Source organism: Allobosea sp. NPDC055353 (genome assembly GCF_053644975.1).
This window is the reverse complement of sequence record NZ_JBSHMC010000001.1, coordinates 474,018-528,856: the sequence shown is the minus strand read 5'-3', so window position 1 is coordinate 528,856 and position 54,839 is coordinate 474,018. Positions and strand designations below refer to the sequence as shown.

Sequence of the window (54,839 nt, the reverse complement as noted above, 5' to 3'; positions counted from 1 at the left end):
CGGTGGGCTGGCGCAGGCCTATCTGATCGGCGCTGATTTCGTCGCCGGCGAGCCCTCCGCCCTCGTTCTCGGCGACAACCTGTTCTATGGCCATTCCCTGCCCGCGATGATGGCGCGAGCGAAAGCGCGCGAGCGAGGCGCCACCGTCTTCGCCTATCATGTCCGCGATCCCGAGCGTTACGGCGTCGTCGCCTTCGACGGTGCCGGCAAGGCGGTTTCCATCGAGGAGAAGCCTGAGGTCCCCAAATCGAGCTGGGCCGTCACCGGCCTTTACTTCTACGATGCCGAGGTCGTCGAGATCGCGCGCGCGCTGAAGCCCTCGGCCCGCGGCGAGCTCGAAATCACCGACGTCAACCGGATCTATCTGGAGCGCGGCCAGCTCTCGGTGGAATCGATGGGCCGCGGCTTCGCCTGGCTCGATACCGGCACGCCCGACAGCCTGCTGGAAGCCGGCGAGTTCGTCCGGACCCTCGAAAGCCGGCAGGGCCTGCGCATCGCCTGCCCGGAGGAGATCGCGGCACGGCAGGGCTGGATCTCGACGGCGCAGCTGACGCGGCTCGGCGAGAAGCTCGCCAAGGGCGATTACGGCCAGTACCTCATGCGGATGGCCCGGGACATCGCCGGCTGAAGCCTGTTCCGATCGGACCGAAGCGTCATTGCGAGGAGCGTAAGCGACGAAGCAATCCAGGGGGTCCGGGTGAGAGAGTTCGAACCCAGTCTCCCCTGGATTGCTTCGCTCCGCTCGCAATGACGGCTCGGGCAGACCAACGCTCCCGGCTTTTGGGGATACCCGCCCTGCTCCGTTATCGCTTGACAGCAAGGCCCGCCGCTCGTCATCTGCTCCCGTTCCCAGGGGGGCCTCGCTAGGAGGCTGAGATTCCGCCGGCTGGGCTTTCGAGCCCAAGCAACGCGGTGACCCTCCGAACCTGATCCGGATCATACCGGCGTAGGGATGCGGGACATGCGGCCAGTACGGCCCTGATTCCAGCTTGCGCTCGTGATCCTCCAGCGATCGACGCCCCGGCTTGGCCGTGCGCGTCCGGACGGAGTGGGCCTCAAGTGACGCAAGCCGAGATCATCGCGGCGCTATCGGCGTTCATCGCGCTTCCCGACGCGTCGGAAGCCGAATTCGAGGCGATGGCGCTCAAGGTCTTCGCCTATCAGTTCCGCAATAACGAGCCTTACAAGCGCTCCTGCCTGCAGCGTGGCCGCACGCCGCTCTCGGTCCGGCGCTGGCGCGACATCCCGGCGGTGCCGATCACCGCCTTCAAGGACCTGACGCTGAGCTGCAGCCCGCCGGAGCAAGCCGAACGCGTCTTCATGACGAGCGGAACCACGCAAGGCACCCGCGGGCGCAGCTATCATCCGACGCTCGACGTCTGGAAGCGCTCGATGCTGGTGAATTTCCGCGAGCGCTTCATGCAGGGCCGCGAGCGCATCCGCATGGGCATCCTCTTCCCGGACGAGGCGGAGCTGCCCAATTCCTCGCTCGCCACCTATCTCTCGCTCGCCAAGCGCGAATGCGGCACGGCGGGTTCCGAGACCTTCATCAATGCGGCTGGGCTCGATCTCGACGGCCTTCTGTCGACGCTGGAGTCGGCCGAGAAGAGCGACGAGCCCTACGCCCTGCTCGGCGCGAGCTATTCCTTCGTCCCCGTGCTGGATGCGCTCGCCGCGAGCGGCCGGCGCTTCGCCTTGCCGGAAGGCAGCCGCATCCTCGATACCGGTGGCTTCAAAGGCCAGTCGCGCGAGCTGGCTCCTGACGAATTCTATGACGGACTCGCTAGCGCCTTCGGCGTGCCACGCGCGTTCTGCGTCAACATGTACGGGATGACCGAGCTGAGCTCGCAGCTCTACGACGACGGCAACGCCGTCTGCCCTTCCGTGAAATCCGGGCCGCACTGGATCCGCAGCCGCGTCGTCGATCCGCTGACCGGGGCGGATTTGCCGGAAGGCCAACGCGGCGTGATCGTCCATCACGACCTCGCCCACTTCAACTGCGTCGCGGCGATTCTGACCGAGGATGCCGGCGAGATCGTGCCGGGCGGTTTCAAGCTGCTCGGCCGGGTCGATGGCGAGGCCTCGAAGGGCTGCTCGGTCGCGGTCGCCGAATTCCTCGCGGCAGCACGAGGCTGAATGCGGTGATCGAGCATGCGGGCCATCTGCCGGGCCTGAACCGCGAGGCGCTGCGCTGGCGCGAGGTCAGCCATAGCGCCTGGGGCGAGAGCGCCACCATCGCGCTGCCGGAACTCGACGAGGCGCAAGCTGCGGCGCTCTGCGCGCATGTGCGTGACAACGCCCGCGCCCGGCTGAAGCGGATGGAGACCGCGCGCATCGTCACGGCGATCGATGCCGCCATCGCGCGCCTGCTCGACCGCCAGCACCCGCTGCGACAAAAGGCCGAGCACCTGCTGCCGATCGTCACCGGCTATGACCGCGAGACCGTCCGCCTCGGCCTCACCGGCTATCTCAAGACCTTCCGCAAGCCGCAGCTCCTGCGCTTCCTGGCCGAGGATTTCGCCAATCCCGGCCTGCTCGACGGTTTCCAGCCGACACCCAAGGGCGGCTATCTGCGTGCCCACGGCCCGGATCTGCTGCTGCATGTCTGGGCGGGCAATGTCCCGGCGCTGTCGCTGTGGAGCCTGATCTGCGGATTGCTAGTCAAGGCGGGCAGCATCGGCAAGCTCGCCTCGGCCGAGCCATTGACAGCCGGCTGGTTCGCCAGCCTCCTCGCCGAGATCGACCCCGAGATCGGCGAATGCCTCGCCATCGTCTGGTGGAAGGGCGGCGAAGCGGCGGCCGAGCCGGTCTTCATGCGCGAGGCCGACACCGTCATGGCTTATGGCGGCAACGAGACACTCACCGCGCTGCGCGCCAAGCTGCCGATCAGGACGCGCTTCCTGCCGCATGGCCACAAGATCGGCTTCGGCGTGATCGCGCGCGAGGCGCTCGACAGCCGCAAGGCCCCTGCCCTGGCCCGGCTCGCCGCCCATGATGTCATCCGTTACGAACAGCAGGGCTGCTACTCCCCGCAGATGCTCTTCGTCGAACGCGGCGGAAAGGTCAGCCCTGCAGAGTTCTCCCGCTACGTCGCGCAGGAACTCGCCGCCCTCGCCTCGCGCCATCCGCGCCGCGTGCTTTCGCAAGGCGAGGCCTCCTCGATCGCATCATGGCGCGGCGCGCAGGAAACCCGTGCGATGGAGGGAGCGGCGGAACTTCTCGGTGAGCCTGCCGATCCCTGGAGCGTCGTCCATGTCGAGGCGCCGGAAGCCCTGAGCCCGACCGGGCTGAACCGCACGCTCAAACTGGTCGCGATCGACAGCCTCGACGAGGTCCCCGCCCTCGTCGCGCCCTATCGCAGCTTCCTCCAGACGGCGGGCGTTGCCGCATCTCCCGAGCGGCTGTTCCGACTTTCCGAGCAGCTTGGCGCAATCGGCGTCAGCCGCATCGCTCCGCTCGGCCGGATGACCGCGCCGGAGGCCGGCTGGCATCATGACGGACGCTTCAGTCTGCTCGACCTCGTCACCTTTACCGAGATCGAACAATCAGCCGAAGCCGCGGCAGAAGGGTTTGCGCCCTATGTCGACTGAGCAGCCCAAGCCCGGTTTCGTCACGATCGAGCGGGCGAGCTACCGCTACGATGCAACCGGCCCGGCCGTCGTCGACGCGGTCGACTGGTCGATCCCGCGCGGCGAAATCCATTGCCTGCTAGGCCGCAGCGGCTGCGGCAAGACCACCCTCCTCAAACTCGCCGCCGGCCTGCTGATGCCGAGCGAGGGCGCGATCCGCATCGCCGGCGAGGCGCTGGCCGGCCCGAGTCCGCGCGCCGGCTTCGTCTTCCAGGCGCCGACCCTGCTCGATTGGCTGAGCGCGCTCGACAACGTCCTGCTGCCGGTCTCGCTGAAGCGCCGCCCGACCATCGCCGACAAGGACGCGGCGCTCGACCTGCTGGAGCGTGTCGGCCTCGCGGATTTCGCCAGGCGCCGCCCGGCCGAGCTTTCCGGGGGGCAGCAGAGCCGCGTCGCGGTCGCCCGCGCTCTGGTCGGCAATCCCGACCTGCTGCTGCTCGACGAACCCTTCGCCGCGCTCGACGCCCTGACGCGTGAGGAATTGCAGGACGACCTGCTGCGGCTCTGCGCGCTCAACGGCACAACCGCGCTCTTCGTCACGCATGATATCGGTGAGGCCGTCTATCTCGCCGACAAGGTCGCTGTGATGGAAGCCGGCCGGGTTGCGCATGTGCGCCGGATCGAGCTGGCCCGCCCGCGCCACCGCGACATGCGCTATGCGCCCGGCTTCATCGCCGCCTGCCGCGAATTACGCGATGCCATGGACGGAGCAGCCGCCGTCATTCGGAGGCCGGCGGCATGATCGCGCGCCTGCCCTCGCTGCTGCTGCTTGTCATCCTGCTCGCCGGCTGGGAAGCCTGGTGCCGGCTCGGCGGCCTGTCGCCGCTCGTGCTGCCTGCGCCTTCCAGCGTGCTCGCAACGCTGTGGAGCGAGATCGCGACCGGCAGGCTCTGGCCGCATCTGGCGATGACCGCCGCCGAGATGGCGCTGGGCCTCGGCATCGGCGCCATCGTCGGGCTGGGTGTCGGCATCCTGCTCGCGGAATTCCCGGCGCTCAGCCGCCTGCTGCGGCCCTATGTGCTGGCGAGCCAGCTCGTGCCGAAGCTCGCGCTCGGGCCCCTCTTCATCATCTGGTTCGGCTTCGGCATGACGCCGACCGTCGTCATCACCGCGCTGATCTGCTTCTTCCCGCTGATGGAGAACACGCTGACCGGGATCAGCGAGGTCGATGCCCCCCGGCGCGAGCTCTTCCGCATGCTCGGCGCCGGCCGGCTCCAGATCCTGCTGCGCCTCAAGCTGCCGGCGGCGCTTCCCGTCATCATGGCTGGCTTGCGCGTCGCCGTCGTGCTGGCGCTGGTCGGCGCCGTGGTCGGCGAGTTCATCGGCGGGCGGATCGGGCTCGGCGCCTCGATCATCGCCGCGCAGAGCGTGATGGATTCGAGCCTGATCTTCGCGCTCTTCATCGTCATCACCGCCCTTGGAATGCTGCTCTACGAGGCCGTGCGCCTGATCGAGCGCCGCGTCCTGCACCGTTTCTCGAAAGGCTAGATCCCCATGTCCGCGCTGCGCGCCTTCTTCCTGCTCGCCCTCTCCTGCTTGGCTGCGGCGCCAGCAGCAGCTCAGCCGCTCGACAAGGTCACCGTCGCCGGCTGGAGCCAGCCGATCAGCGAGATCACCAATCTGCTGGCCGAGCCGGACAAGGGCTTCTTCAAGGCCAAGGGCATCGCGCTCGACTACGTGCCCGGCAATGGCGGCGGCGCGGCGCTGCAGACCCTGATCGCTGGGCAAGCACATGTCGCCTTCACCGATCCGGCCGCGCTCTATCTCGCGCTCGACAAGGGCGAGAAACTCGTTGCGATCTACAACATCTATCCCCAGAACGTCTTCAACGTCGTCGCGCTGAAGAGCAGCGGCATCCGCACGGCCGCCGATCTCAAGGGCAAGCGCATCGGCGTCTACAGCCTCGCCAGCGGCACCTACCAGAATCTGCTCGTGCTGCTGCATCAGGTGGGGTTGAGCGAGAAGGACGTCACGATCCAGCCGACCGGGCTGCTCAATTTCGCGCCGCTGATGCAAGGCGCCGTCGATGCCACCGCTGCCACTGATACCGGCCTGCTCGTCGCCCGCGCCAAGGGACTGGGCGAGGCCAACGTCATCGAGGTCCGCGACCAGCTCAACCTGCCGAGCGACATCTTCGTCGTGAAGGAGAGCTATTACGAGCAGAACAAGCCGCTGCTGAAGCGCTTCCTCGCCGCCTATCGCGACTCCGCCGCCTGGATGATCGCCAAGCCCGAAGAGGCCGCGCGCATCGCCGTCACCCGCGCCATCAACGGCCGCGACGAGGCTGTGAACCTCGAGATCATCAAGCTGCGCAATGCGTCGAGCGTCTCGGCGACCACCGAGCGCGAGGGCCTCGGCCGCTTCGATCTCGAAGCCCTGCAGAAGGGCGCCGACACGTTCCGAAGCCTCGGCTTGATCCGCAGCCAGATCGACATGAAGGCGGTCGTGAAGAGCGACCTGATCCCGGCGAAGGATGGCGCGCCGTGAAATTCCGCGACCGGGCCATCCTCATCACCGGCGCGAGCCGCGGCATCGGGGCCGCGATCGCGAAAGCCTTCGCGGCCGAGGGCGGGATCGTCATCGTCAACTACCGGACGAACGAGGCGGCCGCCGAGGCCGTCGCCGCGGAATGCCGAAAGCTCGGTGGCGAAGCGCTCGCCATCGCAGCCGATGTCACCTCGCCCGAGGCTGTTGCCGCCATGGCGACGCGCATCGCGGAGGAGGTCGGCCGGCTCGACGTCGTCGTCAACAACGCCTTCGCGCCCTATCGCTTCGATCCGGACAACCGCGCCCGTTTCTGGGAGACGCCCTGGGCGGCCTACGAGCAGCAGTTCGAGGGCGCAGTGAAGGCGGCCTATACGGTGAGCCGCGCGATGCTGCCGCTGCTCCAGCGCCGCAGCGCCGGGGCCATCGTCAATCTCGCCAGCGATCTGGTGACGCGGCCGAGCATTCCCTATCACGACTACACCACCGCCAAGGCGGCGCTTGTCGGCTTCAGCCGCAATCTCGCGGCCGAGCTCGGCCCGCTCGGCATCCGCGTCAACTGCGTCGCGCCGGGGCTGGTCTATCCGACGCAGGCGAGCGCGGCGACGCCGGAAGAGGTGCGCGAGATGCTGATCGCGCAGACGCCCCTGCGCCGTATCGCGACGCCGGAGGATGTGGCGGGGCCAGTCCTGTTCCTCGCCAGCGAGTGGAGCCGCTTCGTCACGGGCCAGGTGCTCCATGTCGATGGCGGGCTGGTCATGGCCTGAGCAGATGGCGAGGAGCCGGTCTCCTCTCCGCTCGAAACCTGTGGCATGCCTGAAGGCTCAGCTCCGTGAGGAAGCCATGAACCGGCTCGACTTCATCTTCATGCTGACGCGCCATGACCGGACGGTGCCGGAGGCCATCGACCATGTCGCGACCGCATTGGCGGCCGGCATCCGCCATATCGGCTTCAAGGATATCGGCCTGCCCTTCGCCGAACTCCGGACCGTCCACCGGCTGATCAAGGCCGGCGGCGCAACGAGCTATCTCGAAGTCGTCTCGCTCGATCGCGTCAGCGAAATCGCCTCGGTGAGAGCGGCGATCGATCTCGGCGTCGACAACCTGCTCGGTGGGACCCATGCCGAGGACGTGCTGCCGCTGCTGCGCGGCACCGGCATCCGCTACTACCCCTTTGCCGGGCGCGTTTCAGGGCACCCGAGCATTCTGGAAGGCTCCGTCGCCGAGATCGCCGGCAGCGCCCGTGCCATCGCCGCTCGGGACGGCGTCGATGGGCTCGATCTGCTGGCCTATCGCTCGCATACGGATGTGGAAGCGCTCATCGCGGCGGTCTGCACTGCGACGGACAAGCCCGTCCTTGTCGCCGGTTCGATTGAGCGCCCCGAGCAGATCGAAGCGATCCGCCGCAGTGGCGCAGCAGGCTTCACCATCGGAACGGCAGCGCTGGAAGGCCGTTTCCCCGCCTCCGGCCCGGCCTTGCGGGCACAGCTCGACGCCATCGCCGCCTGCCTCTGAGCAGGCCGCAGCCGGACCATCTCACGAGGTCCGGCACCGGAACGTCGTCACTCAGCCTTCTTGCCGGCGTCGTCGAACTGCTTGAGATAGGCCATGAGGTCGGCGATGCGCTTCTCGTCCTTGAGCCCGGCATAGATCATCTTGGTGCCCGGCACCTTGGCGCGCGGGTTCTGGATGTATTCGGCGAAGGTCGCCTCGTTCCAGGTGAGGCCGGAATCCTTCATCGCCGCGCTGTAGCTGTAGCCTTCGCGTGCTCCGGCCTTATGGCCGATGACGCCGTTGAGGGCGGGGCCGACCATGTTCCTGGCGGTTTCACCGACCTGATGGCAGGCGCGACACTGGGCATAGACCTTCTCGCCGGCAGCGGCGTCCTGGGCGCGAGCGGGCTGGACGGCGGCCACGAGCAGGGCGGCGCCGGCGAGGACTGCGAACTTCATTTCGAGAGGATCCTATTGCTTGGGAGCGAAAGGGTTGACCCAGCCGCCGCCCTGGGCCGGCGCCTTCGGCGGGAAGGCCTGGGCGAGATAATCGAGCAGGGTCTTGCGCATCTCCGGATCAGGCTCCGGCATGCCATGCTTCTCGGTCATCCAGTTGAGCGTCTCGTCCCAGCGGGTGCGATCCATGCCCTGCCGGCCGACGACCGTCATCGAATGGCAGCCGATGCAATAGCCGAAGGTCTCTTCGCGGCCGGGGAAATCGGGCAGCGTTTCAGGCGTCTCCTCCTGGGCGAAACCGGCGGAGGGGGCGAGGAGGATGGCCGCGAGAGCGGCCATCCGAAGCGATTGCGCGAGCACCATCGTCAGCCCACCAGGACCGCGATGCGATGCAGCGGGTTGGAGCCGTAGCCCTGCGGGTTCCAGTTCGTCGCGACATGCGGCTGAGCGACGCCACGGGAATCGGTCGCGCGGGCCCAGAGCTCGAAATAGCCGTCGCTCGGCAGCTTGACCTTGCCGGTCCAGCGCACCCAGTCATAGCGGTTCTTCGGCTTGGCCAGCTTCATGGCATGCCAGCGCTGGCCGGCATCGAAGGAGACCTCGACCTTCGCGACCTCGTGGTCGCCGGCCCAGGCGGCACCGCGCAGGGCAACCTCGCGCGTCGCCGCCGGCAGGCGGGCCCCGTTGGCGGGCGCGCTGATGATCGAGCGCACCGGCATCGAGGTCAGGTCGGCGAAGTTGGTCTTGCCGTCGGCATTCGAACCCGGAACGATCGGGACGGTGGGCACGCGATAGGAGGTGCCGCCCATGCCCTGCCCGTCATGAGGCGTCGCCCGCACCAGGATGCGGTTCAGCCATTTCGATGAGAGCGAGGCCGGCCAGCCGGGTACCACGAGGCGCAGCGGGCCGCCATGGATATGCGGCAGCGGCTCGCCATTCATCGCCCAGACGATCAGGCAATGCGGCTCCAGCGCCTTCTCGATCGGCATGCCGCGCGAGACCGCATCCTTGGTGGTGTCGCCGGAGAGATGCGGATCGGCGCCGTAATGGCCGGTGAACTTGGCGGAGGTCTTCAGACCCGCCGCCTTCAGCACGTCGGCGAGGCGCACGCCGGTCCATTCGGCGCAGCCAGCGCCGCCGTTCGTCCACTGGTTGCCGCGCGCCGCCGGCGAATAGAAGGAGCGGCCATTGCCGCCGCATTCCAGCACCATGCGGAAGGTGTGCGGCTTGAAGCGGGATTTCAGCTCCTTGACCGTCAGGGTCAGCGGCTTGTCGACCTCACCCTCGATCTTGAGCTGCCAGCCGTCGACATCCTTGATCGGCTCCGGGATCTGGCCGTTATTGCGGACGAAGAATTTAGCGATCGGCGTGGTGTCGTCGTCGAGCAGGTTCGCGGGCGTCTCGGCGACGAGGGGGCGGTCGCCGAGCAGGGTCAGGCCCTTGTCCTTGCCGGGATAGTCGAAGGGCTGCGGTCCCTTGGGCGGCGCGGCGGCCGGCGCTGCGCCCTGTGCGGCAGCAGGCGAGACCATGGACAGGCGCGGCAGGCCGCCGGCAGCTAAGCCCAGCGCAGCGAGGCTGCCGCCGAGCAGAAGACGTCGCGATGTACGGGGGGTATCAAGGGCGCCGGCAGCAGGCACGGCATCGGTAGCGGCTGCGCCATCGCGCAGGTCTGCTTCGTTGAGCATGGCGTTTCTCCCGAGGACATATTCCTCACTGGAGACGACGCATCAGCTCTTCGATTTATTCCAAGCCGAGAGAATCTTTTTTCAGCCGAGGCAGGCCGGCCCCACACTGCGGGCCTCGGCCAGCGCCGCGACCTGCTCGCGCGGGACGCCGGGCTCGTCGCGCGTGATCCTTGCGACCAGCGCGGCGATGCCGTCGAGGCGGGCCGGATCGATGCCGCGCCCGAGCAAGGCATAGCTCGCGCGCTCCCCCCGCCATGCACGAACCAGGAGGCCATCGCGATCCTGCACGGCCGGCTGCTGTGGCAGCGCCGCCTCGACCGGCGCGATCCAGAGGCCGACGCGGCAGCCATTCGGTCCGACATAGCCAGCGAGCATACCGCCGCCACGGCGCCCCGCCGGGTCGAGCGAGAGATGCACAAGGCGAAGCGAGGCAAGCGACAGATCGGGCAAGGCGCCAGCTTCGGCACCGGCGAGCTCGACGCCAAGGCGGGGCGTCGTGTCGGGCGGGCTCTGGGCGAGCCAGAGCTGATGTGCGGCGATCGCAGCGGAGAGCGATGAATCACTCGCTGTCCGCAGGCCGATACCGAGCGAGGCCGCGCCGACGAGCAGAGCGAGACAGGCAGCCGCGGCCCAGGGTGCCCAGCGCGACATGCGCGGGCGGGCTCGCGGCAGAGCCAAGGGCGGTGGCGCCGGCATGGGCGATGCGGCTTTCACCGCCGCCCGCAGCCGCGTCAGCGTCGCGACCTGCGCGGCAGCCGCGCGATCGTCCGCGAGGGCTGCCGCAACCTTCGCGGCTTGATCGGGCTCCAGCTCGCCATCGACATAGGCGTTGAGCATGGTCCAAGAGAGGCGTTCGGGTTCGGTCACTTAATTGCCAGCATGTTTGCGCTGCCGCGCGGCGAAGGGGCGGACGGTCCCGCCCTCGATCGCATTCAGAAGCAAAAGCCGCGCCCGGCTGAGGCGGCTCATCACGGTTCCCGCGGGCACGCCCAGGATATCCGCCGCCTCGCCATAGCGGAAGCCGGCGAGATCGACCAGTTCGATCACCTCGCGATAGGGCTGTTCGAGACGCTCCAGCGCCTGCCGGACGGTGATGACCGCGATCATCCGGTCGTCATGCCGCCATTGCTCGTCTTCGAGCGCCTCCTCGGCAGCGCCGGCACTGACTGCCCCGCGGCGATGCTCGTCAATCCAGATATTGCGCAGAATCGCGAAGAGCCAGGCCCGGACGCGCTCGCCTTCTTCAGGCGGTGAAGCGGCAAGCGCCTTGGTCGCGCAGGACTGCAGGAGATCGGCCGCGCCGTCGCGATTGCCGCTCAGGCGCAGCGCATAGGAGAACAGGCGCTCCCAGTTCTGGCGCAGCGCACGCTCGACGATGATACGCAAGGACGACGCCCTCCGCAGCGGGTTCGCCTCTCTAGCGCAACTCCCGACCCAACTGAACCGTCATTGCGAGAAGCGAAGCGACGAAGCAATCCAGGGAGACTGGGTGAGGCCATCCAGCCAAGTCCCCCTGGATTGCTTCGCTGCGCTCGCAATGACGGCGCTGGCGGCTCACAGCTGCTTCAGCCCGTCCGCCATGGCACTCCCAACAGAAAGCCCCGCCGGCTGGGCCGGCGGGGCTGATGTCCGTGCAGTGCTCGCGCCGATCCGGCTCAGGCCAGATCGGCGCGGTCGGCGTTCATCACCTTGGCCCAGGCCGCGACGAAGTCGTCGACGAATTTCCGGGCATTGTCGTCCTGGGCATAGACCTCGGCATAGGCACGCAGCACCGAGTTCGAGCCGAAGACGAGGTCGACGCGGCTCGCCGTCCACTTCACCGCGCCGGTCTTGCGGTCGCGGATCTCGTAGAGGCCGTTCGCCGTCGGAACCCAAGCGTAGGCCATGTCGGTGAGGTTGACGAAGAAGTCGCTGGTCAGCGCACCGACGCGGTCGGTGAACACGCCATGCTTCGTGCCGCCATGGTTGGTGCCGAGCACGCGCATGCCGCCGAGCAGAACCGTCATCTCAGCCGCCGTCAGGCCGAGCAGCTGGGCGCGGTCGAGCAGCATCTCCTCGCCGGTGACGACATAGGATTCCTTCTGCCAGTTGCGGAAGCCGTCTGCGAGGGGCTCCAGCGGGGCGAAGGAAGCCGCATCGGTCTGCGCGTCAGTCGCGTCGCCACGGCCCGGCGCGAAGGGCACGGTCACGTCGAAGCCGGCAGCCTTCGCCGCCTTCTCGACCCCGACATTGCCGGCGAGCACGATGACGTCGGCAACGCTCGCGCCGGTCGCGGCTGCGATCGGCTCCAGCACCGCGAGAACCTTCGCCAGGCGCGTCGGCTCGTTGCCGGCCCAGTCCCTCTGGGGCGCCAGGCGGATGCGGGCGCCATTACTGCCGCCGCGCTTGTCGGAGCCGCGGAAGGTGCGGGCGCTGTCCCAGGCGGTCGAGACCAGATCGGCCGTCGAGAGGCCGCTGGCCGCGATCTTCGCCTTGACCGCTGCAACATCGTAGCCGACGCGACCGGCCGGGACCGGGTCCTGCCAGATCAGCTCCTCGGACGGAACGTCCGGGCCGAAATAGCGCGAGGCCGGGCCGAGGTCGCGATGGGTCAGCTTGAACCAGGCGCGGGCGAAGGCATCCGAGAACGCATCGAAATCGTTGAGGAAGCGCTCCGAGATCGCGCGGTAGGCGGGATCGACCTTCAGGGCCATGTCGGCATCGGTCATCATCGGGTTGTGCCGGATCGAGGCGTCCTCGACGTCGACCGGCTTGTCCGCGTCGGCGATCGAGACCGGCTCGTACTGCCAGGCGCCGGCCGGCGACTTGCGCAGCTCCCAGTCATGGCCGAGCAGCATCTCGAAGAAGCCGTTGTCCCAGCGCGTCGGATGGGTTGTCCAGGCGCCCTCGATACCGCTGACGACCTGGTCGCGGCCGATGCCACGGCCCTTGCGGTTCATCCAACCAAGGCCCTGGTCCTCGAGCGAGCCGCTTTCCGGCGCCGGGCTGAGATTGGCCGCATCGCCATTGCCATGGCTCTTGCCGATGGTGTGGCCACCGGCGGTCAGCGCCACCGTCTCCTCGTCATTCATCGCCATGCGCGCGAAGGTCTCGCGCATCATCGCGGCGGTCCTGAGCGGGTCCGGCTTGCCGTTCACGCCTTCCGGATTGACGTAGATCAGGCCCATCTGAACCGCCGCCAGGGGGTTCGCCAGCGTCTTGGCATTGGCGACGTCGCCATAGCGGTTGTCGCTCGGCGCCAGCCACTCCTTCTCCTCGCCCCAGTAGATGTCCTTCTCAGGGTGCCAGATGTCTTCGCGGCCGAAGGCGAAGCCGAAGGTCTTCAGGCCGGCGACCTCATAGGCGATCGTGCCGGCGAGCGCGATCAGATCGGCCCAGCTGACGCGGTTGCCGTATTTCTTCTTGATCGGCCAGAGCAGGCGGCGCGGCTTGTCGGTATTGGCGTTGTCCGGCCAGGAGTTCAGCGGGGCGAAGCGCTGGTTGCCGGTGCCGGCTCCGCCGCGGCCGTCGGAGATGCGATAGGTGCCGGCGGCATGCCAGGTCATGCGCGCCATGGTGCCGACATAGCTGCCCCAGTCGGCCGGCCACCAATCCTGGCTGTCGGTCATCAGCGCGCGGAGATCGTTCTTCAGCGCCGCGACATCGAGCTTCTTCAGCTCATCGCGGTAGTTGAAACCCTTGCCGAGCGGGTTGGTCTTGCTGTCCTGCTGGTGGAGGATGTCGAGGTTCAGCGCGTTCGGCCACCAGCTGGTGACGGAGCCGCCGGTCTGGGTCATCCCGCCATGCATGACCGGGCACTTGCCGGCCGTCTTCACGTCACCACCGTCCATGATGTCCCCCTTCGGAGCTTGCTGAATTGGGTCGTTTCCGGAAGGCGACCGCCGCCTCGTGCCGGACGACAGCGCGTCCCGCATCTGCTCGCGCAAACGCCGCGCCGTTCCATTCGAATGGTTCTAGGGAAAAGCTATTATAATGAGAACTTGAATTTTCAAATCACTACGATAATTTTTCCAAATGATATCGATCAAGCATCTGCGCTATTTCGCGGCCCTGGCGCAGCACCGCCATTTCGGCCGGGCTGCGGATGCCTGCGCCATCAGCCAGCCGGCCCTGTCGCTGCAAATCAAGGATCTGGAGGACCTGCTCGGCGCGCAATTGGTCGAGCGCGACCGCCGGCAGATCCGGTTGACCAGCCTTGGCGAGGCCTTCGCCGCAAGGGCGCAGCAGATCCTGCGCTCGGTCGACGAACTGGCCGATCTGGCGCGGGCTTCGAGCCCCTCGCTCGGCGGCCGGCTGCGCATCGGCATGATCCCGACGGTCGCGCCCTATCTGCTGCCTGCGGTGATCCGGCGTCTGGCGGAGCGCTTTCCGGCCGTCGATCTGCGCCCGCGCGAAGCGGTGACCGGCAAGCTGACGGAGGACCTCATCACCGGAGGCCTCGATATCGCCGTGATGGCGCTGCCCGTCTCCGAGCCTTCCTTGCGGGATCATCCGCTGTTCGACGAGGAATTCGTCCTCGTCCGGCCTCTGGCCGACCGGCGCAAGCCGCCGCCCGGCATCGAGAGCCTGCGCGCGATGCGTCTGCTGCTGCTGGAGGAAGGCCACTGCTTCCGCGATCAGGCGCTCGCCTTCTGCAACATGGCGCCCGGCCTGTCGCAGGACCCGATGGAAGGCAGTTCGCTCGCGACGCTGGTGCGCATGGTCGGGGCCGGAATGGGCGTGACGCTGATCCCGGAAATGGCGGTGGCCGCCGAAACCTCCGCCGTCGAGGTGAGTATCGCCCGGCTGGCGGAGCCGCGGCCGAAGCGCAGCATCGGCCTGGTCTGGCGCAAGACGAATCCGTTGGCAGCGCATTTCATGCAGATCGGCGAGATCGTCCGCCAGGAACACGACATCCTGCGGCGGCAGGACAGTGACGAGAAGTCCGCTTTCGCGTCGCAAGCAACCTGACGGGCAACAAAAAAGCGGCCCGTTTCCGGGCCGCTGATCATCGGGAATTTGGTCGGCGAGAGCCGCTTACCAGCCAGGATGACGGCGATAATGGCCCGGGCGCGGCCCGTAGCCCGGGCGCGGACCATAGCCATAGCCCCGGCCATAGCCATGACGGGGGCCATAGCCGTAGCCGCCGCGACCATAGCGCTGCTGCCGCTGGGTTTCGCGCATGATCATGTGCCGCCGCTCGGCAGCAGCCGACCATGTGTATTCTGCGTCCTGCTTATCCAGTCGCTGCGCCGTCGACGCCGGCAGTTCTTGCGAAGCCATCGCCGGGGCGGCCAGCGAGACGCCGAGGCCCAGGGCAGCAAGTACGAGGAATTTGCGCATATGTTTTCTCCTTGATCCGCCCACATTAAACGCGCCAACGCCTCAACGGTTCATGAACCGCGTTGTTGGCTTACGTTCATCACGATTCGATTGTCGCCCGATGAGCGAACTTCGATTCTCGGCAATGCCGTTTGAAGGCCGACTTTGGCGAGGGCGCGGCACGTTTCAATGCCTGAGAACGGGCAGAGCGACAAATGCACTCAGTCAGGCCCCGGGGCATGGCCTGCCTGCGATTAGGTCCAGCAAGCGACCGAGACCCGCATATCAGCGCCCGAAAGTCCTGCCGATCGCCGGTGATCCAGATTGCATGCGCCACTTCCGTGAGGTCGCTCCCGCGCTCGGAGCAGGGCCAAAGCGCTTGCGTCCGTCATTTCGGCCATTCTAGGATCGACGCATTGGGATTGCAGCGACGCGGCCTTAAGCGTCCTTTCCATCTCCTCGGCAGAGGGTTCACGGCATGAAGCGTCGGACATTCCTGGGTGTCGCTGCGGGTGCTGCAGTTTCCGCGATAGCAAAGCCGGCTCTCGCGCAGCCGACGAAACTGCTGAAATTCATTCCGGAATCGGACGTCGCGATCGTCGACCCGGTCTGGACGACGGCGACCGTGACGCGCAATCACGGCTACCTCGTCTTCGATACGCTTTACGGCCAGAACGCCGCCTACGGTTTCGAGCCGCAGATGGTGGCCGGCCATACGGTCGAAGACGATGGCAAGCTCTGGCGGCTGACGCTGCGCGAGGGCCTGCGCTTCCATGATGGCGAACCGGTCCGCGCGCAGGACGTCGTGCCGAGCATTCGCCGTTTCTCGGCACGCGACGCCTTCGGCCGCGCCCTGATGGATGCGACCGACGAGCTCTCGGCCGAATCCGACCGTGTCGTGAAGTTCCGGCTCAAGCGGCCTTTCCCGCTGCTGCCGGCGGCGCTCGGCAAGACGGGTACCTCGATGCCTTGCATCATGCCCGAGCGCTTTGCCGTCACCGACCCCAACAAGCAGGTCACCGAGATGATCGGCAGCGGACCGTTCCGCTTCAGGGCCGATGAGCGCGTCCCGGGTGCGCTGACCGTCTATGAGCGGTTTTCCGATTATGTTCCACGCGCCGATGGCTCCGCCACCTTCACCGCGGGCCCGAAGCACGCGCATTTCGAGCGGATCGAATGGCATATCATCCCCGATCCGCAAACGGCCGCGAATGCGCTCAGCAACGGCGAGATCGACTGGTGGCAGAACCCGACGCCCGATCTTCAGGGTGCGCTGAAAGGCAAATCGGGCCTCAAGCTGGAGGGGCTTGACCCGGCCGGCGGCATCGGCTGCCTGCGCTTCAACGCGCTGCATCCGCCCTTCGACAATCCGGCGATCCGGCGGGCGCTGCTCGGTGCCATCGACCAGAGCGAGTGCATGACGGCGGTTGCCGGGGACGAGCGCTCGCTCTGGAAGGATCATGTCGGCGTCTTCAGCCCGGATACGCCGATGGCGACGACGGCCGGGACCGAGGTGCTGGTCGGCAAGCGCGATTTCGCCGCCGTCAAACGCGCCCTGGCAGAGGCCGGCTACAAGGGCGAGCGCGTCGTGCTGCTCGATCCGACCGACTACCCCTCGACCCATGCGCTCGCGGCCGTGGCGGCCGATGCCCTGCAGAAATCCGGCATGAATGTCGAGCTGGTCTCGACCGACTGGGGCACGGTCGTCCAGCGCCGCGCCAGCCGGCAGCCGGTCGACAAAGGTGGCTGGAGCATCTTCCTCACCTACCTGAACGGCACCAATAATTTCGATCCCGCCAGCCAGCTCGGCATCCGCGGCAATGGCGACAAGGCCTGGTTCGGCTGGCCTACATCGCCGCGCCTCGAAGAGCTCAGACTCGACTGGTTCGCCGCCAAGGATGCCGCGGCCCAGAAGGCGATCTGTGCCGAGATCCAGAAGCAGTTCTTCATCGACGTGCCCTATATCCCGCTCGGCGCCTATTATGAAAAGACGGCCTATCGCGGGATCACCGGCATGCGTATCGGTTTCGCCCAATTCTACGACGTCAGGCCGCTGTGACACATTCCAAGCTTCGGATCGCCGTTCTCCAGTTCGCTCATGAGACGGTGACGTTCCTTCCAAACGACACGACGCGGGAGGATTTCATCTATCCGGGATCTCCGGCCTCCGGCGAAGACCTGCTCGCCACCGATCCCAAGGGCTATATGGGTGGCTTCGTGCAGGTCATCAGCGAGTTCGAGAATGTCGAGCTGATCGGCATCACCTCGCCGCTCTGGCCGCGGACCGGAACGGGCTCGGGCTGGGTGACCGAGGATGCCTACGAGCATTTCATGGGCATCATGATCGCGGAGCTGAAGGCGCAGCCGCAATTCGACGGCGTCTATCTCGCGCTCCATGGTGCGCTCGCCGTGCGCGGGGTGCCGAAGCCGGAGGCCGATATCGCCCGTCGCGTCCGCGAGGTGGTGGGAGACAAGGCCTTCATCACCGCGACCTTCGACCCGCACGGCAACGAGGACGAGGACTTCCTGGCGCAGGCCGACATGGCGTTCTGCGTGAAATACTTCCCGCATTACGACATGCATCTGCAGGGCGAGCGCGCGGCGCGCATGCTGGTCCGGGCGATCCGCGGCAGCTTCAAGCCGGTGCATCGCACCCTGCGCATCCCGATCATCGCGCCGACAGTGGTGATGTGGACCGGTGCCTCGCCCTGGTCCGACCTCATCCAGCGCGCGCTGATCTGGGAGGCGCGCGAGCCCGATGTCTTCGTCAACGTGTTCTTCGGCTTTCCCTGGTCCGACGTCCCCGATGCCGGGATGTCGCTGCAGGTGCTGACCAATGGCGACCCCCACCTTGCCGAGCGCATCCTGCGCGACATGGCGGAATGGATCTGGCGCCGGCGCCAGGCGCTGCTGGATACCGTCAAGATCCACACGACGAAGGAAGCCGTCGCGCTGGCACGCACAGCGGTGACGGACGGCAAGGCGCCTGTCGTGCTCGCCGATTACAGCGACCGCTCGGGCTACGCCACCTGGCTTCTCCAGGAGATCGTGGCGCAAAAGCTCGAGCGTACCCTGGTCGCCACGATCGCCTCACCCGAGGCGGTTCGCTCCGTGATCGCGTCCGGCGCGAAGCCGGGCGACGCCTTCGATGCGGAGATCGGCGGCCTCTTCGACGAATCGGCCGGTGCGCCCGTCCGCATCTCCGGCACGCTGCGATCCGTGGGGCCGGCAACGACTGCGCGCGGCCATGGCAAGGACTGGATCTGCGTCGAATTCGGCAAGGGCAATGTGCTGGTGCTCAGCCCCTATCTCGTCCAGATCATCGAGCCTGCGGAACTCTGGCAGCTCGGGCTCGAAGCCCGGGATTTCGATGTGATCGCGATCAAATCGCGCGTGCATTTCCGCCGGGGCTTCGACGATAGCGGCTTTGCGCCGACGATCCTCCTGGTCGAGCCGCCCGAACCCTTCATGGGCACGGTGCATCTCGACGCACTCGCCTACGAAAATCTCACGCTGGCGGACTACTATCCCTATGGCAGCCCGCGCTTTGCAGCGGGAGGCTGACGCGCAGGCTGGCGCGGGAGGATACGCCCTCGCGTTACCGCGCTTTCCGGCGCGTGGCCTCCTGCCGCTGACTACATTTTCTTCCCGTCCCGGCCGAACTGCTTCAGGAACGCGGTCAGGTCCACGACCTCCTTCTCGTTCTTGATGCCGGCGAAAACCATCTTCGTGCCGGGAATCTTCGCCCTGGGGTCCTTGATGTATGCGGCAAAGGTCGCCTCGTCCCAGGTGATGTTGGCGCCCTTGTTGGCAGCGGAGTAGCTGTAGCCCTCGACCGCGCCGGTATGACGCCCGAACAGTCCGTTCAACTCCGGTCCGACGCCGTTCTTCGCGGTCTCGCCGACCTGGTGGCAGGCCCTGCACTTATTGAAGGAGCGTTCGCCAGCCGCCGCGTCCTGCGCGTTGGCGGACTGCGAAAAGGACAGGGCGATCAGAAGGGCGGCGGGAACCAGCAGTCTCATGCGAAATCCTCTGAAGTAGCTGCGAGAAGGAGCGAAAGGGGCGGTCACGAGAACATGTCGGCCGTGATCGCGGCGTACCAGCCGAGGTTCTCGGCCTGGTTCTGCCGGCGCAGATCGACGGTTTCGCCATTCTGCGAGACGAAGGTTTCGATCGCCGCGATGCGGCCGTCGCGCGGCTCGTAGCGGCCGCCCACCTTGATCGCATCGTCGGTCTCGATCAGCGACCAGCAGGTGTTGAGATAGCGCGGCGGGAAGCTGCGTGCTCCCGTCAGCTCCGCCCGGATCACCATCGCCGCGACCTTGGCCTGGCTGTTGGCGGCGAAGGCCGATTTCGGCATGTCGCCGGCGATGCAGGCGTCTCCGAGGACATGGATATTCGCGTCAGTGGTCGACTTCATCGTCGCCGGATCGATGGCGCAGTAGCCGCCCTCGGGCGCGAGCCCGGCGCTGCGGGCGATCTCGCCGGCCATCTGTGCCGGCACGACATTGACGAAGGCGCAGTCGCGATAGGTCTCGAAGCCGGTGACCACGGTGTTGGTGGCGGGATCCACCGACTTGACGCCGTCATGCACCTTGGGCCCGAGCCATTCGATCATGGTGCCGAAATATTTCTCCCAACCCTCCTGGAAGACGCCCTGCTTGGAGAAGCTCTCCTTGGGGTCGAGGATCACGATCCGGGCATCGCCCCGTCCGGTGCTCTTCAGCACATGGGCGAACATCGAGGCGCGCTCGTAGGGACCCGGCGGGCAGCGATAGGGGTTGGGCGGCGCGATCATCACGATGGTCCCGCCATTGGGCACGGCATCGAGCTTCTGCTTGATGAGCTGCGTCTGCGGGCCGGGCTTCCAGCCATGCGGCATGGTCTCCTCGGCCGCCTTCGACCAGCCGGGCACGGAATCGTATTTGAGGTCGATGCCGGGCGAGACGACGAGGCGGTCGTAAGGCAGGCGCTGCCCCTCCGCGAGGACGACCTCGCGCTTGTCCCGGTCGATCCGCATGGCGCGGGCCCGCGCGAGCGCGATACCGTAACGACCCGTCAGCGCATCGTAGCGATGCGTGATCTCGTCATAGGATTTGAAGCCGCCGAGATAGAGATTGGAGTGGAAGCAGGTGTGATAGACCTCGTTCTCTTCCACCAGCGTCACCGCCAATGCGCCGTTCGAATCCCTGGCGAGATAGCGCGCCGCCGTGGCGCCGCCGGCACCGCCACCGATCACCACGACGCGCGGCTTCGCCTGGCCGAGCACGGCCGGCGCCGCCAGCGTCGCCGCAGCGGCCAGTCCCGAGCGCAGAACCGTTCGCCGATCGAGCCTCATGGCAGCCTCAGCCGATCTTCAGATAGGCGAAGCCCTTCGCCTGCAGCGCGGCGACCGCGGCGACGCCGGAAGGCACGAAGCTGGCGAAGGGGACATCCCGCGCCTTCGCCTTGTCGATCCGGTTGCGCTGGAAGGTGATCTCGCAGAGATGGACCTTGAGGCCGTTCTTCGCGAGCGCCTCGACCCGCTCGAACGAGTTCAGCGCGGCGCCGTCGCCGGCCCAGTTCGTCCCCTCGAGATCCTTCAGGAAGAACTTCACGCCCGCGCCATGCGCGACGATGGCGAGCTGCAGCGCGAAGGGATCGGCACCATAAGCCGAATAATGGTTCGCGATATTGGTCAGCATCTGGTCGAACCGGGCCGCATCGCCGAAATCGCAATGGTAGACGCAGGCGACATCGGCTTCCTTCTTGATGTCCGCGAGGCTGAGCTCCTTCGGGGCAGCCGCAGCGGACGTGGCCGCGACCGCGAGGCCGGAAGCGGCGGCCGCGAGCAGGCTGCGGCGCGACGATATCAACACGTTGTCAGTCATCGTTTCCTCCCTGTTGGCCGCCGCATATCGACGGTCAGGGGGCTTTCAGCCCCTCGTAATAGGCGGCCAGGGCCGCGATATCCTCTTCCGAAAGCTGCCTGGCGACATTGCGCATCGCGGCATTGTCGCGCTCGCCGCGCCGATACGCCATCATCAGCGCGGTGAGCTGGTCGGCGGGCATGCCAGCAAGCGCCGGGATGGCGCCGGCCTTCGGCGCGCTGCCCACATGGCATGCCGCGCATTCGGCCGCGAGATATTCCCCGAGCGCCCGGTCGGCCGCCGCATGGGCCGGAGTTGCGGCGAGCCCCGCCGCCACGGCCGCGAAGCTCATCCAACCCGATCCGGCTTGCGGCCCCGCCATCAATCCACCTTCGGCGCCGTCTTGGAGTCCGGCGTCACGTCGAGCACCGTGGCGCGGCCGGTGATCTTCACCTCGCTCTTGCAGTCCTTCATGCAGGGCTGCTTGCCCCAGAACGACTTCTCGGTCGTCTCGCGGTCGTCGTCGTAGAAGGCCGCTGCGTTGGGCAGCTTGACCGAGGTGAAATTCTTGTCCGAAAGCTCGAAATCCTCGTCCTTCACGATGTCGTTGAGATAGAGGAGATAGGCCGTCAGGGCATAGACCTCGTCCGGCTGCAGCGACTGCGCGTTGCCGTAGGGCATGGCGCGGTGGATATAGTCGAAGACGGTGGAGAGGTCCGGCCAGAACGAGCCGATCGTCTTCTCCGGCCGATCGTCCTTCAGCGAGCCCTGCCCGCCCGCCAGGACCGGCCAGCGCCCATTGCCCTGCCCGAACTCGCCATGACAGGCCGCACATTGCGCCTGGAAGAGCTCATCGCCCTGCCGCACCGTGCCCTTGCCGGGAGGCAGGCCCTGCCCGTCCGGACGCACACCGATGGACCAAGCCTTGAGCTCCGCAGGCAGCGCCTCGCGCCCGAGTCCGAGCTTCGGGGCCGGAGCCGCGGGGGCGGCATGAGGAGGCTTCGCCGGCCCGTGGTTCTTCTGCGCCGGCTGCGCCAGGAGCGGCCCGACGAGGGCGACGGCAAGCCCGGCGGCGCCGGCGAGCAGCGCGATCCTAGGAGATTTCGACATTCTCGGTCTCCCCGTTCGGCTTCACATGCCAGGTCTGGATGCCGTTGTTGTGATAGATCGAATTGGCGCCGCGGATCTTGCGCAGCTCCTCCTTGGTCGGCTGGACATAGCCGGTGGAGTCCATCGCCCGCGACTGCACCAGCAATTCCCCGCCGTTCCAGTCGAAATCGACGTAGAAGCGGGTCAGGGACTTGTCGAGCACCGGCCCGTCGATCCGCGCGCTCTGCCAGTTCCTGCCGCCGTCGAGCGTCACGTCGACACGCTTGATCGTGCCGCGACCGGACCAGGCGAGGCCGGAGAGCACATTGCGGCCCTTCTGTTTCAAGGGCGCCTGCGGCGACGGGTTGGTGACGACCGACTTGGCATCCATGAAGAAGGTGAAGCGGCGCGAGCGCCCGTCGGCCAGGAGGTCGGTATATTTCGAGGTCTCCTCGCGCGCCATCCAGGGCATGTCGCCGACCTCGATGCGGCGCAGCCACTTGACCCAGAGATTGCCCTCCCAGCCCGGGATGACCGCGCGCAGCGGATAACCCTGCTCCGGCCGCAGCGCCTCGCCGTTCATGGCGAAGGCGATCAGCACGTCGTCGAGCGCCTTCTCCAGCGGCAGCGAGCGGTTCATGCCGGAGGAATCGGCGCCCTCCAGCATCAGCCATTTCGCCTTCGGCTTCAGGCCGGCCTCGGCCAGGATCGTGCGCAGCGGCACACCGGTATACATGACGTTATGGACCATGCCGTGCGTGAACTGGCAGCCATTGAGCTGCGAGCCGCGCCATTCCATGCCCGAATTCGCCGCGCATTCCAGGAAGTAGATGCGGTTCTCGCGCGGCATCCGCTTGATGTCGTCCATGGTGAAGACGAGCGGCTTCTCGACGAGGCCGTGGATCATCAGGCGGTGATTGGCCGGGTCGATATCGGCGATTCCGCCATGGTGGCGCTCGAAGCACAGGCCCGACGGCGTGATGATCCCGTCGAGATCGTGCAGCGGCGTGAAGTTCACCGAGGATTCCGGCGAGGCCGTCAGCCACGGCACGTCGCGCCGGATCACGTTCTTCTCGTAGCGCGAGGGCACGCCATAGGGATGCTTGTCGACCCCTTCGCCGAGATAGCGATTCCAGTCCTGGACGTCGGTGATCAGGGGATCGGGCTTGCCTGCCTCGGCGCGGGCGGAACCGGCCGTGACGAGGCCGGCGCCGGCCAGGGCCGCGCCTCCCAGGAAGCGGCGCCGGCTCGGGGCCGGATCGTCTCGATGCGAGGTCATCGTCTCATGTCCTCCGATTGCGGGGGGCGGTGCGGCACGGCGGCGATCAGGCGCCGCTGACCTTCACCGCGGTGTTGGGCTTCAGGGAAATGGTCTTGGCCTTGGCGACGTGATCGCGCACGACATCCCAGATCGGCGGGCCTTGCGTGCCTTCGTTGACGCTGGCCCAGCCTGACACGACATAGCGCTTGCCGGCCTCGATCGGCTGCCCCGTCTTCAGATGGGTGAGTTCCGAGATGCGGCTGCCCATCGACTGGGCGATGTCGATCGCGTAGCCCATGCCGCCGACGCGGACCATGTCGCCGCCGCCCTGGAAATACGGATCGGGGTGGAAGATGTTGTCGGCGACGTCCTCCAGCACGTCCTTGAGCTGCTGGCCCGTCATCTCCATCCGGTAGCAGTTCGGATAGGTGATAGCGGTGGCGTTGGTGATCGCCTCCCAGGTGATGGGCTCGCCCGGCAGGAGCGTGCCGCCCCAGCGGAAGCCGGGCGACAGCGTGATCTCGGCATCGCGCTGTTCCATCATCGCGGCGCAGATCAGGTCGTCGAAGGTGCCGTTGAAATTGCCGCGCCGATAGAGCAGCGAATCCGTGCGGCCGATCTCGCGGGCGAGATCCGCGGCGTAGGGTTCACGCGCCTTCCGGATCAGCGCCGCCATCTCGGCATCGGGCGCGATCGCATCAGCGAAGACCGGCATCAGCTTGAAGCGGATATCGGAAACCTTGCCGTCCTTGACCGCGATATCGAGCCGCGAGAGGAACTTGCCATGCGAGCCGGTGGCGACGAGGGCCGTATCTCCGACGCGGACCAGTCCCGGCATCGCATCATGGGTGTGGGCAGTCAGGATGATGTCGATGCCCTTCACCCGCGAGGCGAGCTTGCGGTCGACATCGAAGCCGTCATGCGAGAGCAGCACCACCACGCCCGCACCCTCGGCGCGCGCCTCCTCGACCTGCTTCTGCAGCTCCTCCTCGCGGATGCCGAACTCCCAGTCCGGAAACATCCAGCGCGGATTGGCGACCGCGGTGCGCGGCAGGGCCTGGCCGATGACGGCGACCTTGACGCCGCCCTTCTCGAAGACCTTGCGCGGCGGAAAGACCGGCTCGTTCCATTCCTTGTCACGAATGTTCTGCGCGAGGAAGGCGAAGGGGGCAGCCTCGACGATCTCCTTGACGCGGTCCGCGCCGAGCGTGAACTCCCAATGCGAAGTCATCGCATCGACCTTCAGCGCGGACATGGCGTCGACCATGTCCTGGCCCTTGGTCTTGAGCGCGCTCCAGCTGCCCTGCCAGGTGTCGCCGCCATCGAGCAGCAGCACCTTGTCGTCGCCGCGCTCAGTGCGGATCGCCTTCACCAGCGTGGCGACCCGGTCGAGACCGCCCATCCTGCCGTAATTGCGCGCGAGCTGGACGAAATCGTCGGAGGTCAGCGCGAAGGCGTCGGGCGAGCCGGCCGCCACCTTGAAATACTCGCGGAAGGCCGCGTCGGTCAGGTGCGGCGGCAGGCCCTTGACCTCGCCGACGCCGAGATTGACCGAAGGCTCGCGGAAATGCAGCGGCATGAGCTGCGCGTGGATATCGGCGAGATAGAGGATCGTGACCGTGCCGAGCGGGTCGAAGCGCAGGATATCGGCCTGCGAGAGCTTCTGCTGGGCAGCGGCGCGCCCGAGCGGCCCCAGCCCGGCGGATACGGTCAATGCCCCGGCGACGGCGGTCGCCTGCAGGAATTCGCGTCTCGAGATCATGACTCATCCTTCGGGCCCGCGCATGCCGCGCCCCGGGAAGTGATCGGATTATCAGGTAGTGGCCCGGCGCCGCGCCCTCGCGCGCGCCGGGCGGAAGGCAGGCGTCAGCCCACCGTCAGCTTGCTCTTGGCCGTGTATTCCGAGCCGTCATCATCCTTCCAGGCGAAGGTGAACTCGCCGGACTCCGCCGCCTTGAAGAAGAAGGACTGGTAGGGGTTCGCCGAGATCGCCGGGTTCCAGTCGGCAGCGAAGACGGGCTTGCCGTTGAAGCTCGCCGAGAACCTGTTGATGATCCTGCGCGGGATGGTCTCGCCCTTGGCGTCCTTGCGCTGGCCGGATTCCATCTCGTGCGAGATCAGGGTCTTGATCTCGATCATCTCGCCGGCGGCGGCTTTCGCGGGAACGCGCACCCGGGGCGTGGGCTTCGTGGTCATGGGTTTCCTCGCCTTCTTGGTTTTCTGATCAAGGTGGAGGGCGGCGAATCAGCCGCCGCAGCCGCCGATCGTGACCTTGACGTTGGCCTTGGCCGAATAGAGATCGCCGTTCGACATCTCGGCGATGCAGATCACGTCCTGCGTCTGCGCGAGGCGCATGCGGGTCGCGGCCGAAGCCTTTCCGCAGGCCGGCGTGAACTGGTAGCTGACGACGCCCGGCTGTGGATTGCCGTCGGCGAAGACATGCACCGCCTTGACGTAGTCGGCTTCCGTCATCGGGCTCTCGATCTCGACATTGACCGGCACGACAAGGCCGTTCTCGGCGATCTCGGGCACGTCGAGCTTGATCTTGCCCTGGGCCATCTTCCTGTCGCCGAAGAGCTTCTTGATCTCGGCCGTGACGGCCTTCTCGTCGGCGAAGGCAAGGCGCGGCGCGATCACCCCGGCGGCGAAAGCCAGGGCCGCAGCCCGCACGGCATCACGGCGCGACAGCCCTGAAAGGCCCTTGTTCATGCGTGTTCCTCCCTGGAACTGGTCGATTTTTAAAGCTTGACGAAGCGGCCGATCGCCGCACATCATTTGCACGTATCGTTATATTGTTTTTTTTGAATGTAAAGTCTGGAACGGCTTTGCACCAAGCCGCAGCATAAGCGGCCGACGAGGAAACGAAAGGGCTGAGGGATGAGGATTCCGCTGATGGCGGTGGCCGTGATGACGGCCATCTTGGGCTTCGCAGGAGCTCGCTTGGCTGCGCAATCGCCACAGGACGACACCGAGAAGGAGCTTGAGCGCTACCGGCAGATGCTCTCGGACCCGTTCTCGAACCCGGCATTCCTGGCCGTCGATCGCGGCGAGGCGCTGTGGAGCGAGGCGCGCGGCACGAAGAACGTCTCGCTCGAAGGCTGCGACCTCGGCGAAGGGGCAGGCAAGCTCGAAGGCGCCTATGCCAGGCTGCCGCGCCATTTCGCGGACGCCGACCGGGTGATGGACACCGAGCAGCGCCTGCTCTGGTGCATGGAGAAGCTCCAGGGCCTCGACACCAAGGACGTGATCGCCCGCCGTTTCTCGGCTCCCGGCCGCACCTCCGACATGGAGGACCTCGTCGCGTTCATTGCCAACAAATCGACCGGGATGAAGATCCAGCCGCAGCTCTCGCATCCCAAGGAGAAGGAGGCTGCAGCCGTCGGCGAAGCGCTGTTCTACACCCGCGGCGGCGTCAATGACTTTTCCTGCGCCAGCTGCCATGCGCAGCAAGGCAAGCGTATCCGCCTGACGAATCTTCCGGACTTCTCCGCCAAGAGCAAGACCGCACAGGAGACGATGGGTTCGTGGCCAACCTATCGGGTTTCGCAGAGCGCCGTGCGGACCATGCAGAACAGGCTGTGGGACTGCTATCGCCAGCAGCGCTGGCCGGCTCCGGAATACGCCTCGGACGCGATTACGGCCCTGACCGTCTTCCTTCAGAAGCAGGCGGAAGGCAGCGAGCTCAACGTTCCGTCGATCAAGCGGTGAGGACCAGACGATGATGAAGCTCACCATCACCCTTGCGGCCGGCCTTTTCGCGGCCGGTCAGGCGTGCGCCCAGGACCGCCCGAGCCAGGCGGCCATCGATTCCTACATCAAGTCGAGCTTCGGCAAGGCCTCGCCCGAGTGGCAGGCCCGCATCAAGCCCGACGAGACGCTCGCGATCTGCAACGCGACGCGCAACAACCCCTCCCCGGCACAATCCAACGATATCCTGAAGCACGAAGCGGCCCGCGTGACCTATCCGGCCGACGGCAAGTTCCTCGGCGACTGGAAGAAGGGTTTCCAGGTCGCGAATAATGGCCGCGGCGGCCAGTTTTCCGATCCGCCCGGCACCGTCTCCGGCGGCAATTGCTTCGCCTGCCACCAGCTCGACCCGAAGGAACTGAGCTACGGCACGCTCGGGCCGAGCCTGACGGCCTATGGCAAAGACCGCAAATACGACCCCGAAACGATCAAGGACGCCTACACGAAGATTTACAACTCCATGGCAGCCGTACCTTGCTCGACCATGCCCCGCTTCGGCACCAACAAGGTGCTCACCGAGGCGCAGATCAAGGACGTGATGGCCTATCTGTTCGACCCCGAATCGCCGGTCAACAAATAGGCCGGGCATGCTGACGCGTCGCTTCCTTCTCGCCGCCGGGGTTGCAAGCCTTGCCGCCCCGGCACGCGCACAGGTGGTCACCACGCTCGGCTCCGAGGCGGAGCGCATCACGATCCTGAGCGACGGCGGCTTCGAGATGCCGCTGTCGACCCTGGCGCGTGACGTGCCGGCCGCCGAGATCACCGCGCAGGCGGGGCCGTCCGATCCGTTCCGCACGCCCCTGAACATCACCTGCCTGCGGCGCGGCAAGGAGCTGATCCTGTTCGATTGCGGGGCCGGCGCCAATTTCCTGCCCGGCACTGGCCAGTTGCAGGAGAGCCTGCGCACCGCCGGCATCGACCCCGAAGCGGTGACGCATGTGCTGTTCACCCACCTTCACCCCGACCATTTCTGGGGCGCGCTCGACGAGTTCGACAGCCCGCTCTTCCCCAATGCGCGCTGGCTGGCCGCCGCCCGCGAGGTCGATTTCTGGACCGGCGCCAAGGTCTATGACCATCTGCCCGCGGGCCGGCATGCCCTCGCCGCCGGGGCGCAACGCATCGCGAAGAACTTAGGTGACCGGCTGGAGCGGGTTGAGGCAGGGCGCGAATGGCTGCCGGGCATCGCAGTCGTCGAGACGGCCGGGCACACGCCGGGCCATGTTTCCTTCGCGTTGGAACTGGCCGGAAGCCCGGTCATGGTGCTGGGCGATGCCCTTACCCATCCACGAATTTCCTTCGCGCATCCGGAATGGCGCCCCGTATCGGATCAGGACGGGGAGGTTGCCGTCGCGACACGCCGTCGTCTGCTCGACGACCTGAGCCGGAGCGGCACGCAGGCTATCGGCTACCACCTTCCTGGCGCCATCGGGCGGGTCGAACGGCGCGGTACGGCCTATCGCTTCGTCAGTTAGGCAAGCAGCGCCGGCGGTCCAGCCTGTAGTCGTCGAGGCGTCGCCAGGCATGCCGCGATCTGCACCGGCCCGGGAGCACGAGAAGGCAGGGCCCTCGATCCGCGGGCAGCCGGCACGGCAGCCGCAAGGGCGGACACCATCGCCTCAATGCCGTTGGAAGAGCCCCCTGAGCGATCCTTCCATCAAGAATGCGATGCCGATCCGCGCGCCGATCATCATCCCGGCCATGGCGAGCGGCCAGGACAGCGCCATCATCGAACCGGCCGAGATTCCCTGACCGATCGTGCAGCCGCCGGCGAGCACGCCTCCGCCGCCCATCAGCACGGCGCCGACGAGATGGCGGCGCATTTCACGATCGTCGTCGAAGGCCTCCCACCTGAATTCGCGATCGTAGAGCGCCGAAAGGAACGAGCCCAGCGTAACCCCGGCAAGCGTGCCGATACCGAATTCGAGCAAGGCTGCCGGCGTCGACAAGACGGCGTACAAGGCCCGGCCCACGGGAGAGACGAATGTCAGGCTCTGGGCGCGCGGCAGATGTTCGAAGGGGTCGACGGCAACACCGGTTACCCACCAGCCTGCCACGACGCCGAGGCCCAGCGTTGCCCCGGCCATCAGGAGACGTGGAGACCGTCGTAGCCGGGCGTCGACCGCGACGGCCGCCAGCAGGACGGAGACCGCGATGACAGTGAGCCAGATGCGGGCATGGGGGACTGCAAAAAAGGCGAGCACACTGTCCAGCCCGCCTTTCACGCCGCCCGGCATGTCGAGCGCAGCCTTTTCGAGCACCTCGATCCGGAGGGGGGCCAGCATGCCGCGCAGCGTGGCGTAGGCGACGGCTCCGAAGACTATCATGACGATAAGACTGCGCAGATCGCCGGAGCCCAGGCGCACGAGCGACCCGAAGCTGCAGGTGCCGACCAGCGCCATCCCAATCCCGAACATCACACTGCCGACCGCGACGGACAACCATGGCAGCGCCGGCTGGACATAGGGCGAGAGCGAAGGATCGAGCAGGTCAAGTCCGACAAGCACCTGCGTCCCGGCCAATGCGACCGCGAGTGCGAGCCCGAAGATCCGGAGGCGGCGCGTGTCGCCGCCCATCCAGGCATCCTCGATCGCCCCGAAAGAGCATAACCGCGCGCGGCGCGCCGTGAAGCCGCAAGCCATTCCGACCAGCAGGCCTGCCAGGGTAGAGCCCCAGGCGGAGAGCCCGGTCATGACAAGCGGATGACCGGAGCAGCGATACCGACGATCACGACCGGCTCAGATCGGAGGGCGAGGCGCCGCAGAAGATGTCGTATATGATGGCGATAACCCGTCGGACATCGTCATTGGCGAGGCTGTAATACATGGCCTTCCCGTCCCGCCGCGTGGTCACCAACCGATCGAGCCGGAGGCGCGCCAGCTGCTGCGAGACCATCGGCTGACGGAGTGAGAGGAGGTTCTCGAGCTCTGTCACGGTCCGCTCTCTCTCCGCCAGCAGACACAGCAGCAGCAACCGGTTCTCATGCGAGAGGGCCTTGAGGAAATCGCTCGCTCGCCGCGCGTTGCGCATGAGCTGATCGAGCTCCGGCGAGAACTCGGCTCCGTCGCGCAGCTCGTTTTCGAGCGCCTTCGAGACGATCGCGGTCATCCTGTCTCCGATTCAGGGCGTCTGGCCAGCGTCGTGTTCCATGCCAGTTACGAGTGAGCCGAGCAAACCCCAAAAAACGTCGTCGTTGAGGTAACCCGTGATCCGGCCGACCTCGCGGCCCTTGTCGACGAGCACGAAGGTCGGCGCGGCCATCACCGGCTGTTTGAGGCTTTCATCGTAGATACCGCCAGGCATCACCTCGACACGGCGCAATGGCGCCAGCTTTCCCTCTCTGGTCTTCGCATAGACAGGCGCCACCTCACGCTCGAAACGCAGGCAGAAGGGACAACCGTCCCTCCGATACATCACGAGCTCGGCGGCGAAGGCCGGCGCCGCAGAAAGAAGGCACAGCATCACGGCTGCCGCCGCCTCCCGCATGCGATATACCCGGCTTGCAAACATCCGCCTTATATAGTCGTATTCATATGTTTATACCAGACACATGAAGGCGGCGCGATGACAACTCGGCGCAGACTGTTGGCGGCGGCGGCATCGTCTCTCGTCGTCGCGCCATTCCTTGGGGCCCCAGCCCGCAGCAAGGCCCGCCTGGGAGAGGATGGCCTCTACCAGCTCGACTGGTATCTGGAGAGCTTTCTCGATCTTTCCGAAGACCTTGCCTCAGCCACCCGGGATGGAAAGCGTTTCGCGATCCTGTGGGGTCTCCGGAACTGCCCGGCCTGCAGGCGGATGCACGAGGTCCATCTCGCGGACCCCGCAACCGAGGCCTATATCCGAAAGAACTTCGCGATCCTGCATCTCAACATTCTGGGGGCTCGCGAAGTGACCGATTTCGATGGTTCCAGGCTGCCCGAAAAGCGGTTGGCCGCGCGCTACGGCGTGGTCGGAACCCCAACCATCCAGTTTTTCTCCACCACCGCTCCGACTTCGACAGATCCGCAGATGAAGAGACGTGAAGTCGGGCGCATGGAGTCGCTTCCTGATCCCGAGGAATTCCTCGCCATATTCCGGAAGAACTCGTTGAGCTAGGGCGAAGACGCCCTTGCGATCGCCGCTCGTCGCATCGCCCCGAAGAGTGTCCGCGCGAAGGACGCCATCGGCCATATCGCCATACTTCGCCTTGAACTTGTAGAAGGTCGCCGAGGAGATGCCGTGCTTGCGGCAGACGTCAGCCGTCGCAGCGCCGACCTCCTGCTCCTTCAGCATCCCGATGATCTGCTCTTCCGTGAACCGTGAGGGGCGCATCGTCCGTCTCCGCGAGTGACGGACTCTGCTCAAATCTGGAGGAAGATCAGGGTCGCACGCAGGTCAGGATAGTCACTCGAACAGATCGGGATGGCTCGCTTCCGTTTTGGGAAGGGCGCGGAGAATCTCGGTGAGGTGATGGCGCATCGCGATTGCCGCCTGTGCCGCATCTTGCGCATCGATAGCGGCCATGATGCTCCTGTGCTGCTCGACCAGCGGTAGCATAACCGCCGTACCGGGCAGGGTCAGCTGACATACGCGGTCCATATGCGCTTTGATGTCCCGGATGGCCTCCCACGCCAGGGGCATGCCCACGCCCTCCGACAACTCGATGTGGAAGAGTTCGTCATAGCGCTGGAACGAGGCATGATCGTTCCGCTGGGCCGCCTTCTCCTGGACATCGAGAAGATCGGCGATTCGGTGCCTGCTCTGGGGTGAGAAGGCCGTACAGGCCTCGCGCACGATCGCAACCTCGACTGCCTCGCGCACGAAACGCGCCTCCATCATCTTCCGGACGGAGAACTTGACCACGATCGTGCCGCGCTGCGGCTGCACGTCGACGAGCCGCGTCCTGGCGAGCGCGATCAAGGCCTCGCGCACCGGCTGACGCGAGACGCCGTATTTCAACGCGATCTCCTGCTCCGAGAGGCGCGTACCCGGCGGCAGTTCGAGCGCGATGATCGCCCGGCGCAATTCAGCTTCGACACGCCCGGCCGCCGAAGCGCCCGACGCGAGGGCGGGTGACGCCAACGAAAGGCTCAAGTCAAAAACCTCCAGGGCCTGTTGCGTACCATACTGCAACATACTACCATACAATCACTGCCGCAACCACGACGGAGCGGACAGCAAGCTTACGTTCGAGGCGCCCGCGAACAAGCCGGGAAACGGCGAGGCCTTCGAAAACACGGGAGAACGCACCATGACCGCACGCCGCAGATTCCTTGCCTACACCGCAGCGCTCGCCCTCTCGGCCGCTGCCGCGACCTCGGCCCTCGCCCAAAGCGTGACGCTGCGCTCGGCAGACATCCACCCGACCGACTACCCGACCGTCGAAGCCGTCCGCTATCTCGGCAAGCTGCTCGAGGAGCGCACCCAGGGGCGCATCAAGATCAACGTCTTCCACTCGGCCCAGCTCGGCCAGGAGAAGGACACGATCGACCAGACCCGCTTCGGCGTCATCGACATCAACCGCATCAACATGGCGCCGTTCAACAACCTGATCCCGGCGACCAACATCCCCTCCCTGCCCTTCATCTTCCGCTCGGTCGACCATATGCGGAAGGCGATGGACGGGCCGATCGGCGACAACCTGCTCAAGGAGTTCGAGAAGCACGACCTGATCGGGCTGGCGCTCTACGATTCCGGCTCGCGCTCGTTCTACAACTCCAAGCGCCCGATCAACACGCCCGCCGACATGAAGGGCCTGAAGATCCGCGTCCAGCAGTCCGACATGTTCGTCGCGCTGGTCTCGGCGCTCGGCGCCAACGCGACGCCGATGCCCTTCGGCGAGGTCTATTCCGCGCTCCAGACCGGCGTCATCGACGGCGCCGAGAACAACTGGCCGTCCTATGAATCGACCCGGCATTTCGAGGTCTCCAAGTTCTACTCGGTGACCGAGCACTCGCTCTCGCCGGAAGCGCTGGTGATGTCGAAGAAAAGCTTCGACAAGTTCAACGCGGCCGACCAGGCGATCATCAAGGCCGCCGCGAAGGAGTCAGTCGCCAAGATGCGCGAGCTCTGGGATGCGCGCGAGAAGGCCTCCGAAGCCAAGGTCAAGGCCGGCGGCGCCCAGATCAACCAGGTCGACAAGAAGCCCTTCATCGACGCGATGAAGCCGGTCTACGACAAGTTCGTCACCGACCCGAAGCTGAAGGAGATGGTCGCCGCCATCCAGGCGGTGAACTGAGCCTCGTTCCGGCGGGGCGGCTCTCGGGCCGCCCCGATTTCCAAAGCCCTCATCCTGAGGAGCGATCGCAGATCGCGTCTCGAAGGATGATCCAGAGACCACTGGAACCATCCTTCGAGACGCCGCTTCGCGGCTCCTCAGGATGAGGGCTCAGGATGAGAAACCCGTATTCACGGACACCCCATGCGCGCTTTCACCGCCTTCCTGACACGCCTCGACGCCAAGCTCAGCCTGTTTGCGCTGATCACCGCCGGAACCGGCCTCGTCCTGATGACCGTGATGGTCGCCTGGGGCGTGTTCGGCCGCTATGTGCTCAACGACACACCGATCTGGGTCGAGGCCGGATCGCTCTTCCTGATGTCCTGGTTCATCCTGCTCGGCGCCGCCGTCGGCGTGCGCGAGAGCGACCATCTCGGCTTCGAGGTCGGGCTGGTGATGTCGCCGCCGACCGTGCGGGCCGCGCTGATCGTCATCGGCGAAGTCCTCGTCTGCGCCTTCGGCCTCGCCATGCTCGGCTATGGCTGGCAGCTCGCCGCCGGCACCTGGGACGACCGCATGCCGATCATCGGCATCTCGCGCGGCTGGGACTATGTCCCGATCGCGGCGGGCGGCGCGCTGATCGCGCTCTTCGCGCTGGAGAAGCTGCTCCTTTTCGTCACCGGCGAGCAGCAGGCGCCGCTCGGCTTCGTCCATTTCGGCGAAAGCCAGGAGGCCTGAGCGATGGAACTCTGGATTCTCTTCGGCGTCTTCTCCGTCCTGCTGCTGATCGGCGTGCCTGTCGCCTTCTGCCTCGGCATCGCCTCGGTCGCGACCGTGGCCTATATGGGCTTGCCGCCGGTCGTCGTCTTCCAGCAGATGAATTCCGGCATGAACGCTTTCGCCATGATGGCGATCCCGTTCTTCATTTATGCCGGTGACCTGATGATCCGGGGCGGCATCGCCGAGCGCCTGATCCAGATGGCGGCGAGCCTCGTCGGCCATCTGCGCGGCGGTCTCGGCCAGGTCAATGTCGTCACCTGCACGCTCTTCGGCGGCATCTCCGGCTCGGCCGTCGCCGATGCTTCCGCCGTCGGCGGCCTGATGATCCCGCAGATGAAGAAGCGCGGCTATGACGCCGACTACGCCGTCAACGTCACCGCGAACGCGGCGATCATCGCCCTGCTGATCCCGCCCTCGCACAACATGATCATCTATTCGCTCTCGGCGGGCGGCAATCTCTCGATCGCGGACCTGTTCACGGCCGGCGTCGTGCCGGGCTTGCTGCTCTGCGCCGCGCTGATGGTCGCGGCCTGGGCGGTCGCGGTGAAGCGCGGCTATCCCCGCGAGCCGTTCCCGGGCTTCGCCACAGTCGGGCGCTATGTCGTGCTCGCCCTGCCCGGCATCCTTTTGATCGGCATCATCTTCGGCGGCGTCCGCTCCGGTGTCTTCACCGCGACGGAATCCTCCTGCGTCGCCGTGGTCTACGCCATCCTGGTCACTATCCTCGTCTATCGCCAGCTCACCTGGACGGCCTTCGTCGAGGCGACACTGGGCGCGGTGCGCACCACGGCGATGGTCCTGCTGGTCATCGGCACGGCCGGCGCCTTCGGCTGGCTGATGGCCTTCCTGCAGGTGCCGCAGGCGACCATTGCCGCGATGAAGGCGGTCTCGGACAACCCCATCGTGATCCTGCTGATGATCAACCTGATCCTGCTGGTGCTCGGCACCTTCATGGACATGGCGCCGATGATCATCATCTGCACGCCGATCTTCCTGCCGGTGGTCAAGGCCTTCGGCGTCGATCCGATCCATTTCGGCGTGATCCTGATCCTCAACGCCGGCATCGGCCTCAACACGCCGCCGGTGGGCTCGGTGCAGTTCGTCGCCTGCGCCATCGGGCGCATCTCCATCGGCGAGTCCATGCGCACGATCTGGCCGTTCTACGGCGCCAGCGTCGCCGTGCTCCTGCTCGTCACCTATGTGCCCGGCCTGTCGCTTTGGCTGCCGCGCCTGTTCCACTGAAGGACCGATCATGACCATCGACATCCGCCAGGTTTCGCATCCCGAGGCCGTCAAGGGCTTCGACACGGCGGAGCTCAGGCGCCACTTCCTGATCGAGACGCTGTTCGTGGCCGGCGAGGTCAAGCTGACCTATAGCCATCTCGACCGTGTCATCGTCGGCGGCGCCATGCCGGGGGCCAAGCCGGTCGTGCTGCCGACGCCGAAGGCGGTCGGCACCGACGCCTTCCTGAAGCGCCGCGAGCTCGGCATCGTCAATGTCGGCGGCCCCGGCAAGGTCTCGGTCGGCGGCAAGGATTACGCGCTCGCCAAGCGCGATGCCCTCTATATCGGCAAGGAGGCTGGCGAGGTTTCCTTCGTCAGCGACGATGCTGCGAATCCGGCCAAGTTCTACCTGCTCTCGACGCCGGCCCATGCCGTGCACCCGACCAGGGTGATCCGCGAGGCCGACGCCAAGACGCTGGCGCTCGGCGAGCAGGCGACCGCCAACAAGCGCGTGATCCGTCAGTACATCATCCCCGGTGTCTGCGAGACCTGCCAGCTCGTCATGGGCGTGACCACGCTCGACGAGGGCAGCATCTGGAACACCATGCCCTCGCATACCCACGACCGGCGCTGCGAGATCTATCTCTATTTCGATGTGCCGGATGATGCCCGCGTCTTCCACCTGATGGGCGAGCCGCAGGAGACCCGCCATCTCGTCGTCGCCAACGAGCAGGCGATCCTCTCGCCCGGCTGGTCGATCCATTCCGGCGTGGCGACCCGGGCCTATTCCTTCATCTGGGGCATGGGCGGCGACAATGTCGACTATACCGACATGGACATGGTCGCGACCGGGGACCTGCGCTGATGGCGGGCTCCTTCGACCTGACCGGCCGCACGGCCATCGTCACCGCTTACACCCACGGTGTGGTGCTGCCGGTCGATGGCGGCTGGCTCGCGCGCTGAGGAGGCCGACATGGACCGCAAGAACGAGCCCTTCGCCCATGATGCCGATCTCGCCTGGGAGCCGGCGGGCGACGGCGTGACGCGCAAGATCCTGACCTATCGCGACGAGGTCATGATGGTGCGGGTCCGCTTCGAGGCCGGCGCGATCGGCCCGGCCCACAGCCATCCGCATATCCAGTGCTCACTGGTCGAAAGTGGGGTTTTCGACATCACCATCTCCGGGCGCACGGAACGTCTCGTCGCCGGCGACAGCTTCACCGTGCCGCCCGATGCGATCCATGGTGCCGTCAATATCGAGGCCGGTGTCCTCATCGATGTCTTCACGCCGATGCGACGGGATTTTGTGACGCTCCCGCATGACCATGGCTGATGCGAGTTCATCCAGGTGGCGGCGCTAGCGATTCTGAACTTGGCGACGCTGCCGACCTGGCCTTGCGGAGCCTGACACGCAGCCGGTAACACCAGTTACCTAACTCGGCGTCGGGCCAGGCTTCCCTGCAGCACCTTCGCGGAAAGCGACAAGACACAAGCGCCAACAGCCATTTCCAATTTGCCTGGAAGCGGACATGCCGGGCGGAAAGCCAACTCGCCTTTCCATCGAGGCTGGAAACATCCGCAAGGTTGGGTGATCCATGAACGGCGCGCCAATAATCAACGCCCTGCGTCAGGAATGATCACTTCCGCCGCCAGCCCACCGCCGGCTCTGTTGCTGAGCCTGACCGAGCCGCCGATGGTCGCGGCAAGTTGCTGGGCGATGGCGAGTCCCAGCCCGGTTCCGCCGGTCTCGCGATTCCGCGACTGCTCCAGTCGGAAGAAGGGTTGCATGGCGGCGGCGAGCATCTCCTCGGGAATGCCGGGACCGCGATCCAGCACTTTGATCGCGATGGTGCCGCCGTTCCGGCACTCCACCGCGATCTCGGCGGCGCCTGCGAACTTCAAGGCATTATCGATGAAATTCGACAGGATGCGCCGCAGTGCATGCGGCTTGGTCGAGGCAATTCCCTCGAACAAGCCGGCGACGGCGACCGCCTTGCCGGTATCCTGATAATCATAGGCGATGCTGTCGATGAAAGAGCCCAGGTCGATCCGCGCCGTCCTCTCGCCGTTGCTGTGGGCGCTGCGCGCATAGGCGATGCCTTCCTGGACCAGCCGCTCTATCTCGCCGAGATCGTTGACGAGCTTGTCTTTCTCCGGCGAGTCATCGGCCATGTCGGCGCGCAGCCGCATACGGGTGATCGGCGTCTGGAGATCGTGCGAGATCGCCGCAAGGATCTGCACGCGCTCTTCCAGATAATGCGCGATCCGGTCACGCATCGCGTTGAAGGCCCGGGCGGCATGGACGACCTCGCTGGGGCCGGCTTCGCTGAGCGGCGGGCTCTTCGCGTTAGGATCGAGCGCATCGGCGGCCGCAGCGAGTTCCCCGAGCGGGCGGACCGCTTGCGTGACGGCGAATCCGGCGCAGGCGAGCAGCAGCACCATCTGCGCCACCAAGACATAGGGCAGCCAGTCCGCGACCGGCATGATGCCGCGCGGCGTGATCTCGATGGTCAAGGGGCTGCCGTCGCTCAGGTTCAGGTGGGCCTGCAGGCGGTTTTCCTCGCCCGGGATCGATTCGATCCGCATGGGAAAGCGCGACCCGGCGGCGCTTTCCAGCCTGGCCGCGATTTCCCGGCCATGGCGCGAGGTGTTGGGTACACCGGCAAGGCCAGGCCCCAGCGCGAGCGTATAGTTGCCGCGGCTGAGCCATTCCAACAGCTCGGGCCGCTCGGCCGCCGGCGTCCGATCGAGAACCGCAATCGAGGTCGAGACATCGTTCTCCAGCGTGCGGAACATCACCGCGGTCGCCGACATCGTGCGCTCCGCATAGAGAACGGCGAAGGACAGCCCATAGGCGACCGCCAACCCTGCAAGCAGGATCAGGAACAGGCGGGCGCGCAAGGTCCGGGGCAGGAAGCGAAAGCTGGCCGCAGTGTTCGCGCTCACGACCTGGGTTCCGTGATCTCGACGGGGACCGCGAGGACATAACCCTCGCTGCGGACGGTCTTGATATAGGTCGGCTCGCGTGCATCGTCGCCGAGCCGCTGGCGCAGGCGGCTGACCAGCAGGTCGATCGAGCGATCAAACAGTTCGGCATCGCGCCCCTGCGTCAGGTTCAGGAGCTGGTCGCGATTGAGCACACGCTGGGGATGGTCGATGAAGACGCGCAGCAGCCGGTACTCGGCACCGCTCAGCGCCACTTCCGTTCCCTGCGCATCGAGAAGATGGCGCCGCACCGTATCGAGCCGCCAGGTTCCGAAGGTCAGGATCTGGCCGGCTTCGCTGATCTGGAGATTCGGTGGCAGCATCCGGGTCCGCCGCAGCACCGCATTGATGCGGGCAAGCAATTCGCGGGCGGCGAAGGGCTTCGAGAGATAGTCGTCGGCGCCCATTTCCAGCCCGATGACGCGATCCATCTCGTCGCTGCGGGCCGTCAGCATCAGAACCGGCGTCGCCTTGTGCTTGCCGGCGCGCAATTCGCGGCAGAGCGCGAGCCCGTCCTGGCCCGGCATCATCACGTCGAGCACGATCAGGTCGACGGTGTTGGCGTCGAGGAAGCTGCGCATCTGGCGCCCATCCGCGGCGGTCGAGGTCCGCAGTCCGTTCTTCGCGAGATAGCCCGAGACCAGATCGCGAATCTCGCGGTCGTCATCGACAATCAAGATATGGTCGACATGCTCCATGTCAGAACTTTCCGCTTCCACCCAAGGCGCTTCGCAACAGGCGTTTCTCATAGCTGGCCGACCGGCTCCGGCGAAGCCTCGAATGCCGTCCTGGGTGATACCGGGCGCGAGAAGGACGCCCGGCATGGGTTGGCCGCCGCTACGAGCCGGTCAGCGTCGAGAACACGGCCGGAAGCCAGGATGCGACGTTAGGATCGCTGGCATCCCAGGCGCAGGGAACGGCGGCCAGGGCGGTGATCGCCAGCAGGATGAAGGCGATCTTGCGTTTGCGGATGGTGGTCATGTCATCGCCTCCTTTGCGGCTTGCTCAGACGACGCTCAGCTCGACGTCGATGTTGCCGCGCGTCGCCTTGGAATAGGGGCAGGTCTGGTGGGCCTCGTCGACGAGGCTCTGCGCCAGCGCAGGGTCGAGGCCGGGCAGGCTGACGCGCAGGCGAGCCTGCAGGAAGTAAGCGCCATCCGTCGTGCCGAGATCGACCTCGGTATCGACGGCGAGGTCGGCCGGGAGCGCAACCTTGCGCTTGCCGGCGGCCAGGCCGATCGCGCCGATGAAGCAGGCCGACCAGCCGGCGGCGAAGAGCTGCTCGGGATTGGTGCCGGCGCCAGTGCTGCCGGGAGGCGAGAGCTTGATGTCGAGCCGGCCGTCGGAGCTGCGCGAGGCGCCGTCGCGCCCGCCGGTGGTGTGGGTGCGGCCGGTATAGAGGACCTTGTCGATCTTGGTCATGGAACGCTCCATCTCTTCTGGCGCCGCCATCGGTGGCGGCGGGTGATGAAGCGTTTCCCAAGCCAAGTTGTCGGGATTGTTTTGCGAACCAGCCGATTTGTAACGCAGCGTATACCCGCCGCGTTTCGACATGGTGCGCCACGCGGAGGCGCTCGCGGCGCGAGGTGCTTCACCAGAAGGCGAGCGGATTGTATCGGCCTGTATCGCCACCCCTCGAGACGGGGGAACGCTTACAATTCCCGCCATCGCCGAAACAGCGAGGACACAGCTGGCGGGCTCGTTGCGATCTCTCGCAACCAGGGACAATAATCATGTCAGAACAGATCGATCAGCCCCGCCGCAGCCTCCTGAGTGCCTTCGCATTGGGAGCAGCGCTGGCGCCCTTCGCGGAAATCGGCGCTGCCCATGCCCAGGCGCGCTTGCCGTCTTCGGCAGCCTTGCCAGCGACAGGACAGGGCGGCCATGCAGGTTTTGCCACGCTCAAGCAGGTCAAGGCCGGCGTGCTTGATGTCGGCTATGCCGAGGACGGCCCTGCCAATGGCCCGGCGGTGCTGCTGCTCCATGGCTGGCCCTATGACATCCATAGCTATGTCGATGTCGCGGCGATCCTGGCCAAGGCCGGCTACCGGGTGCTCGTGCCCCATCTGCGCGGCTACGGCACCACCCGTTTCCTCTCCGCGGAGACTCCGCGCAACGGCCAGCAGGGAGCGCTCGCCACCGACATTGTCGCCTTCATGGACGCGCTGAAGATCGAGAAAGCCGTGATCGGCGGCTATGATTGGGGTGCGCGCACCGCCGATATCATCGCCGCGCTCTGGCCCGAGCGCGTCAAGGCGCTGGTCTCGGTCAGCGGCTATCTCATCGGCAGCCAGGACGCGAACAAGCCGCCGCTGCCGCCCAAGGCCGAATTGCAGTGGTGGTACCAGTTCTATTTCGCGACCGAGCGGGGTGCGGCCGGCTATGCCGAGTACACCCATGACTTTGCCCGGCTGATCTGGGAGCTCGCCTCGCCGCAATGGGCGTTCGACGACGCGACCTTCGCCCGTTCGGCCGTCGCCTTCGACAACCCCGACCATGTTGCGATCTCGATCCATAACTACCGCTGGCGTCTCGGCCTGGCGCAGGGCGAGCCGCAATTCGACGCGCTGGAGCAGAAGCTCGCGGCCTTCCCGAGTATCGGCGTGCCCACCATCACCATCGAGGGCGACGCCAACGGGGCGCCCCACCCTGAACCGGCAGCCTATGCCAAGCGCTTCACCGGCAAGTACGAGCACCGGCTGTTCAAGGGCGGCATCGGCCACAATCCGCCACAGGAGGCGCCGCGGGAGTTCGCCCAGGCGATCATCGACGCCGACAGGCTCTGAAGCAACAACCTCGACAGGATAGAAAAGGCGCCCGGGCGAGAGCCCGGGCGCCTTTTTCATGCTCGGCAATGCAGCCGGGAGAGCGCATTCACCCGAAGGTGAACGCATAGGCTTCTGCGCCGGCATCGCGGAAGCGAATCTCGAAGACGCGCTCCCGAACGTCTCCGGCTTGGCGAACGAGCTGGTAGAGCCTGGTTTCCGAGACCGTGCCGTCCCCGGCCGCATCGATATCGGCTCCATGGTCGGCGGCGGGCGGCGCGCCGTCGACCGTGACCTGGAAGCGGATCGGCTTTCCGGCCGGGCCGGGCCCGAGCACGAGGTGCAGGTCGCGCGCACTGAAGCGGAAGGCGATGCCGCCACCGGCGCGGGAGAGCCGGGCACTCTCCGCACCGATCGTCCAGTTGCCGTCGAGCCCCCATTGATTGAGCTTCAGCTTGCGGACGCTGTAATCCTGCGGCCGATCGCCCGTGATCCCTTCCGGCGAGGCGAAGCCCGATGCCTTGGAATAGCCGAGATAGGCTTCGCCCGAGTGGATATTGGCCAGGTCCGGTGCGGCCTGGGCGCCGGATGCCGGCGGCGTCACGAAACTCGACGCCGCCTTGCGCTGGCCGGAAGCCTCGGCGAGGAGATCCTGGATCGCCCTGTCCGAGAGCGCCTCGCCGCCCTCACCGAACTGGATATGGCGGATCCGGCCCTGCGCATCGACGAGATAGATCGCCGGCCAGTAGCTGTTGCGGAAGGCGCGCCAGATCCTGAAATCATTGTCGACGGCGACGGGGTAGCTGATCCCGAACCGGGAAACCGCCTGCCGGATGTTCTCGACTTTCTTCTCGAAGGCGAATTCCGGAGTGTGGACGCCGACCACGACGAGGCCCTGGTCCCGGTACTTCTCCGCCCACGCGCGGACATAGGGCAAGGTGCGGATGCAGTTGATGCAGGAATAGGTCCAGAAATTCACGAGGACGACCTTGCCCTGCAGGTCTCCTGCCTTCAGCGGGGCCGTATTGAGCCAACTCACGGCGCCGTCGAAACCCGGCGCCGCCCCGAGGTCGGGCAGCCTGCTGCGATAAGGCTGGGCGGACATCCCGGCGCGGTCCGGCGTGCCGTTCTCGGCGACGCGCAAGGCCGCCGCTCCATCACGGCCAAGGCCATCCAGCAGTCTTTGCTCGATACCGGCCGTGGCGGCGACGGAGAGCCGGGTGAGCAGGCCGGTATCGAGCCCAAGGCCGATCGCCAGCACGCTTGCCAGCACGGCGACGCCGGCACCCTGGCGGACGCGCTCGCCGAGTCCCAGCGCGCGCTTCATCGCCGCCAGCATCTCGCCGCCGGCCCGCAAGGCTAGCGCGAGCGAGGTCGCGGCTCCCGCTGCATAAACTGCCAGGAGCAGAATCGTCCCGGCATTGGCGCCGTGCAACGCGGCACCGGTTAGCACCAGGCCGAGGATCGGGCCTGCACAAGGCGCCCAGAGCAGGCCGGTCGCGATGCCGAGCAGCAGGGAGCCGCCGATGGATCGCGGCCCGGCGGTGTTCTCGCCGGAGAGCCGCTGTCCCAGCGCGACGAGGGGGCGGTTCAGGAAGGCCGCCGCGTGCGGGGAGATCAGGGTCACGCCGAAGATGGCGAGCAGCGCGAGCGCCGCGTAGCGCCCGGCTTCGTTGGCCTGCACCACCCAGCTACCGCCGATCGCTGCCAGGCTGGCGACGGCCGCGAAAGTCACGACCATCGCAGCCAGCATCGGCAAGGCGCTGCGGCGGAAGGTTTGTCCGGCGCGGGAGAAGACGAAGGGCAGGATCGGCAAGATGCATGGACTGAGGATGGTCAGCACGCCGGCAAGATAGGAGGCGACGAACAGGGTCATGGCAGGTCCTCTGGAAGGCGGGCCGCGCCTGTCGCGTACGGCACAGCTAGGCCTGCACTGGAACCTGTCGACGTATCCTCATTGTTTTCCCCTTAGGCCGAACCGTAACTCACTGTATCCGGCGATAGCCCACCGGCCTACGGCGAACCTGCCCTAGGCCGGCTGCGGCTTTTGTGACGGACTCTGGTCGTCCGCCGAGGGCCTGAACCCAGCGGTGATGCGATCAATCAGCAGCCTCACGCGCCGTGGCTGAACAGCGCTTTGCGGATAGACGATCTGGAGCGCTGTTGTGCCGGCGGAATAGTCCTTGAGAATCTCGACCAGCGCGCCGGACGCGAGATCCTCCTCGATGTCGCGGATCGATTTCAGTGCGATGCCCTGGCCGTCCTTACACCACTGGCGCACCAGCCCGCCGTCATTGGCGACTCGGCGGCCGCGCACCCGGACCTTGTGCGGCTTGCCCTCGACCAGGAACGTCCATTCGTGATCAATGTTCTGCCCGAAGCGCATGACGATGCAGTCATGCCGGGTCAGATCGTCTGGATGCGCTGGAGTACCAGCAGCCGTTAGATAGGAAGGCGCAGCGCAGACAATACGCCTGTTCTCTCCCAGCGATTTCGCCCGCAAGCTGCTGTCAGCCAGCAGTCCATGGCGAACGGCAAAATCCATGCCCTGGCCGACGAGATCGACATAGCCGTCCGTCAGATTGAGATCGATCGTGACGGCGGAATGCTCGGCGAGGAAGGCATCGACGATCGGCAGGATGCAGCGGCGGCCGAGGTCTTCCGGCGCGCTCAGGCGAATGGGGCCGGCGATATGTTCCGAACCCAGCCGGACGCGACTTTCCAGCTCCTCGGCTTCGGCAAGCAGGCGTCGCGCCCCATCCACCAGCAACCGGCCTTCGTCGGTCAGGCTGATGGCGCGTGTCGTCCGAACGAGCAGGGTCACGCCGTAATAGCTTTCCAGCGCCGCCAGCCGCTCGGACACTGAAGCCGGCGACAGCCCGACTTCCCGACCCGCAGCGGCCAGTCCGCCCTTTTCGACGATGCGCAGGAACAGGTTGAGATTGTCGAGCAACATTCTTCGGCAAGTCCGAATTATTATTTCATTTTATACCTTATTATCAGGCTGCGCCGCAAGACGTATGTTCCGCTGCAAGAAAGGCGGCCTAACATGCGTCTCGATCACGTCACGATCCGAACCCGCGACATCGCCGGAACACGCGACTTCTTTCGCGAGGTCTTCGATCTCGAGGAAGGCGAGCGCCCGCAGGCGATCCGCCGCATTCCCGGCACCTGGCTCTATTCCGAGGGACAGCCCGTGGTTCACGTCATCGGCTCGCATGGCTTCGGCTTCGACCGCGCCGCCGAGGCGATCGACCATGTCGGTCTCCGGCTCGAAGGCTACGGCGCGTTTCGCGCCAGGCTCGACAGGCTGGGCATCCGCTATTCGACGATGGACCTCGCCGACATCCAGGAGCGGCGGCTGTTCTTCCATGCTCCCGGCGGCCCCTTGCTGGAGGCCGTCTTTTCCGAGCCCGTTCCCGAGGAAACCGAACATGCCCTTTGACAATCAAACCGTTTCTGTCGTCGTGGGTGGCGCGAGCGGCATCGGCAAGGCCGTTGCCAAAACCCTGTCGCAGCGGCCGGGCCGCGTCGAGATCGCCGGTCGCAAGGCCGGGCTCGATATCGCCGACCCTGCCGCGGTCGAAAGCTGGTTCGAGCGGCTGGGCCCAGTCGACCATGTCGTCGTCACCGCCGGCTCGCAGGCGCCTGGCGGCAAGGTGACCGATGTTTCGTTGGAGGCGGCGAAGGCGGCCTTCGATGTGAAGTTCTGGGGATCACTGGCGGTCGCCCGCGCCGCTGCAAAGCATATCCGGCCCGGCGGCACGGTCACGCTGACCTCCGGTTTTCTGGCCCGACATACGGTGCCCGGAACCTTCGTCAAGACGGCGATGAATGCGGCGCTGGAAGCCGCCGAGAAGATTATCGACGACGGCCTGGCGGACGTGGTCTGCTTCGCGCGGCCGTTCATCGCCAACCCGGATCTGCCGCGCCGCTTCCGCGAAAACCTGCCGCTGGCCGCCTTCGACGGGACGACGCTGTTTGGAGGCGACGAGCGGGGCTATTCCACCTATCCGGCCTGGAGCGCCGCGGCATGACCACGCAGCCCCTTTCGGCCGACGAGATCGCCGTCGCCGCCACCAACGATCGGATCGGCACGGAACTCGTTGCGGAAGAGGCCGGCATGCGCGTCTGGCACCTGCGCCTGCCTCCGGGAACGACGTTGCCCGCGCATCGCCACGATCGCCCCTATTTCTGGACGGTGTTGACCAATGGCAGGGCGCGCTCGCGCACCGGCGACGGTCGCGTGGTCGACGTCACCTACCGTGCCGGCGAGACGCGCCACTTCCCGGATCTTGGGCGTGACCGTGGTTTTGTCCACGACCTGACCAACACCGGCGACACAGAGCTGGTCTTCGTCACGGTCGAGTTCAATCCGGCCTACCAACTCAAGGCGGCAAACGCGCGTGGCGCAGCCCCATCATCCACCCTCAGCTGATCCGGGCGATCGCCCGCCAAACAAGGAGCCCCATCATGAAAGCCGTCGGCTTTACCCGCTATCTGCCGGTGACCGATCCCGAATCCTTCGTTGATCTCGATTTGCCCAAGCCTGTGCCGCAGGGGCGCGATATCCTCGTGGCGGTCAAAGCCATCGCCATCAATCCGGTCGATGCGAAGGTCCGCTCGCCCAAGGACAAGGTCGAGCCGCAGCCGCGCGTCATCGGCTACGACGCCGCTGGCGTGATCGACGCGGTCGGTCCCGACGCCACGCTCTTCCAGGTCGGCGACGAGGTCTACTATGCCGGCGACATCACCCGTCCCGGTACGAACCAGGAATTCCACCTCGTCGACGAGCGCATCGTCGGGTTCAAGCCGAAGTCGCTCTCCTTTGCGGAAGCCGCGGCGCTGCCGCTTACCAGCATCACCGCTTACGAGTCGTTCTTCGATCGTCTGAAGATCGACCGCGACGGCACCGACAAGAACAAGTCCATCCTGATCATCGGTGGGGCCGGCGGCGTCGGCTCGATCGGCATCCAGTTGGCCAAGTGTGCCGGCCTCACCGTCATTGCCACCGCATCGCGTCCGGAGACCATCGCCTGGGTCAAGGAACTCGGCGCCGATCATGTCGTCAATCACCGACAGGATTTGGTGAAGCAGGTGCATGCAGCCGGCTTCAAGTTCGTCGACCATGTCGCGATCTTCAACGACATGCGCCACTGGAACGCGGCTGTCGAACTCGTCAAACCGCAAGGCGCCATCGTCTCGATCGACGACACCGACCTGCCGATGCCGATGGTGGGTATGAAGACCAAAGCAGCGAGCTTGCACTGGGAGTTCATGTTCGCCCGGTCGATGCATCAGACGCCGGACATGATCGAGCAGCACAAGCTGCTCTCGTGGGTGGCCGACGAGATCGATGCCGGCCGCCTGCGCACCACGGTCGCGGAAACCCTGTCACCGATCAACGCGGCAAGTCTGCGCGAGGCGCATCGGCGCGTCGAGACCGGAGCGGCCAAGGGCAAGATCGTCGTGGAAGGCTGGTAGGCGGCGGGCCCCGGTTGCACCGTCTTGGCAGGTTTATTGCGCTTGCCGTGATACGCAACTGATCCTGCGGAATGCGCCAGAAGTTGACCTCGGCAGGTTGCCCGAAATCGGACGCTGGAGACTTTGGGCAACACGCCGGCTGGGGCTCCTAGCAGGCGATGGCGCTGACACGATCGTCGGCAAATTCTTCCAAGGACGACGCCAGGACATCCCGGGCGGATCGATACGGTTTTCGGACGCAACGAGGCTGGGCGAGAGTTTTGGGTTAGGTTGTTGTTAGGCTTCCATTACCGCTCCCTGAATACGCGGTGAGCATGGTCGAGGATCGGTTTGACCAGGTATGACAGCGCGGTGCGGTCTTCGGTGGTGATCAGCACTTCGACTGGCATGCCCGGCACGAGGCTCTTGCCTTCCAGCGCCGCGTCGTCCCGCGCGATTTCGACCTCGGCGACGTAGAAGGTCGCCTCCGACTGGGGATCGCGCGTCGTCGCCGGCGAGACATGCCGGACATGGCCGGGAATCTCCGGCGTGGTGTTGCGCGCGAAGGCGGCGAAGCGCAGCCGAGCGGCCTGGCCAACGCGAACCTGGTCGATATCGGCCGGCGCGATCCGGGTCTCGACCAGTAGCTTGGCGGTGTCCGGCACGATGGTGGCGAGCCGCGCCGCCGGGGTGATGACGCCGCCTACGGTGAACACGCTGAGCTCGTTGATGGTGCCGGCGACGGGCGCCTTGATCTCGGTGCGGGCGAGCCGGTCCTCGACGGCGAAGCGCCGATCGGAAAGCTCGGCGACCTTGGCTTCGACCGTGGTCAGCTCGCGCTGCGCCTCGGTGCGGGCGGTCTCGTCGATCGCGAGAATCTGTAGCCGCGCCTCGCTGATACGCAGCTTGGCGCGGGCGATCATCGCCTCGATCTCGCCGCGCTCGCCGAGCAGCCGGGCCCATTCGCGGTTGATGTTGAAGACCTTGACGCCGTCGATGAACCCCTTCTGGAACAGCGTCAGGTATTTGCCGCGCTCCATCTCGACCAGGCGTAGCTCCTCGCGCTTGGCCGAGAGGCGGGCCAGCAACCCGTTGGTCTCCTCGTCCGACTGGACGATGGTGATCTCAAGCAGTTCCTTGCGGCTGGCCCGATTCTGGCGGTTGCCCTCGAACAGGCGGCGCTCGCCCTCCATGATCTGGCCGGCCTCTTCGGACAGTTCGTTCAACCCCGACGGATCAAGCATTGCGTCGAGCCCGTCCCGCTCGGCGGTCAGCCGGGCGCGACGTCCGAGGAAATCGGCGAGCTGCGAGCGGATGATCGAGCGCTCGGTGCGGATCTGGACGTCGTCGAGGTGGAACAGCACCTGCCCTTTCTGGACGCGGTCTCCCTGGCGTACGGCGATCGCCTGCACGGTGCCGCCGTCGCGGTGCTGGACCTCCTTGAGGTTCTGATCGACCTTGACCGAGCCTTGGGCGATGACCGCGCCGGCGAGGCGCGCTGTCGCCGCCCAGCCGCCGCAGCCGATCACCAGCCCTCCGGCAAGCATCAGCCCGAACAGGACATGGCCGCGCAGCGGGAAGCTCTGTTCGCGCCAGGCCTCCATCGCTACGGATCTGTGGATTACGTCGCGGTCGGGACTATGCGCGTTCATCACTCAACTCCGCCGCCAGGTGTCAGTTGAAGTAGTAGAAGTTGTGGGCGCCGCTGATCTCGATCGAGAACTCCGATCTGCCTTCGCTGGCGATATCGACGTCGATGAAGGTGGTCTCGTAATCGCCGATCTTCTCGATGCGGAAGCTGAACGGGCGCGCGTCGCCATCATCTTCGCCGTAGATGCGTTCGAAGCCGTCGCGCTCGGTCTCATCGTCGTCGTCCTCATCGTCGCGGCGCAGCGTGTACTGGCTGATCAGGATGCGATCGCCGGCCTCAAGGTCGAGGATCTTGTGGATCAGCTCCTGCGCGTCCTCGACCGCATCGCGGCCTTCCAGCTCGAACCGGAACTGGTCGTCGCCCTTGCCGCCCGACACGGTGGCCGGGTTGTCGGCCGCGATGATGAAGCAGTCGTCGCCCTCGCCGCCGATCACCACCTCGAAGCAGGAGATCGCGTCGCGGCCATTCTCGGAGCTGACAAGCTCCCCCTCGACCAGGTCGACCAGGACATCGTTCTTGAGGGCGCCGAGATCGAGCGTATCGGTCCCAGCCCCACCATCATAGCTGTCGGCGGCGTAATCGGCGTCGACGATGACGCGGTCGTCGCCTTCGCCGCCCTCGACCTCATCGGCACCGGCGCCGCCCGCCAGGATGTCGCTGCCCTGCGAGCCGTGGACCTCGTCGTCGCCCTCTCCGGCAAGGATGATGTCGTCGCCGTCACCGCCGTCGAGACAATCGTCACCGGCTTCGCCGAGCACGGTGTCGTTGCCGGCCCGCGCCATGACGATGTCGTTGCCGGCGCCGGCCTTGATGAGGTCGTCGCCCTCGCCCCCGTCGACTTCGTCGGCGCCGCCGCCGGCCAGGATCAAATCCTTGCCGTCGCCGCCGGCGAGCACATCATCCCCGTCGCCGCCGTCGATCAGGTCGTCGCCGGCTCCGCCGTCGAGGTGGTCGCTGCCGCCGCCGCCGGCAAGCTGGTCGCTGCCGTCTTCGCCGAAGACGCTGTCATAACCGCCGCCGCCATCGACGATATCGTCGCCGCCCCCGGACCGGACCACGTCGTTGCCGGCCCCGAGTCGAATCGTATCGACACCCGAGCCGCCGACGATGCTGTTGCCGCCGTCGCCGGCGACGACCGAGTTGGTACCCGAGCCGGTCAGGATGGTGTTGCGCCCGGCGCCGCCGTCGATGATGTCGTCGCCGTCGCCGCCATCGGCAATGTCATCGCCGTCACCCGCGAGGATGACGTCGTTGCCGCTGCCGCCGGCGAGCGTGTCGTGGCCGCTGCCGCCATCGAGCAGGTCATCGCCCTCGCCGCCGAAGAGCGTGTCGTTGCCGGCCTCGCCGTAGAGCGTATCGTTGCCGGCGCCGCCATGGATGGTATCGTTGCCCGCGCCACCATGGACGAGATCGTTGCCCGCCCCGGCATGGACGACGTCGTTGCCGTCACCCGCGAGGATGATGTCGGAGGCGCCGAGGCCGTGGATCGTGTCGTTGCCGCCGAGCCCCTCGATCCGATCGCGGCATTCGGTACCGATCAGCGTGTCGTCACCCTCGGTGCCGATCAGCTCGATGAACTCGACCACCTCGAAGCTGGCCGACTGGGCGACAGACGCCTTGCCGTCGCCGATCATGTAGCGGACGGTGACCGGGCCGAAGTAGTCCTTCGCCGGGGTATAGAGCCAGCCGCCCTCGGCCTCGGCCAGGGTGCCGTGCGAGACGACGATGCTCGAGATCGAAAGCGGATCGGCATCGGCATCGGAGGCTCCGGCGAGCAGTAGCGCGACGGTCAGCATCGAGGTCTGGCAGGAGCCGATATCGACGAGCCGGACCGGGCTGGAGACACGCGGGGCGCGGTTGCGCGGCCCGGGGCCGGGGCCAGAGCCGGGATCGACCGGGGTCGGCGGCTCATAGCCGGGGCCGGAGCCGCCCCCGCCATCGCCGCCATTGATCACCGGCGATACGAAGCCGGAGCCGTCCGCGCCCGAGGCAGCGGCGCCGGAACCGGCGGCTACGCGGCCGGAGGCCCAGTTATCGTTGCTGGCATCGTCGCCGAAGGCGTCGGGGATTCTGACGGGACGCAACGGCGGCAAAGGCAGTTGCTCGAACTCGAACATCGGCGAGTCGATGCCGAGGAAGTCCGGCAGCCCGGCCACACTCGGCCCGGGGCCGCCAGTGCCGATCGCCTTCTCGTCCTTCTCCTTGATCGAGCCGGTCTCGTCCGGATCGTCTGCCGCCTCGTCCCTGACTGGCACTTCTTCCGAGATCCTGGCCGCCGCCTCGCCGGCGGCCTGCTGCGGCTGCTCGGGCTTCTCCTGTTCCGGCACCGCGGCCCGGCCGGGCTCGATCAGACCCTGGAGATAGGCGATCACCGCAGCCATGATGGCGACCAGCAACGCTGGCCCGCGCGGCGACGGTGGCGCGTCCTGGGTGGCGCGGTCGTAGAGCTGGGCTGGGTCCTGCGGCGCCTGCACGTCGCGCCGTGCGGCTTTGACGTCGATCATGCCGGCACCTTCTGCGGTTCGAACGGTGCAACGCGCGGCATCGGCGCTCCCGGCGGGCTCGCCTCTGTCCCTTGCACTTCGCCCGTAGGCTTGATGATCTGGTCCTTGGGTCCGAAGGCCGTCAGCCGGCCCGCCTGGATCACACCGACATAGTCGACGGCAGCGAGCGCGCTCGGACGGTGCGCGACGATGATGACGATCGCCCCACGGGCCTTCAGCGCCTCGATCGCGCGGGTCAGCGCGACTTCGCCGTCGCCGTCGAGGTTGGAGTTCGGCTCGTCCATCACCACCAGGAAGGGATTGCCGTAGAGCGCTCGGGCGAGCCCGATGCGCTGGCGCTGGCCGGCCGATATCGCCGCGCCCTGCGGGCCGAGCGGGGTGCGATAGCCGGCCGGCAGGCGCACGACCATGTCGTGGATGCCGGCGGCAGTGGCCGCGGTGACGATTGCGCCCGAATCCTCGTAGGCCGAGAGCCGCGAGATGTTCTCCTCGACCGTGGCGTCGAGCAGCCCGACCTCCTGCGGCAGGTAGCCTATCGCCCGGCCAATATCCTCCTCCGGCCATTGCTCGAGCTCGGCACCATCGACCCGCACGGCGCCGCGCAAGCAAGGCCAGATCCCGGTCAGCGCACGCACCAGCGTGGTCTTGCCGCCGCCACTTGGGCCGATGATGCCAACCGCGCGGCCGGCCGCCACCTCGAAGCTGACCTCGCTCAGCAACACCTGACCGCTGCCGGGGGCGACCACGGTGATCCGATCGACCTTGAGATAGCGATGCGGCGCGGGCAGGCGCATCGGCTCGACCGCCTTGCTCAGCGCGACCACCGTCTCGCGCAGGCGTGTGAAGCCCTGGCGGGCCGCCACGAACGGCTTCCAGTTGGCGATCGCCTGGTCGACCGGCGCCAGCGCGCGTGAGGAAGCGACCGAGGCGGCGATGATGGCGCCGGCCGAGAGCTGGTTCTTGATGGTCAGATAGGCGCCGAGCCCGAGCACCGCCGATTGCAGGACCATGCGCAGCACCTTGGCGAAGGCGCCGAAGGAGCCGACGACGTCGCTGGAGCGCGACTGCTGCTCGAGATGGCTTCGATTGGCCTCGGCGAAACGCTCGGTGGCACGGCCGGCGAAGCCCATCGCCTTCAGTACCTCGGCATTGCGCGTGTTCGATTCCGCGATGGCGCTACGTCCGATCCCCGACTGCCTGGCCTCCGCCGCGACCCGCCTCGCGATGACCTCGCTCGCCAGCGTCAGCAGGGTCAGCACCACCGCCCCGCCCAACGTCAGCGCGCCCAGCCAGGGATGCAGCAGGTAGATGAAGACGAGATAGATCGGAATCCACGGCAGGTCGAACAAGGCGCCCGGCCCCTGTCCGGCCAGGAAACCCCGAACACTGTCGACGTCGCGGCCGCGCTCCAGCGCCTCGGTCGTCGAGAAGCCGAAGCGGGGCATGTCGATCGCCACGCGATGCGCGATCGGCGCCACGTCCCGGTCGAAGCGCGCCCCGATCCGCAGCAGGACGCGCGAGCGGACGAGATCGAACCCGCCCTGGAACAGGAACAACACCAGCGCGATCACCGATAGCGCGATCAGCGTCTGCACGCTCCCGCTGGCCAGGGCGCGGTCGTAGACCTGCATCATGTAAAGCGAGCCGGTCAGGGCCAGCAGGTTGATCAGGCAGGAGATCGCGACGAGGTAGATCACGATCCCACGCAGGCCTTCGGTCAGCTTGGCTGCGTCGCGCTTGCGTGCGAGTGCCAGGTTCGTTGGGGCCATGACGCTACTCCGGGACGATGAGAACTGGAGAATGTGCCACCCCGGCCCCGCGGCCGGGGTGGCGAACCCGGACATCAAAGGGCGATGTTGCCCGGGTTCAGCGTGATCGTGCCCTTCAGGTCGATCTGGAAGTCGGCATTCAGATCGCCGCCGGTGTTGCCGGACAAGATCGTGTACTGGCCGTCCTCGCGGGTTTCGTAGGTGACCATCAGCTGGCCCGAGGCGGTGAAGTCTGGCCCGTTCACGATGCTGAAGACCTGGTTCCCGCCAGCACCGAGATTGGCGTCGATCCCCGACAGGTCGAGCCGGTCGCCGGGCTCGAAATCGAGGATCGTGTCCCCGTCGGCCGCCTCCTGATCGCGGAAGCGGAAGACATCGTCGCCCGTGCCGCCCTCGATCACGTTGACCGCGGAACTGGCGGTGATCACGTCGTTGCCCGAGCCGGTCGCGACGTTCTCGATCCCCCACAGCGTGTCGGTCCCCGTCTGGGTGCCGACGGCGCTGCCGCGGCCGAGCAGGCCGTTGCCGAGATCGACCGTGACGGTCACCGATGCCGCCGAGAGATCGAGCGTGTCGACATCATCGCCGCCGCCGAGATCGTCGCCATGATAAGTGTCGTTGCCGTCGCCGAGCGTTCCCATGAAGTGGTCGTCGCCCGCGCCGCCGACCAGCGTGTCGTCGCCCGTGCCGCCCTCGAGGCGGTCGTTGCCCGCCCCGCCGAAGATCCGGTCGTCGCCGGCCTCGCCATAGAGGGCATCGCTCCCCTCGCCGCCGAAGCCATGGTCGTTGCCACCGCCGAGGAAGACGATGTCGGTGCCCGCCCCGGCATCGGCGAAGTCGTGTCCTTCGCTGGCGGTGATGGTGTCGTCACCGCCCTCCGAGGTCAGCACGTCGTCGCCGCCGAAACCGATCAGCGAATCCGCGCCTGCCGTCCCGACCAGAACGTCGGCCTGGCCCGTGCCGGTTCGCACCGCCCCGCCAGAAGGATTGGGCGCCGGGGTGCCGGTCTCGTCATCGTCGTCGCAACCGCAATCGTCATCATCGTCGTCGCCGCCACTGCCAGTGTCGTCATCATCGTCATCGTCGTCGTCACCATTCCCGGTGTCGTCGCCGTCATCGTCATCACCGTTGCCGGTGTCGTCGTCATCGTCATCATCGTCATCGTCACTGCCGGTGTCGTCATCATCCCGGTAATCGCCGAGATAATCCGCGCCGAAGTCCGGCATTCCGTGAGGTGCGACGAAGGTGAGCGAATGGCCGTCTCCGGCAAGCTTCGTCAGTCCGGTCTCCTCGTCGATCGTGACCTCATAATCGGCGATCGTCGCGCCATCCGGCAGTTCGATGACATCCTGAGGGCGCAGGGTTCCGACGATCGTGTCGTTGCCGCCGCCGGTCTTGAAGACGATGCGGTGGGCCGAGCGCAGCGACGTGATGTCGATCGTATCGTCGCCGTTGGTCCCGAACAGGGTGATGGTGTCCGGTCGCAGGCTGGTCGCCACCGCAAAGTCGCCATACATCTCGAACGTGTCGCCGCCGGACGAGCCATTGCCGCTGACACCTGCCCCGTTGACGGCGATCTCCTCGATCTCCGTCAGTTCGGCGATGATCGTCTCCGCGCCTCCTTCGGACTGACGTGTGACGATGATCTCCGCCTCATCGCTGCCGGCAAACCCGATCCGAGCCACCGCCTCGTCATAGGTGTAGATGCGGTAGGTTTCGACAGCCTCATTGCCGATGATCTGGAACAGGTCACCGCCGACGCCTTCTCGGCCACCGTTGATCGTGTCGGTGCCATCGCCGACGGACCAGATAAAGGTGTCATCGTCGATGCTGCCCGCCGTGACATTGTCGTCACCGTCTCCGACATCGCTGCCGTTCAGCGTATCGTCGCCGGTGCCGCCGATGATCACATCCTCCCCAGGGCCGCCGACGATCGTATCGTTGCCGCCCGATCCGAAGATGATGGCTGGCCCGCTGGGAATCCCGACGACTCCGGTCAGAATATCGAGGACAGGTCCATCGCCGAACCGGATCTTCTCGATAGCCGAAAGCGTATCGACGTCGCCGGTAGCGAGATGCGTGACGGTTGCCAGACCTCCCGAACCCACGCCGAAGACATAGTCGCCAGCCTTGCCGGCGAATACGGCCGTGTCGATACCGCCTCCTCCGTTCAGCGTATCCGCGCCCGCGCCGCCGTCGAGGATGTCGTCGTTGGCGCCGCCCGCCAAGCTGTCGTCGCCAGCATTGCCGATCAGCGTGTCGTTCCCCGCTCCGCCGTTGAGCGTGTTGTCGCCGGCGTTCCCGGTGAGCTGGTTGTTCAGAGCATTGCCGACGGCAGTGAGAGCCTCGACTCCGGTTGCGCCGACCAGAACGACATTCTCGACCTCGCCGACGACCTGAGCCGCGTTGCCAAGGTTACGGTTCACATTCGAGTGGATCGTGTCGATCCCTTCGCCGGAAAGTTCCGTCACCCGATCGCCGGCTTGCTGAACCCAGTAGATGTCGTTCCCG

Annotated in this window: 55 protein-coding genes, 1 pseudogene and 1 riboswitch (2 of these 57 cut by a window edge); of the genes and pseudogenes, 25 read left to right on the top strand and 31 right to left on the bottom strand. The window is 66.4% G+C overall.

What is annotated here, in order from left to right:
• From rfbA to ACWIEX_RS02345, 8 genes are all read left to right on the top strand, one after another.
• Positions 1 to 628, top strand: partial view of a glucose-1-phosphate thymidylyltransferase RfbA gene (rfbA, locus tag ACWIEX_RS02380; RefSeq protein ID WP_454031546.1) — the 3' portion only. It extends 248 nt beyond the left edge of the window; the window shows 628 of its 876 coding nt (coding positions 249-876); its start codon lies beyond the left edge, outside the window; its stop codon occupies positions 626 to 628.
• Positions 629 to 841: 213 nt separating this feature from the next.
• Positions 842 to 971: riboswitch (TPP riboswitch) on the top strand.
• Positions 972 to 1,059: 88 nt separating this feature from the next.
• Positions 1,060 to 2,136 (top strand): LuxE/PaaK family acyltransferase, encoded by a 1,077-nt coding sequence (locus ACWIEX_RS02375; protein ID WP_454031545.1) that lies wholly within the window; start codon positions 1,060 to 1,062, stop codon positions 2,134 to 2,136.
• A 5-nt stretch (positions 2,137 to 2,141) separates the two neighbouring features.
• A complete protein-coding gene (locus tag ACWIEX_RS02370; protein ID WP_454031544.1) occupies positions 2,142 to 3,590 on the top strand; it encodes an acyl-CoA reductase in 1,449 nt (482 codons plus the stop codon).
• The gene (locus tag ACWIEX_RS02365) at positions 3,580 to 4,371 is read left to right on the top strand and encodes an ABC transporter ATP-binding protein (RefSeq protein ID WP_454031543.1); all 792 of its coding nucleotides are present in this window, start codon (positions 3,580 to 3,582) and stop codon (positions 4,369 to 4,371) included. Before ACWIEX_RS02370 ends, ACWIEX_RS02365 begins: the two co-directional genes overlap by 11 nt.
• The gene (locus ACWIEX_RS02360; protein ID WP_454031542.1) at positions 4,368 to 5,117 is read left to right on the top strand and encodes an ABC transporter permease; all 750 of its coding nucleotides are present in this window, start codon (positions 4,368 to 4,370) and stop codon (positions 5,115 to 5,117) included. Before ACWIEX_RS02365 ends, ACWIEX_RS02360 begins: the two co-directional genes overlap by 4 nt.
• A gap of 6 nt (positions 5,118 to 5,123) precedes the next feature.
• A complete protein-coding gene (locus tag ACWIEX_RS02355; RefSeq protein ID WP_454031541.1) occupies positions 5,124 to 6,116 on the top strand; it encodes an ABC transporter substrate-binding protein in 993 nt (330 codons plus the stop codon).
• Positions 6,113 to 6,880, top strand: a complete 768-nt coding sequence (locus tag ACWIEX_RS02350; RefSeq protein ID WP_454031540.1) for a 3-oxoacyl-ACP reductase — start codon at positions 6,113 to 6,115, stop codon at positions 6,878 to 6,880. Before ACWIEX_RS02355 ends, ACWIEX_RS02350 begins: the two co-directional genes overlap by 4 nt.
• Before the next feature lie 76 nt (positions 6,881 to 6,956).
• The gene (locus ACWIEX_RS02345; protein WP_454031539.1) at positions 6,957 to 7,628 is read left to right on the top strand and encodes a 4-hydroxythreonine-4-phosphate dehydrogenase; all 672 of its coding nucleotides are present in this window, start codon (positions 6,957 to 6,959) and stop codon (positions 7,626 to 7,628) included.
• 47 nt (positions 7,629 to 7,675) lie between these two features.
• On the opposite strand, the gene ACWIEX_RS02340 is transcribed toward ACWIEX_RS02345, so the two are convergent.
• From ACWIEX_RS02340 to katG, 6 genes are all read right to left on the bottom strand, one after another.
• Positions 7,676 to 8,065 carry a c-type cytochrome gene (locus ACWIEX_RS02340; RefSeq protein ID WP_454031538.1) on the bottom strand — a complete coding sequence of 130 codons (390 nt, stop codon included), beginning with the start codon at positions 8,063 to 8,065 and terminating at the stop codon, positions 7,676 to 7,678.
• Positions 8,066 to 8,077: 12 nt separating this feature from the next.
• Complete coding sequence (locus tag ACWIEX_RS02335; protein ID WP_454031537.1) at positions 8,078 to 8,401, bottom strand: hypothetical protein; 324 nt, start codon at positions 8,399 to 8,401, stop codon at positions 8,078 to 8,080.
• 26 nt (positions 8,402 to 8,427) lie between these two features.
• On the bottom strand, positions 8,428 to 9,747 hold the full coding sequence (locus tag ACWIEX_RS02330; protein ID WP_454031536.1) for a sulfite oxidase: 1,320 nt from the start codon (positions 9,745 to 9,747) through the stop codon (positions 8,428 to 8,430).
• 81 nt (positions 9,748 to 9,828) lie between these two features.
• A complete protein-coding gene (locus tag ACWIEX_RS02325) occupies positions 9,829 to 10,614 on the bottom strand; it encodes an anti-sigma factor family protein (RefSeq protein WP_454031535.1) in 786 nt (261 codons plus the stop codon).
• Entirely contained in the window at positions 10,615 to 11,133 is a 519-nt protein-coding gene (locus ACWIEX_RS02320) for a sigma-70 family RNA polymerase sigma factor (protein WP_454031534.1), read from the bottom strand.
• Positions 11,134 to 11,402: 269 nt separating this feature from the next.
• Complete coding sequence (gene katG / locus ACWIEX_RS02315) at positions 11,403 to 13,577, bottom strand: catalase/peroxidase HPI (RefSeq protein WP_454031533.1); 2,175 nt, start codon at positions 13,575 to 13,577, stop codon at positions 11,403 to 11,405.
• 184 nt (positions 13,578 to 13,761) lie between these two features.
• Between katG and ACWIEX_RS02310 the strand changes: the two genes are divergently transcribed.
• Positions 13,762 to 14,697 (top strand): hydrogen peroxide-inducible genes activator, encoded by a 936-nt coding sequence (locus tag ACWIEX_RS02310; RefSeq protein WP_454031532.1) that lies wholly within the window; start codon positions 13,762 to 13,764, stop codon positions 14,695 to 14,697.
• A 66-nt stretch (positions 14,698 to 14,763) separates the two neighbouring features.
• Here ACWIEX_RS02310 and ACWIEX_RS02305 read toward each other — a convergent pair whose 3' ends face one another.
• Positions 14,764 to 15,069, bottom strand: coding sequence for a hypothetical protein (locus tag ACWIEX_RS02305; RefSeq protein ID WP_454031531.1), 306 nt, complete (start codon positions 15,067 to 15,069; stop codon positions 14,764 to 14,766).
• A gap of 457 nt (positions 15,070 to 15,526) precedes the next feature.
• Between ACWIEX_RS02305 and ACWIEX_RS02300 the strand changes: the two genes are divergently transcribed.
• Together ACWIEX_RS02300 and ACWIEX_RS02295 are read left to right on the top strand one after the other, a co-directional pair.
• Positions 15,527 to 17,107, top strand: a complete 1,581-nt coding sequence (locus ACWIEX_RS02300; RefSeq protein ID WP_454031530.1) for an ABC transporter substrate-binding protein — start codon at positions 15,527 to 15,529, stop codon at positions 17,105 to 17,107.
• Positions 17,104 to 18,612, top strand: a complete 1,509-nt coding sequence (locus ACWIEX_RS02295) for a M81 family metallopeptidase (RefSeq protein WP_454031529.1) — start codon at positions 17,104 to 17,106, stop codon at positions 18,610 to 18,612. Before ACWIEX_RS02300 ends, ACWIEX_RS02295 begins: the two co-directional genes overlap by 4 nt.
• Positions 18,613 to 18,683: 71 nt before the next feature.
• Here ACWIEX_RS02295 and ACWIEX_RS02290 read toward each other — a convergent pair whose 3' ends face one another.
• The 9 genes from ACWIEX_RS02290 to soxY all read right to left on the bottom strand — a co-directional run bounded on the left by ACWIEX_RS02290 (position 18,684) and on the right by soxY (position 25,956).
• On the bottom strand, positions 18,684 to 19,070 hold the full coding sequence (locus ACWIEX_RS02290; protein ID WP_454031528.1) for a c-type cytochrome: 387 nt from the start codon (positions 19,068 to 19,070) through the stop codon (positions 18,684 to 18,686).
• 44 nt (positions 19,071 to 19,114) lie between these two features.
• Positions 19,115 to 20,386 (bottom strand): FCSD flavin-binding domain-containing protein, encoded by a 1,272-nt coding sequence (locus ACWIEX_RS02285; protein WP_454031527.1) that lies wholly within the window; start codon positions 20,384 to 20,386, stop codon positions 19,115 to 19,117.
• A gap of 7 nt (positions 20,387 to 20,393) precedes the next feature.
• Positions 20,394 to 20,918 (bottom strand): DsrE family protein, encoded by a 525-nt coding sequence (locus tag ACWIEX_RS02280; RefSeq protein ID WP_454031526.1) that lies wholly within the window; start codon positions 20,916 to 20,918, stop codon positions 20,394 to 20,396.
• Positions 20,919 to 20,952: 34 nt separating this feature from the next.
• On the bottom strand, positions 20,953 to 21,249 hold the full coding sequence (locus tag ACWIEX_RS02275) for a c-type cytochrome (RefSeq protein ID WP_454031525.1): 297 nt from the start codon (positions 21,247 to 21,249) through the stop codon (positions 20,953 to 20,955).
• Between the two features lie 29 nt (positions 21,250 to 21,278).
• Positions 21,279 to 22,007, bottom strand: coding sequence for a c-type cytochrome (locus ACWIEX_RS02270; RefSeq protein WP_454031524.1), 729 nt, complete (start codon positions 22,005 to 22,007; stop codon positions 21,279 to 21,281).
• Positions 21,991 to 23,265 carry a sulfite dehydrogenase gene (soxC, locus tag ACWIEX_RS02265; RefSeq protein ID WP_454031523.1) on the bottom strand — a complete coding sequence of 425 codons (1,275 nt, stop codon included), beginning with the start codon at positions 23,263 to 23,265 and terminating at the stop codon, positions 21,991 to 21,993. The genes ACWIEX_RS02270 and soxC overlap by 17 nt, the downstream gene beginning before the upstream one ends.
• A gap of 46 nt (positions 23,266 to 23,311) precedes the next feature.
• Positions 23,312 to 25,009: a thiosulfohydrolase SoxB gene (gene soxB, locus ACWIEX_RS02260; protein ID WP_454031522.1), complete on the bottom strand. Its 1,698-nt coding sequence runs from the start codon at positions 25,007 to 25,009 to the stop codon at positions 23,312 to 23,314.
• A gap of 104 nt (positions 25,010 to 25,113) precedes the next feature.
• The gene (gene soxZ / locus ACWIEX_RS02255) at positions 25,114 to 25,443 is read right to left on the bottom strand and encodes a thiosulfate oxidation carrier complex protein SoxZ (protein ID WP_454031521.1); all 330 of its coding nucleotides are present in this window, start codon (positions 25,441 to 25,443) and stop codon (positions 25,114 to 25,116) included.
• A 48-nt stretch (positions 25,444 to 25,491) separates the two neighbouring features.
• Positions 25,492 to 25,956 (bottom strand): thiosulfate oxidation carrier protein SoxY, encoded by a 465-nt coding sequence (soxY, locus tag ACWIEX_RS02250; protein ID WP_454031520.1) that lies wholly within the window; start codon positions 25,954 to 25,956, stop codon positions 25,492 to 25,494.
• Between the two features lie 198 nt (positions 25,957 to 26,154).
• Here soxY and soxA point away from each other — a divergent pair, with 198 nt between their 5' ends.
• From soxA to ACWIEX_RS02235, 3 genes are read left to right on the top strand one after another with little or no spacing between them, the layout of a single operon-like run.
• Positions 26,155 to 26,955, top strand: a complete 801-nt coding sequence (soxA, locus tag ACWIEX_RS02245) for a sulfur oxidation c-type cytochrome SoxA (RefSeq protein ID WP_454031519.1) — start codon at positions 26,155 to 26,157, stop codon at positions 26,953 to 26,955.
• Positions 26,956 to 26,968: 13 nt separating this feature from the next.
• Positions 26,969 to 27,574, top strand: coding sequence for a sulfur oxidation c-type cytochrome SoxX (soxX, locus tag ACWIEX_RS02240; RefSeq protein WP_454033444.1), 606 nt, complete (start codon positions 26,969 to 26,971; stop codon positions 27,572 to 27,574).
• Positions 27,575 to 27,581: 7 nt separating this feature from the next.
• Positions 27,582 to 28,466, top strand: coding sequence for an MBL fold metallo-hydrolase (locus tag ACWIEX_RS02235; RefSeq protein WP_454031518.1), 885 nt, complete (start codon positions 27,582 to 27,584; stop codon positions 28,464 to 28,466).
• Between the two features lie 144 nt (positions 28,467 to 28,610).
• Here ACWIEX_RS02235 and ACWIEX_RS02230 read toward each other — a convergent pair whose 3' ends face one another.
• The 3 genes from ACWIEX_RS02230 to ACWIEX_RS02220 form a co-directional block, all read right to left on the bottom strand.
• A complete protein-coding gene (locus ACWIEX_RS02230) occupies positions 28,611 to 29,567 on the bottom strand; it encodes a YeeE/YedE family protein (protein ID WP_454031517.1) in 957 nt (318 codons plus the stop codon).
• Between the two features lie 151 nt (positions 29,568 to 29,718).
• Entirely contained in the window at positions 29,719 to 30,099 is a 381-nt protein-coding gene (locus ACWIEX_RS02225) for an ArsR/SmtB family transcription factor (protein WP_454031516.1), read from the bottom strand.
• A gap of 12 nt (positions 30,100 to 30,111) precedes the next feature.
• Positions 30,112 to 30,477 (bottom strand): hypothetical protein, encoded by a 366-nt coding sequence (locus tag ACWIEX_RS02220; protein ID WP_454031515.1) that lies wholly within the window; start codon positions 30,475 to 30,477, stop codon positions 30,112 to 30,114.
• Between the two features lie 78 nt (positions 30,478 to 30,555).
• On the opposite strand from ACWIEX_RS02220, the gene ACWIEX_RS02215 reads away from it, so the two are divergent.
• Complete coding sequence (locus tag ACWIEX_RS02215; protein ID WP_454033443.1) at positions 30,556 to 31,086, top strand: thioredoxin family protein; 531 nt, start codon at positions 30,556 to 30,558, stop codon at positions 31,084 to 31,086.
• 72 nt (positions 31,087 to 31,158) lie between these two features.
• Here the strand turns inward: ACWIEX_RS02215 and ACWIEX_RS02210 are convergent.
• A pseudogene (locus ACWIEX_RS02210) lies at positions 31,159 to 31,302 on the bottom strand (transposase); the annotation flags it as partial.
• 72 nt (positions 31,303 to 31,374) lie between these two features.
• Entirely contained in the window at positions 31,375 to 32,106 is a 732-nt protein-coding gene (locus ACWIEX_RS02205) for a GntR family transcriptional regulator (RefSeq protein ID WP_454031514.1), read from the bottom strand.
• Between the two features lie 115 nt (positions 32,107 to 32,221).
• Between ACWIEX_RS02205 and ACWIEX_RS02200 the strand changes: the two genes are divergently transcribed.
• The 5 genes from ACWIEX_RS02200 to ACWIEX_RS02180 all read left to right on the top strand — a co-directional run bounded on the left by ACWIEX_RS02200 (position 32,222) and on the right by ACWIEX_RS02180 (position 36,524).
• Positions 32,222 to 33,208, top strand: coding sequence for a TRAP transporter substrate-binding protein (locus tag ACWIEX_RS02200; protein WP_454031513.1), 987 nt, complete (start codon positions 32,222 to 32,224; stop codon positions 33,206 to 33,208).
• Positions 33,209 to 33,391: 183 nt separating this feature from the next.
• Complete coding sequence (locus ACWIEX_RS02195; RefSeq protein ID WP_454031512.1) at positions 33,392 to 33,925, top strand: TRAP transporter small permease; 534 nt, start codon at positions 33,392 to 33,394, stop codon at positions 33,923 to 33,925.
• A gap of 3 nt (positions 33,926 to 33,928) precedes the next feature.
• A complete protein-coding gene (locus ACWIEX_RS02190) occupies positions 33,929 to 35,209 on the top strand; it encodes a TRAP transporter large permease (RefSeq protein ID WP_454031511.1) in 1,281 nt (426 codons plus the stop codon).
• Positions 35,210 to 35,219: 10 nt separating this feature from the next.
• Complete coding sequence (gene kduI, locus ACWIEX_RS02185) at positions 35,220 to 36,056, top strand: 5-dehydro-4-deoxy-D-glucuronate isomerase (RefSeq protein ID WP_454031510.1); 837 nt, start codon at positions 35,220 to 35,222, stop codon at positions 36,054 to 36,056.
• 108 nt (positions 36,057 to 36,164) lie between these two features.
• A complete protein-coding gene (locus tag ACWIEX_RS02180; RefSeq protein WP_454031509.1) occupies positions 36,165 to 36,524 on the top strand; it encodes a cupin domain-containing protein in 360 nt (119 codons plus the stop codon).
• Between the two features lie 281 nt (positions 36,525 to 36,805).
• Here the strand turns inward: ACWIEX_RS02180 and ACWIEX_RS02175 are convergent, their stop codons facing one another.
• From ACWIEX_RS02175 to ACWIEX_RS02160, 4 genes are all read right to left on the bottom strand, one after another.
• Positions 36,806 to 38,137, bottom strand: a complete 1,332-nt coding sequence (locus ACWIEX_RS02175; RefSeq protein ID WP_454031508.1) for an ATP-binding protein — start codon at positions 38,135 to 38,137, stop codon at positions 36,806 to 36,808.
• Positions 38,134 to 38,874, bottom strand: coding sequence for a response regulator (locus ACWIEX_RS02170; protein WP_454031507.1), 741 nt, complete (start codon positions 38,872 to 38,874; stop codon positions 38,134 to 38,136). Before ACWIEX_RS02170 ends, ACWIEX_RS02175 begins: the two co-directional genes overlap by 4 nt.
• A gap of 139 nt (positions 38,875 to 39,013) precedes the next feature.
• The gene (locus ACWIEX_RS02165; protein WP_454031506.1) at positions 39,014 to 39,157 is read right to left on the bottom strand and encodes a hypothetical protein; all 144 of its coding nucleotides are present in this window, start codon (positions 39,155 to 39,157) and stop codon (positions 39,014 to 39,016) included.
• 24 nt (positions 39,158 to 39,181) lie between these two features.
• Positions 39,182 to 39,598 (bottom strand): organic hydroperoxide resistance protein, encoded by a 417-nt coding sequence (locus tag ACWIEX_RS02160; RefSeq protein ID WP_454031505.1) that lies wholly within the window; start codon positions 39,596 to 39,598, stop codon positions 39,182 to 39,184.
• Between the two features lie 311 nt (positions 39,599 to 39,909).
• On the opposite strand from ACWIEX_RS02160, the gene ACWIEX_RS02155 reads away from it, so the two are divergent.
• A complete protein-coding gene (locus ACWIEX_RS02155) occupies positions 39,910 to 40,962 on the top strand; it encodes an alpha/beta fold hydrolase (RefSeq protein WP_454031504.1) in 1,053 nt (350 codons plus the stop codon).
• 88 nt (positions 40,963 to 41,050) lie between these two features.
• Here ACWIEX_RS02155 and ACWIEX_RS02150 read toward each other — a convergent pair whose 3' ends face one another.
• A complete protein-coding gene (locus ACWIEX_RS02150; protein ID WP_454031503.1) occupies positions 41,051 to 42,817 on the bottom strand; it encodes a cytochrome c biogenesis protein DipZ in 1,767 nt (588 codons plus the stop codon).
• A gap of 153 nt (positions 42,818 to 42,970) precedes the next feature.
• Positions 42,971 to 43,897, bottom strand: coding sequence for a LysR family transcriptional regulator (locus ACWIEX_RS02145; protein ID WP_454031502.1), 927 nt, complete (start codon positions 43,895 to 43,897; stop codon positions 42,971 to 42,973).
• Positions 43,898 to 43,990: 93 nt separating this feature from the next.
• On the opposite strand from ACWIEX_RS02145, the gene ACWIEX_RS02140 reads away from it, so the two are divergent.
• From ACWIEX_RS02140 to ACWIEX_RS02125, 4 genes are read left to right on the top strand one after another with little or no spacing between them, the layout of a single operon-like run.
• Positions 43,991 to 44,386 carry a VOC family protein gene (locus ACWIEX_RS02140; protein ID WP_454031501.1) on the top strand — a complete coding sequence of 132 codons (396 nt, stop codon included), beginning with the start codon at positions 43,991 to 43,993 and terminating at the stop codon, positions 44,384 to 44,386.
• Positions 44,376 to 44,978 (top strand): SDR family oxidoreductase, encoded by a 603-nt coding sequence (locus ACWIEX_RS02135; RefSeq protein ID WP_454031500.1) that lies wholly within the window; start codon positions 44,376 to 44,378, stop codon positions 44,976 to 44,978. The genes ACWIEX_RS02140 and ACWIEX_RS02135 overlap by 11 nt, the downstream gene beginning before the upstream one ends.
• A complete protein-coding gene (locus tag ACWIEX_RS02130; protein WP_454031499.1) occupies positions 44,975 to 45,379 on the top strand; it encodes a cupin domain-containing protein in 405 nt (134 codons plus the stop codon). The genes ACWIEX_RS02135 and ACWIEX_RS02130 overlap by 4 nt, the downstream gene beginning before the upstream one ends.
• Before the next feature lie 35 nt (positions 45,380 to 45,414).
• A complete protein-coding gene (locus ACWIEX_RS02125; RefSeq protein WP_454031498.1) occupies positions 45,415 to 46,425 on the top strand; it encodes a zinc-binding alcohol dehydrogenase family protein in 1,011 nt (336 codons plus the stop codon).
• A 287-nt stretch (positions 46,426 to 46,712) separates the two neighbouring features.
• On the opposite strand, the gene ACWIEX_RS02120 is transcribed toward ACWIEX_RS02125, so the two are convergent.
• The 4 genes from ACWIEX_RS02120 to ACWIEX_RS02105 all read right to left on the bottom strand — a co-directional run.
• Entirely contained in the window at positions 46,713 to 48,056 is a 1,344-nt protein-coding gene (locus ACWIEX_RS02120; protein ID WP_454031497.1) for an HlyD family type I secretion periplasmic adaptor subunit, read from the bottom strand.
• A gap of 22 nt (positions 48,057 to 48,078) precedes the next feature.
• Entirely contained in the window at positions 48,079 to 50,559 is a 2,481-nt protein-coding gene (locus tag ACWIEX_RS02115; RefSeq protein ID WP_454031496.1) for a calcium-binding protein, read from the bottom strand.
• A complete protein-coding gene (locus ACWIEX_RS02110) occupies positions 50,556 to 52,328 on the bottom strand; it encodes a type I secretion system permease/ATPase (RefSeq protein WP_454031495.1) in 1,773 nt (590 codons plus the stop codon). Before ACWIEX_RS02110 ends, ACWIEX_RS02115 begins: the two co-directional genes overlap by 4 nt.
• 74 nt (positions 52,329 to 52,402) lie before the next feature.
• On the bottom strand, positions 52,403 to 54,839 hold the final stretch of the coding sequence (locus ACWIEX_RS02105; RefSeq protein ID WP_454031494.1) for a peroxidase family protein. The gene runs 6,560 nt beyond the window's last position; 2,437 of the gene's 8,997 nt are visible here — the last part of the coding sequence; the start codon falls outside the window, past its right edge; its stop codon occupies positions 52,403 to 52,405.

Excerpts from the sequence above, each read along its gene's own strand:
- ACWIEX_RS02145 (WP_454031502.1), bottom strand. The coding sequence starts at position 43,897 with ATGTTGCTCGACAATCTCAACCTGTTCCTGCGCATCGTCGAAAAGGGC.
- ACWIEX_RS02130 (WP_454031499.1), top strand. The coding sequence starts at position 44,975 with ATGACCACGCAGCCCCTTTCGGCCGACGAGATCGCCGTCGCCGCCACC.
- ACWIEX_RS02300 (WP_454031530.1), top strand. The coding sequence starts at position 15,527 with ATGAAGCGTCGGACATTCCTGGGTGTCGCTGCGGGTGCTGCAGTTTCC.
- ACWIEX_RS02275 (WP_454031525.1), bottom strand. The coding sequence starts at position 21,249 with ATGAGCTTCGCGGCCGTGGCGGCGGGGCTCGCCGCAACTCCGGCCCAT.
- ACWIEX_RS02160 (WP_454031505.1), bottom strand. The coding sequence starts at position 39,598 with ATGACCAAGATCGACAAGGTCCTCTATACCGGCCGCACCCACACCACC.
- soxC (WP_454031523.1), bottom strand. The coding sequence starts at position 23,265 with ATGACCTCGCATCGAGACGATCCGGCCCCGAGCCGGCGCCGCTTCCTG.
- ACWIEX_RS02235 (WP_454031518.1), top strand. The coding sequence starts at position 27,582 with ATGCTGACGCGTCGCTTCCTTCTCGCCGCCGGGGTTGCAAGCCTTGCC.
- ACWIEX_RS02220 (WP_454031515.1), bottom strand. The coding sequence starts at position 30,477 with ATGCGGGAGGCGGCGGCAGCCGTGATGCTGTGCCTTCTTTCTGCGGCG.
- ACWIEX_RS02270 (WP_454031524.1), bottom strand. The coding sequence starts at position 22,007 with ATGTCGAAATCTCCTAGGATCGCGCTGCTCGCCGGCGCCGCCGGGCTT.
- ACWIEX_RS02360 (WP_454031542.1), top strand. The coding sequence starts at position 4,368 with ATGATCGCGCGCCTGCCCTCGCTGCTGCTGCTTGTCATCCTGCTCGCC.
- ACWIEX_RS02200 (WP_454031513.1), top strand. The coding sequence starts at position 32,222 with ATGACCGCACGCCGCAGATTCCTTGCCTACACCGCAGCGCTCGCCCTC.
- ACWIEX_RS02120 (WP_454031497.1), bottom strand. The coding sequence starts at position 48,056 with ATGAACGCGCATAGTCCCGACCGCGACGTAATCCACAGATCCGTAGCG.
- kduI (WP_454031510.1), top strand. The coding sequence starts at position 35,220 with ATGACCATCGACATCCGCCAGGTTTCGCATCCCGAGGCCGTCAAGGGC.
- ACWIEX_RS02195 (WP_454031512.1), top strand. The coding sequence starts at position 33,392 with ATGCGCGCTTTCACCGCCTTCCTGACACGCCTCGACGCCAAGCTCAGC.
- ACWIEX_RS02345 (WP_454031539.1), top strand. The coding sequence starts at position 6,957 with ATGAACCGGCTCGACTTCATCTTCATGCTGACGCGCCATGACCGGACG.
- ACWIEX_RS02310 (WP_454031532.1), top strand. The coding sequence starts at position 13,762 with ATGATATCGATCAAGCATCTGCGCTATTTCGCGGCCCTGGCGCAGCAC.
- ACWIEX_RS02125 (WP_454031498.1), top strand. The coding sequence starts at position 45,415 with ATGAAAGCCGTCGGCTTTACCCGCTATCTGCCGGTGACCGATCCCGAA.
- ACWIEX_RS02230 (WP_454031517.1), bottom strand. The coding sequence starts at position 29,567 with ATGGGCGGCGACACGCGCCGCCTCCGGATCTTCGGGCTCGCACTCGCG.
- ACWIEX_RS02335 (WP_454031537.1), bottom strand. The coding sequence starts at position 8,401 with ATGGCCGCTCTCGCGGCCATCCTCCTCGCCCCCTCCGCCGGTTTCGCC.
- soxA (WP_454031519.1), top strand. The coding sequence starts at position 26,155 with ATGACGGCCATCTTGGGCTTCGCAGGAGCTCGCTTGGCTGCGCAATCG.
- ACWIEX_RS02170 (WP_454031507.1), bottom strand. The coding sequence starts at position 38,874 with ATGGAGCATGTCGACCATATCTTGATTGTCGATGACGACCGCGAGATT.
- ACWIEX_RS02180 (WP_454031509.1), top strand. The coding sequence starts at position 36,165 with ATGGACCGCAAGAACGAGCCCTTCGCCCATGATGCCGATCTCGCCTGG.
- ACWIEX_RS02110 (WP_454031495.1), bottom strand. The coding sequence starts at position 52,328 with ATGGCCCCAACGAACCTGGCACTCGCACGCAAGCGCGACGCAGCCAAG.
- ACWIEX_RS02155 (WP_454031504.1), top strand. The coding sequence starts at position 39,910 with ATGTCAGAACAGATCGATCAGCCCCGCCGCAGCCTCCTGAGTGCCTTC.
- soxZ (WP_454031521.1), bottom strand. The coding sequence starts at position 25,443 with ATGACCACGAAGCCCACGCCCCGGGTGCGCGTTCCCGCGAAAGCCGCC.
- ACWIEX_RS02355 (WP_454031541.1), top strand. The coding sequence starts at position 5,124 with ATGTCCGCGCTGCGCGCCTTCTTCCTGCTCGCCCTCTCCTGCTTGGCT.
- ACWIEX_RS02365 (WP_454031543.1), top strand. The coding sequence starts at position 3,580 with ATGTCGACTGAGCAGCCCAAGCCCGGTTTCGTCACGATCGAGCGGGCG.
- ACWIEX_RS02330 (WP_454031536.1), bottom strand. The coding sequence starts at position 9,747 with ATGCTCAACGAAGCAGACCTGCGCGATGGCGCAGCCGCTACCGATGCC.
- ACWIEX_RS02115 (WP_454031496.1), bottom strand. The coding sequence starts at position 50,559 with ATGATCGACGTCAAAGCCGCACGGCGCGACGTGCAGGCGCCGCAGGAC.
- ACWIEX_RS02280 (WP_454031526.1), bottom strand. The coding sequence starts at position 20,918 with ATGACTGACAACGTGTTGATATCGTCGCGCCGCAGCCTGCTCGCGGCC.
- soxX (WP_454033444.1), top strand. The coding sequence starts at position 26,969 with ATGAAGCTCACCATCACCCTTGCGGCCGGCCTTTTCGCGGCCGGTCAG.
- ACWIEX_RS02165 (WP_454031506.1), bottom strand. The coding sequence starts at position 39,157 with ATGACCACCATCCGCAAACGCAAGATCGCCTTCATCCTGCTGGCGATC.
- soxB (WP_454031522.1), bottom strand. The coding sequence starts at position 25,009 with ATGATCTCGAGACGCGAATTCCTGCAGGCGACCGCCGTCGCCGGGGCA.
- katG (WP_454031533.1), bottom strand. The coding sequence starts at position 13,577 with ATGGACGGTGGTGACGTGAAGACGGCCGGCAAGTGCCCGGTCATGCAT.
- ACWIEX_RS02150 (WP_454031503.1), bottom strand. The coding sequence starts at position 42,817 with ATGACCCTGTTCGTCGCCTCCTATCTTGCCGGCGTGCTGACCATCCTC.
- ACWIEX_RS02290 (WP_454031528.1), bottom strand. The coding sequence starts at position 19,070 with ATGAGACTGCTGGTTCCCGCCGCCCTTCTGATCGCCCTGTCCTTTTCG.
- ACWIEX_RS02140 (WP_454031501.1), top strand. The coding sequence starts at position 43,991 with ATGCGTCTCGATCACGTCACGATCCGAACCCGCGACATCGCCGGAACA.
- ACWIEX_RS02215 (WP_454033443.1), top strand. The coding sequence starts at position 30,556 with ATGACAACTCGGCGCAGACTGTTGGCGGCGGCGGCATCGTCTCTCGTC.
- ACWIEX_RS02340 (WP_454031538.1), bottom strand. The coding sequence starts at position 8,065 with ATGAAGTTCGCAGTCCTCGCCGGCGCCGCCCTGCTCGTGGCCGCCGTC.
- ACWIEX_RS02285 (WP_454031527.1), bottom strand. The coding sequence starts at position 20,386 with ATGAGGCTCGATCGGCGAACGGTTCTGCGCTCGGGACTGGCCGCTGCG.
- ACWIEX_RS02135 (WP_454031500.1), top strand. The coding sequence starts at position 44,376 with ATGCCCTTTGACAATCAAACCGTTTCTGTCGTCGTGGGTGGCGCGAGC.
- ACWIEX_RS02205 (WP_454031514.1), bottom strand. The coding sequence starts at position 32,106 with ATGTTGCAGTATGGTACGCAACAGGCCCTGGAGGTTTTTGACTTGAGC.
- soxY (WP_454031520.1), bottom strand. The coding sequence starts at position 25,956 with ATGAACAAGGGCCTTTCAGGGCTGTCGCGCCGTGATGCCGTGCGGGCT.
- ACWIEX_RS02305 (WP_454031531.1), bottom strand. The coding sequence starts at position 15,069 with ATGCGCAAATTCCTCGTACTTGCTGCCCTGGGCCTCGGCGTCTCGCTG.
- ACWIEX_RS02225 (WP_454031516.1), bottom strand. The coding sequence starts at position 30,099 with ATGACCGCGATCGTCTCGAAGGCGCTCGAAAACGAGCTGCGCGACGGA.
- ACWIEX_RS02190 (WP_454031511.1), top strand. The coding sequence starts at position 33,929 with ATGGAACTCTGGATTCTCTTCGGCGTCTTCTCCGTCCTGCTGCTGATC.